The organism is Pantoea sp. CFCC18179 (genome assembly GCF_059412405.1).
This window is the reverse complement of sequence record NZ_JBNBPM010000002.1, coordinates 172,778-230,448: the sequence shown is the minus strand read 5'-3', so window position 1 is coordinate 230,448 and position 57,671 is coordinate 172,778. Positions and strand designations below refer to the sequence as shown.

49 protein-coding genes and 1 pseudogene (2 of these 50 running past the window's edge) are annotated in these 57,671 nt (G+C 53.0%); 23 read left to right on the top strand and 27 right to left on the bottom strand.

Annotated elements, in window-relative coordinates:
• Positions 1-420, bottom strand: the beginning of a protein-coding gene (olsF, locus tag ACPUC7_RS05670; RefSeq protein WP_494922379.1) for a bifunctional ornithine lipid synthase OlsF. It extends 1,308 nt beyond the left edge of the window; only the first 420 of its 1,728 coding nucleotides appear in the window; its start codon is at positions 418-420; the stop codon falls past the left edge of the window.
• 273 nt (positions 421-693) lie between these two features.
• Between olsF and ACPUC7_RS05665 the strand changes: the two genes are divergently transcribed.
• Entirely contained in the window at positions 694-1,314 is a 621-nt protein-coding gene (locus ACPUC7_RS05665; protein ID WP_494922083.1) for a response regulator, read from the top strand.
• Between the two features lie 60 nt (positions 1,315-1,374).
• Here ACPUC7_RS05665 and ACPUC7_RS05660 read toward each other — a convergent pair whose 3' ends face one another.
• The 6 genes from ACPUC7_RS05660 to ACPUC7_RS05635 form a co-directional block, all read right to left on the bottom strand.
• Positions 1,375-2,079, bottom strand: coding sequence for a proteasome-type protease (locus ACPUC7_RS05660; RefSeq protein ID WP_343550805.1), 705 nt, complete (start codon positions 2,077-2,079; stop codon positions 1,375-1,377).
• A gap of 18 nt (positions 2,080-2,097) precedes the next feature.
• Positions 2,098-2,898 carry a transglutaminase family protein gene (locus ACPUC7_RS05655; RefSeq protein ID WP_494922082.1) on the bottom strand — a complete coding sequence of 267 codons (801 nt, stop codon included), beginning with the start codon at positions 2,896-2,898 and terminating at the stop codon, positions 2,098-2,100.
• Positions 2,895-3,824 (bottom strand): alpha-E domain-containing protein, encoded by a 930-nt coding sequence (locus tag ACPUC7_RS05650; RefSeq protein ID WP_494922081.1) that lies wholly within the window; start codon positions 3,822-3,824, stop codon positions 2,895-2,897. The genes ACPUC7_RS05655 and ACPUC7_RS05650 overlap by 4 nt, the downstream gene beginning before the upstream one ends.
• Entirely contained in the window at positions 3,818-5,257 is a 1,440-nt protein-coding gene (locus tag ACPUC7_RS05645) for a circularly permuted type 2 ATP-grasp protein (RefSeq protein ID WP_494922080.1), read from the bottom strand. The genes ACPUC7_RS05650 and ACPUC7_RS05645 overlap by 7 nt, the downstream gene beginning before the upstream one ends.
• Positions 5,258-5,367: 110 nt before the next feature.
• Entirely contained in the window at positions 5,368-5,976 is a 609-nt protein-coding gene (locus ACPUC7_RS05640) for a hypothetical protein (protein ID WP_494922079.1), read from the bottom strand.
• Positions 5,977-6,301: 325 nt separating this feature from the next.
• Positions 6,302-7,030, bottom strand: coding sequence for an OmpA family protein (locus ACPUC7_RS05635; RefSeq protein WP_494922078.1), 729 nt, complete (start codon positions 7,028-7,030; stop codon positions 6,302-6,304).
• Positions 7,031-7,064: 34 nt separating this feature from the next.
• Between ACPUC7_RS05635 and ACPUC7_RS05630 the strand changes: the two are divergent.
• Both ACPUC7_RS05630 and ACPUC7_RS05625 read left to right on the top strand, forming a co-directional pair.
• Positions 7,065-8,777, top strand: a pseudogene (locus tag ACPUC7_RS05630) (flagellar biosynthesis protein FlhA); the annotation flags it as partial.
• A 200-nt stretch (positions 8,778-8,977) separates the two neighbouring features.
• Positions 8,978-9,460, top strand: a complete 483-nt coding sequence (locus tag ACPUC7_RS05625; RefSeq protein WP_343550760.1) for a YlaC family protein — start codon at positions 8,978-8,980, stop codon at positions 9,458-9,460.
• 1 nt (position 9,461) lies between these two features.
• Here ACPUC7_RS05625 and ACPUC7_RS05620 read toward each other — a convergent pair whose 3' ends face one another.
• From ACPUC7_RS05620 to ACPUC7_RS05610, 3 genes are all read right to left on the bottom strand, one after another.
• Complete coding sequence (locus tag ACPUC7_RS05620) at positions 9,462-10,874, bottom strand: aminotransferase-like domain-containing protein (RefSeq protein WP_494922378.1); 1,413 nt, start codon at positions 10,872-10,874, stop codon at positions 9,462-9,464.
• 83 nt (positions 10,875-10,957) lie between these two features.
• Positions 10,958-13,057: a putative bifunctional diguanylate cyclase/phosphodiesterase gene (locus ACPUC7_RS05615; protein WP_494922077.1), complete on the bottom strand. Its 2,100-nt coding sequence runs from the start codon at positions 13,055-13,057 to the stop codon at positions 10,958-10,960.
• A 155-nt stretch (positions 13,058-13,212) separates the two neighbouring features.
• A complete protein-coding gene (locus ACPUC7_RS05610) occupies positions 13,213-15,315 on the bottom strand; it encodes a putative bifunctional diguanylate cyclase/phosphodiesterase (protein ID WP_494922076.1) in 2,103 nt (700 codons plus the stop codon).
• Between the two features lie 546 nt (positions 15,316-15,861).
• Between ACPUC7_RS05610 and ACPUC7_RS05605 the strand changes: the two genes are divergently transcribed.
• From ACPUC7_RS05605 to ACPUC7_RS05585, 5 genes are read left to right on the top strand one after another with little or no spacing between them, the layout of a single operon-like run.
• Complete coding sequence (locus ACPUC7_RS05605; protein ID WP_343550757.1) at positions 15,862-16,431, top strand: spore coat protein U domain-containing protein; 570 nt, start codon at positions 15,862-15,864, stop codon at positions 16,429-16,431.
• A 43-nt stretch (positions 16,432-16,474) separates the two neighbouring features.
• Positions 16,475-16,969 carry a Csu type fimbrial protein gene (locus ACPUC7_RS05600; protein WP_494922377.1) on the top strand — a complete coding sequence of 165 codons (495 nt, stop codon included), beginning with the start codon at positions 16,475-16,477 and terminating at the stop codon, positions 16,967-16,969.
• A 25-nt stretch (positions 16,970-16,994) separates the two neighbouring features.
• Positions 16,995-17,693 carry a fimbrial biogenesis chaperone gene (locus ACPUC7_RS05595; RefSeq protein ID WP_494922376.1) on the top strand — a complete coding sequence of 233 codons (699 nt, stop codon included), beginning with the start codon at positions 16,995-16,997 and terminating at the stop codon, positions 17,691-17,693.
• Positions 17,693-20,131, top strand: coding sequence for a fimbria/pilus outer membrane usher protein (locus ACPUC7_RS05590; protein ID WP_494922075.1), 2,439 nt, complete (start codon positions 17,693-17,695; stop codon positions 20,129-20,131). Before ACPUC7_RS05595 ends, ACPUC7_RS05590 begins: the two co-directional genes overlap by 1 nt.
• Complete coding sequence (locus ACPUC7_RS05585; RefSeq protein ID WP_494922074.1) at positions 20,128-21,090, top strand: Csu type fimbrial protein; 963 nt, start codon at positions 20,128-20,130, stop codon at positions 21,088-21,090. The genes ACPUC7_RS05590 and ACPUC7_RS05585 overlap by 4 nt, the downstream gene beginning before the upstream one ends.
• 105 nt (positions 21,091-21,195) lie before the next feature.
• Here ACPUC7_RS05585 and ACPUC7_RS05580 read toward each other — a convergent pair whose 3' ends face one another.
• The 3 genes from ACPUC7_RS05580 to exbB all read right to left on the bottom strand — a co-directional run bounded on the left by ACPUC7_RS05580 (position 21,196) and on the right by exbB (position 23,850).
• A complete protein-coding gene (locus ACPUC7_RS05580) occupies positions 21,196-22,515 on the bottom strand; it encodes an MFS transporter (protein ID WP_494922073.1) in 1,320 nt (439 codons plus the stop codon).
• A 178-nt stretch (positions 22,516-22,693) separates the two neighbouring features.
• The gene (gene exbD / locus ACPUC7_RS05575; protein WP_343550752.1) at positions 22,694-23,116 is read right to left on the bottom strand and encodes a TonB system transport protein ExbD; all 423 of its coding nucleotides are present in this window, start codon (positions 23,114-23,116) and stop codon (positions 22,694-22,696) included.
• Positions 23,117-23,121: 5 nt separating this feature from the next.
• Positions 23,122-23,850, bottom strand: coding sequence for a tol-pal system-associated acyl-CoA thioesterase (gene exbB / locus ACPUC7_RS05570; protein ID WP_343550929.1), 729 nt, complete (start codon positions 23,848-23,850; stop codon positions 23,122-23,124).
• A 260-nt stretch (positions 23,851-24,110) separates the two neighbouring features.
• On the opposite strand from exbB, the gene metC reads away from it, so the two are divergent.
• Together metC and ACPUC7_RS05560 are read left to right on the top strand one after the other, a co-directional pair.
• Positions 24,111-25,301 carry a cystathionine beta-lyase gene (metC, locus tag ACPUC7_RS05565; protein ID WP_494922072.1) on the top strand — a complete coding sequence of 397 codons (1,191 nt, stop codon included), beginning with the start codon at positions 24,111-24,113 and terminating at the stop codon, positions 25,299-25,301.
• A gap of 97 nt (positions 25,302-25,398) precedes the next feature.
• Positions 25,399-26,061, top strand: coding sequence for a DedA family protein (locus ACPUC7_RS05560; protein WP_494922071.1), 663 nt, complete (start codon positions 25,399-25,401; stop codon positions 26,059-26,061).
• Here the strand turns inward: ACPUC7_RS05560 and ACPUC7_RS05555 are convergent, their stop codons facing one another.
• Positions 26,062-26,982, bottom strand: coding sequence for an AraC family transcriptional regulator (locus ACPUC7_RS05555; protein WP_494922070.1), 921 nt, complete (start codon positions 26,980-26,982; stop codon positions 26,062-26,064).
• A 204-nt stretch (positions 26,983-27,186) separates the two neighbouring features.
• Between ACPUC7_RS05555 and dkgA the strand changes: the two genes are divergently transcribed.
• A complete protein-coding gene (gene dkgA, locus ACPUC7_RS05550) occupies positions 27,187-28,014 on the top strand; it encodes a 2,5-didehydrogluconate reductase DkgA (protein ID WP_494922069.1) in 828 nt (275 codons plus the stop codon).
• 134 nt (positions 28,015-28,148) lie between these two features.
• On the opposite strand, the gene ftsP is transcribed toward dkgA, so the two are convergent.
• The 3 genes from ftsP to parC form a co-directional block, all read right to left on the bottom strand.
• Complete coding sequence (ftsP, locus tag ACPUC7_RS05545) at positions 28,149-29,576, bottom strand: cell division protein FtsP (RefSeq protein ID WP_494922068.1); 1,428 nt, start codon at positions 29,574-29,576, stop codon at positions 28,149-28,151.
• A 122-nt stretch (positions 29,577-29,698) separates the two neighbouring features.
• Entirely contained in the window at positions 29,699-30,436 is a 738-nt protein-coding gene (locus ACPUC7_RS05540) for a 1-acylglycerol-3-phosphate O-acyltransferase (protein WP_494922067.1), read from the bottom strand.
• A 41-nt stretch (positions 30,437-30,477) separates the two neighbouring features.
• Positions 30,478-32,748 carry a DNA topoisomerase IV subunit A gene (parC, locus tag ACPUC7_RS05535; protein ID WP_494922066.1) on the bottom strand — a complete coding sequence of 757 codons (2,271 nt, stop codon included), beginning with the start codon at positions 32,746-32,748 and terminating at the stop codon, positions 30,478-30,480.
• 408 nt (positions 32,749-33,156) lie between these two features.
• Between parC and ACPUC7_RS05530 the strand changes: the two genes are divergently transcribed.
• The 6 genes from ACPUC7_RS05530 to ACPUC7_RS05505 all read left to right on the top strand — a co-directional run bounded on the left by ACPUC7_RS05530 (position 33,157) and on the right by ACPUC7_RS05505 (position 38,505).
• On the top strand, positions 33,157-34,722 hold the full coding sequence (locus ACPUC7_RS05530) for a BglG family transcription antiterminator (protein ID WP_494922065.1): 1,566 nt from the start codon (positions 33,157-33,159) through the stop codon (positions 34,720-34,722).
• Between the two features lie 17 nt (positions 34,723-34,739).
• Entirely contained in the window at positions 34,740-35,210 is a 471-nt protein-coding gene (locus ACPUC7_RS05525; protein WP_343550743.1) for a PTS sugar transporter subunit IIA, read from the top strand.
• 24 nt (positions 35,211-35,234) lie between these two features.
• Positions 35,235-35,549 (top strand): PTS fructose transporter subunit IIB, encoded by a 315-nt coding sequence (locus ACPUC7_RS05520; protein ID WP_494922064.1) that lies wholly within the window; start codon positions 35,235-35,237, stop codon positions 35,547-35,549.
• A gap of 11 nt (positions 35,550-35,560) precedes the next feature.
• Positions 35,561-36,652, top strand: a complete 1,092-nt coding sequence (locus tag ACPUC7_RS05515; protein ID WP_494922063.1) for a PTS fructose transporter subunit IIC — start codon at positions 35,561-35,563, stop codon at positions 36,650-36,652.
• A gap of 9 nt (positions 36,653-36,661) precedes the next feature.
• Positions 36,662-37,525, top strand: coding sequence for a class II fructose-bisphosphate aldolase (locus ACPUC7_RS05510; RefSeq protein ID WP_494922062.1), 864 nt, complete (start codon positions 36,662-36,664; stop codon positions 37,523-37,525).
• A 116-nt stretch (positions 37,526-37,641) separates the two neighbouring features.
• Positions 37,642-38,505 (top strand): ketose-bisphosphate aldolase, encoded by an 864-nt coding sequence (locus tag ACPUC7_RS05505; protein WP_494922061.1) that lies wholly within the window; start codon positions 37,642-37,644, stop codon positions 38,503-38,505.
• 137 nt (positions 38,506-38,642) lie between these two features.
• Here the strand turns inward: ACPUC7_RS05505 and ACPUC7_RS05500 are convergent, their stop codons facing one another.
• On the bottom strand, positions 38,643-39,407 hold the full coding sequence (locus tag ACPUC7_RS05500) for a transporter substrate-binding domain-containing protein (protein ID WP_494922060.1): 765 nt from the start codon (positions 39,405-39,407) through the stop codon (positions 38,643-38,645).
• Positions 39,408-39,565: 158 nt separating this feature from the next.
• Here ACPUC7_RS05500 and ACPUC7_RS05495 point away from each other — a divergent pair, with 158 nt between their 5' ends.
• Positions 39,566-40,144, top strand: coding sequence for an NAD(P)H-dependent oxidoreductase (locus tag ACPUC7_RS05495; protein ID WP_494922059.1), 579 nt, complete (start codon positions 39,566-39,568; stop codon positions 40,142-40,144).
• 31 nt (positions 40,145-40,175) lie between these two features.
• On the top strand, positions 40,176-40,484 hold the full coding sequence (locus ACPUC7_RS05490) for a putative quinol monooxygenase (protein WP_343550736.1): 309 nt from the start codon (positions 40,176-40,178) through the stop codon (positions 40,482-40,484).
• Between the two features lie 76 nt (positions 40,485-40,560).
• Here ACPUC7_RS05490 and ACPUC7_RS05485 read toward each other — a convergent pair whose 3' ends face one another.
• The 4 genes from ACPUC7_RS05485 to ACPUC7_RS05470 all read right to left on the bottom strand — a co-directional run bounded on the left by ACPUC7_RS05485 (position 40,561) and on the right by ACPUC7_RS05470 (position 48,161).
• Positions 40,561-43,704 carry an Ig-like domain-containing protein gene (locus ACPUC7_RS05485; RefSeq protein ID WP_494922058.1) on the bottom strand — a complete coding sequence of 1,048 codons (3,144 nt, stop codon included), beginning with the start codon at positions 43,702-43,704 and terminating at the stop codon, positions 40,561-40,563.
• A 208-nt stretch (positions 43,705-43,912) separates the two neighbouring features.
• The gene (locus ACPUC7_RS05480; protein ID WP_494922057.1) at positions 43,913-44,791 is read right to left on the bottom strand and encodes an OmpA family protein; all 879 of its coding nucleotides are present in this window, start codon (positions 44,789-44,791) and stop codon (positions 43,913-43,915) included.
• A 52-nt stretch (positions 44,792-44,843) separates the two neighbouring features.
• Complete coding sequence (locus ACPUC7_RS05475; protein WP_494922056.1) at positions 44,844-46,997, bottom strand: Ig-like domain-containing protein; 2,154 nt, start codon at positions 46,995-46,997, stop codon at positions 44,844-44,846.
• A 264-nt stretch (positions 46,998-47,261) separates the two neighbouring features.
• Positions 47,262-48,161 carry a LysR substrate-binding domain-containing protein gene (locus ACPUC7_RS05470; protein WP_494922055.1) on the bottom strand — a complete coding sequence of 300 codons (900 nt, stop codon included), beginning with the start codon at positions 48,159-48,161 and terminating at the stop codon, positions 47,262-47,264.
• A gap of 112 nt (positions 48,162-48,273) precedes the next feature.
• Here ACPUC7_RS05470 and ACPUC7_RS05465 point away from each other — a divergent pair, with 112 nt between their 5' ends.
• A complete protein-coding gene (locus ACPUC7_RS05465; protein ID WP_494922054.1) occupies positions 48,274-49,728 on the top strand; it encodes a tetratricopeptide repeat protein in 1,455 nt (484 codons plus the stop codon).
• 27 nt (positions 49,729-49,755) lie between these two features.
• Here the strand turns inward: ACPUC7_RS05465 and parE are convergent, their stop codons facing one another.
• From parE to nudF, 5 genes are read right to left on the bottom strand one after another with little or no spacing between them, the layout of a single operon-like run.
• On the bottom strand, positions 49,756-51,651 hold the full coding sequence (parE, locus tag ACPUC7_RS05460; protein WP_494922053.1) for a DNA topoisomerase IV subunit B: 1,896 nt from the start codon (positions 51,649-51,651) through the stop codon (positions 49,756-49,758).
• Positions 51,652-51,697: 46 nt separating this feature from the next.
• On the bottom strand, positions 51,698-52,279 hold the full coding sequence (gene yqiA, locus ACPUC7_RS05455) for an esterase YqiA (protein ID WP_494922052.1): 582 nt from the start codon (positions 52,277-52,279) through the stop codon (positions 51,698-51,700).
• Positions 52,280-52,282: 3 nt separating this feature from the next.
• The gene (gene cpdA / locus ACPUC7_RS05450) at positions 52,283-53,110 is read right to left on the bottom strand and encodes a 3',5'-cyclic-AMP phosphodiesterase (RefSeq protein WP_494922051.1); all 828 of its coding nucleotides are present in this window, start codon (positions 53,108-53,110) and stop codon (positions 52,283-52,285) included.
• Positions 53,111-53,152: 42 nt separating this feature from the next.
• Complete coding sequence (locus ACPUC7_RS05445; protein WP_008103400.1) at positions 53,153-53,578, bottom strand: DUF1249 family protein; 426 nt, start codon at positions 53,576-53,578, stop codon at positions 53,153-53,155.
• Entirely contained in the window at positions 53,575-54,210 is a 636-nt protein-coding gene (gene nudF, locus ACPUC7_RS05440; RefSeq protein ID WP_494922050.1) for an ADP-ribose diphosphatase, read from the bottom strand. The genes ACPUC7_RS05445 and nudF overlap by 4 nt, the downstream gene beginning before the upstream one ends.
• 215 nt (positions 54,211-54,425) lie before the next feature.
• Here nudF and tolC point away from each other — a divergent pair, with 215 nt between their 5' ends.
• The 3 genes from tolC to ACPUC7_RS05425 form a co-directional block, all read left to right on the top strand.
• Positions 54,426-55,898, top strand: coding sequence for an outer membrane channel protein TolC (tolC, locus tag ACPUC7_RS05435; protein WP_343550726.1), 1,473 nt, complete (start codon positions 54,426-54,428; stop codon positions 55,896-55,898).
• Between the two features lie 141 nt (positions 55,899-56,039).
• A complete protein-coding gene (locus ACPUC7_RS05430; protein ID WP_494922049.1) occupies positions 56,040-56,714 on the top strand; it encodes a DUF1190 family protein in 675 nt (224 codons plus the stop codon).
• Between the two features lie 8 nt (positions 56,715-56,722).
• Positions 56,723-57,671: the 5' portion of a glutathionylspermidine synthase family protein gene (locus ACPUC7_RS05425; protein ID WP_494922048.1), read on the top strand. Its footprint extends 215 nt past the window's final position; 949 of the gene's 1,164 nt are visible here — the first part of the coding sequence; the start codon lies at positions 56,723-56,725; its stop codon lies off the right edge, out of view.

Sequence of the window (57,671 nt, the reverse complement as noted above, 5' to 3'; positions counted from 1 at the left end):
CATGTGAGTAAGCTGCTCGCGGCTGGTGCGATTGCCCATGTTATCCACCGGCAACATCATGTTGTTGATCGGTTCCAGCATCATCAACATGCGATTGGCGACGATTTTCACGTCCCGTCGCACCTGCGACACCGCCGCCAGCAGCGCTAAGCCATCCAGCGCACCCAACGGATGGTTGGCGACAATCACCACCGGACCACGCGTCGGAATCTGCTCCAAATCGCGTTCACTCAGTTCGCAGCGCACATCCAAATGCTCCAGAACCTGCTCGACCATATCCACGCCTTTGAGGTGGCGATAACGGGCAGCAAATTCCTGAAATTCATGTTCGCGAACTGCCCATTTGAGGAAGGTCTTTTGCCAGTTCGCCGGTTGATGACCTGGCCAGTAAGTATCGAGAAGCTGATCAACTGAAAACATCATTCACCCTTTTTATGCGTAGCGGTTTATCGCCTCGACGTTAGAGCGGCTTGTTTTCAGATTTATGACCATCGCTCCGGGCAAAGGAAAAAAACGGCGCGCCATGTTCTGGCGCATAAGATTGCTTCACTCACCTTAAAGTCCGAAATTCGAGACATAGCTTAGTGCTTATTGTTAAGCCACGTGAATTAATCTGGTCACACCAGTATTTATTGCTTTTTGAATGGTGTTTTAACTTGGCTGTTTTTTTATTTTCCTCTTCGGACTACACATATGATTCATTCAGTATTTATTGTTGATGACCACCCGTTAATTTGTGCCGGTATTAAAGCGTTATTGCAGTCATATCACTATTCGATTGTCGGTGTAGCAGAGAAAGGAGATTGGTTAATCAGTGAATTGATTTCGTTGCGTCCAGACGTATTACTGCTTGACCTCACCATGCCTGGCCGTGCTGGCATTCCGTTGATAGCCGATATCAAACGCGCTATTCCCGATCAAAAAATCATTGTGTATACCGCTTCAGAAAGCCTTTTTTATCAACGCTGTTGCTTACAATTAGGCGTGGAAGGTTATGTATGCAAGCGCGGCGATCTTGATGCATTAATTACGGCTATTGGAGAGGTGGAACAGGGAAAACGTTATTATCCCATCACCCATTCTTCGGCGGGCGTTGAGGAATTGATCGAAAGCGAAAAATTGATGAGCCTGACGCGGCGAGAATTGGTGGTATTGGTCAAATTAGCGTCGGGAATGAGTAATAAAGAGATCGCTTCACAATTGCAGCTCAGCAGTAAAACCGTCAGTACCTATAAAATAAAAATCCTGCGTAAGTTAGGGCTGAAAGGGATTAGCGGAATTAATATGACGGCCAAGGTGAATGATCTGGTTTGACATTCGGCGGTCACCATAAATGGCGACCCTACGCCAGATGTTGCGGGGTCGCCATTTAAATCACAACTTCAATGGCGGCAACTGCGAAAACACACTCAACAATCCTTTGCTCCACAATTGGCGAATCTGCGAGAAATAAGGATGTTGCTCGGTGATGTGATATTGCTGATTGTCGCTGAAGCTGTCGGTTTGATACACCATCACATCCAGCGGCAAGCCCACCGAAATATTACTCGCCAGCGTCGAATCCATCGAAATCAGCGCACACTGCATGGCCTGACTAAGCGGGGTTTCATAACGCAGTACGCGGTCAATAATCGGTTTGCCATATTTGCTTTCGCCAATCTGGAAATACGGTGTATCGACGCTGGCTTCAATGAAGTTGCCTTGCGGATAGATTTGGAACAAACGCGGCTCCTCGCCACGAATTTGTCCGCCCAACAGCAGCGTACCGCCAAACTCTTCGCCATCGCGCTTGATCACTTCGCGCAGCGTTTCACCAACCATCAGCGCAATGTCATACAGCGATCGCCCGTTCAATAGATTGGGCTGATCGCCATCGCCATTGTTGCGTCGCAGCAGGCTCAACACGCTTTGCGTGGTCGCCAGATTACCGGCACTTTGCAGCACCAGCGTGCGTTCATCATCCACCTGAAACACATGCAATTTACGGAACGAGGAAATATGATCAACGCCCGCATTGGTACGTGAATCAGATACAAAAATCATCCCTGACGATAAACGCATTGCCACACAATAGGTCATAGTCTTGCCTGTTCAGAATTACTGCTGCGCATGCACCTGAAGCACCGCAGCCACCGCCAGCATATCTTCACCGCCGCCGCCCATGCGCATACCGCGCACCGGACAAGCATCAAGATAATCCACACCCACCGCCAGACGTAAATGCTGGCGCGTGCTGCGGGTATTATTAGTGATATCAAAGCTGTGCCAACTGCCATCCAGCCAGGCTTCAACCCAGGCGTGAGTGGCGACGTGCTCAACATTTTCAGTATAGAGATAGCCGCTAACATAGCGCGCCGGAATCCCCAAACTGCGACAACAGGCGAGGAACACGTGGCTGTGATCCTGGCAAACGCCGCTGCCGGCAGCAAATACTTTCGCGGCGGCATCCGTCACCAACGTGCTACCGGGACGATATGGCATTTTCAGCAGCAACTCGTCCATCAATTTCTCCAGACTCGCCAGCGGTTTTTCTGGCCGCCAATAGCGCTGGGCGAATTCGCGAATTTCGACATTGGGCTGCGTCAGCGGTGTGACGCGCAAGAACACCAGCGGCGACAACAATGATTCAGGATCGGGCGCGTATTCACCACCATCCAAAATCTCCACCACGCCACGCGCGGCAATATCTAATTCCTGATGCGGCGTGTCCAGCGTCAACACATGCATCACGTTGCCATAGGCATCTTCGGTGCGCGTGGCTTCACACGGTAGCTCCAAATCCCACGAGATAATCTGCTGATGCACCGAATTTTGCGGCGTCAGGCGCAAATATTGAGTGCTGAGTGTCACCTGATGCTCGTAGGCGTAGCGGGTTTTATGCTCGATGTTTAGTCTCATTTCGCCTCCAGATAGGTGTGATTGATGCTGTCTGCCAGCGCGTTGAGGCGCTCGAGGAAATGGTTGATCCAACTATTCAATCCGTCCTGCGTCAGGCTTTGCCAGGTGCTGAAGCGCATTTCCGCCAGCAACACGGTGATCAAATAGCGCGGGCGATCTTCCCCGCTGCTACCAATGTTCTCCAGCTGTGTGGCAATCTCATCAATGCAGGAGTGCAGCGAGCGCGGGCTTTCGCTGCGCAGAATCAGCATCTCGTTGACCAAATCCGGTAGCAGCTGCTGCTTGAAGATGGCGTTGTAGGCTTCACGCGCCGACACCGCGCGCAATAAGGTGTCGAGGCAATAATATTCGCGCACCGAATCCGACTGTTGCTCGAGCAATTGCTGATTGACGCTGAGTAAACGCGCGGTGCCGTCGCTGCGCTCCATCAAGGTGCCGATGCGGATAAAGCTCATCGCATCGCCGCGCAGTAAGGTGCCAAACATCGCGCCGCGAAACAGGTGGGAGCGCTCTTTTACCCAATCGAAAAAGCTATCCGCATTGGCACTGGTAATGCCGCGTCGCCGCGTGTTGCGCATCTCAATCCACGTCGAGTTAATGCTCTCCCACACTTCCGATGACAAGCTGCCGCGTACCGCATGCGCGTTGTTCCACGCCTCCTGCCAACAGCTGAAAATGCTGCTGGGATTGCGATCGTCGAGCGCAAAGAAGTTGAACAGCTGCGGCATGGTGAAGCGGCCGTTGAGGGTTTCAAATAGCTCGCGCGTGCCGGTGAGATTCAGCGGCAGCATCAATTCATCGCCCTGGCTGCCGCGTACTGGCATCAGCGATAAACGGTTGGTCACGTCCAACACGCGGGCGAGTTGTTCTGCGCGCTCCAGATAGCGCGCCATCCAATACAGTCCACTGGCGGTGCGGCTTAGCATGATGCGTCATCCTCCAAAACCCACGTGTCCTTGGTGCCGCCGCCTTGCGACGAGTTCACCACCAGCGAACCTTCGTTGAGCGCTACGCGGGTTAAACCGCCCGGCACCAAACGAATATCGGCGCCGCACAAGGCAAACGGACGCAGATCGATATGGCGCGGTGCCAATCCGTTATCAATAAATGTCGGGCAAGTGGAGAGCGAAAGCGTGTCCTGCGCGATGTAATTTTCCGGGCGCGCTTTGAGGCGATCGCGGAAATCACTTAGTTCTTGCTGGCTGGCAACCGGGCCAATCAACATGCCGTAGCCGCCCGCGCCATGCACCTCTTTCACCACCATCTTACTCAAGTTGGCGAGCACATAAGTGAGATCCTGCGGTTTGCGGCATTGCCAGGTCGGCACGTTGTTGAGGATCGGATCTTCATCAAGGTAAAAACGGATCATGTCCGGCACATACGGATAGATCGATTTGTCATCCGCCACGCCGGTGCCAATCGCATTAGCCAACACTACGTTGCCGGATCGATACACCGACAACAAGCCCGGCACGCCAAGCATCGAATCGGGGCGGAACGCCAACGGATCGAGGAAAGCATCATCGACGCGGCGATAAATCACATCGACTTTGCACGGCCCGGCGGTGGTACGCATCATCACCGCGCCATCTTTCACAAACAGATCGGCGCTTTCCACCAGTTCGACGCCCATCTGCTGCGCGAGGAAGCTGTGCTCAAAATAAGCGCTGTTAAAGCGGCCCGGCGTCAGCACCACCACCACCGGATCGTTGACCGGCGAGCTTTCGCGCAGCGTTTGCAGCAGATGAGAAGGATAACGTTCCACCGGCGCGATGTGCTGTCCGGCGAACAGTTCAGGATAGAGCCGCATCATCATCTTGCGGTTTTCCAGCATGTAGGAGACGCCAGACGGCGTGCGCAGATTGTCCTCCAGCACGTAATACTCGCCATCGTTGTTGCGCACCATATCCACGCCAACAATGTGCGCGTAGATGTTGCGATGCAGATCCACACCCTGCATGCACGGCTGATACTGATCGTTCACCAACACTTGCTCGGCGGGCACGATGCCTGCTTTGAGAATTAATTGCTGATGATAGATGTCATGAAGAAAGGCGTTGAGCGCTTGAACGCGTTGGCGGATGCCGCGATCGAGCATCGACCATTCGCTGGCAGGAATAATGCGCGGCACGCTGTCGAAGGGGATTAACCGTTCTGCGCCGCCATCATCGCCGTAGACGTTGAAGGTGATACCCACGCGATGAAACAGCAGCTCCGCCTCTTCGCGTTTGCGCGCTACGGCATCGACGTCCGCCTGTTGTAACCATTCCCAGTATTGCTGATAGTGAGCGCGGTGTTGGCCATCGCTCAGCAACATCTCATCATAGAAGTGTGATGCTATCTGATAGCTTTCTTTCATGATTTACCCGGCGCGTGTCTGGAGATATTTTTCTCCTGCACAAACTGTGCCAGAGGCCCGTTCCTGCACGGCACACGCGCCTCTCGATGACGGCCGAGCTGTTTTGCACTTTACTGGTGCATCAGCTGCTGCGCGACTGGCAGCCAAATCTCCGTCATGGCTCCTTCGCCACCGGTAAAGGGATCGCGCTGCGGCAGCGGAACCTGCTGGATCTGCTGTTTCGACGCACGTAAACGTGACGGCTCATCACGTACGGTTTCCGGCGACATTCCTTGAGGATAGGCGCCGACGGCGAAAAAATCCTCTGAGGCGAAAACTTGCTTGTGACCGACGCCCGCCGGAATCAGCACCGCATCGCCTTCCCGCAGCGTCACCATGCGACCGCTATCGCCGCCAAACAGCACTTCGGCCCAACCGGCACCGACGCCCAATACTTCATGCGTATTCGGATGATAGTGGGTATACGGAAAGATTGGCGCACGCCAGGCGGCGGGCCAACCGTTGCGGGTAAAGGTTTTCTCGAACCACGCCGCGCTGTCTTGCGCTTCATCTTCATCAGGCACGATGCCCGGCCAGATGATCAGCGGCAGCGGATTGTTCGGCACGCCGCCTGAGGGCAGCGACAGCATTAAATGTTGCGGATTGCTGGACGATCCAGCGGAAAAGGTGCCGGCGGCGAAAGACATCAGTAACAGCAGGCTGGAGGTGTTGGCAGTCATACTCTTTCTCCGGTTAACCACGTGACTTAATTGTGGCGTACCCGTGCGCCTTTGCAATGTGCGCCCGCCGACATTATTCACATAAAAGAATGATTTAGCTAACTAAAGTCAAATTAACTGGCAACATTTTTAACATATCGTGCCGCGTGTTTTGTGGTCACCATAAATGGCGACCTTACGTTAAGGTGCAGGATTTTGTAGGGTCGCCATTTATGGTGACCTGGTTCATATGAACGCCAACATGCCAGAGAGCAAATTCAGGCAAAAAAAAGCCGGTGGATTTCGCCACCGGTCGAATCAAAAAGGATTCAAAGGCACTGACAGGTTATCGCAGGCGCTCAGCGATGGGTTTCACCACGTTCTCCCCTTCGCGGCCATAAAATTGGAATAAGGTTTCAGCGGCGGCATCAGTTAATACCAGAATTTCAATGCGACGATTGCGCGCGCTCATCGGATCATCACGATCGCGTGGCATGCGCGACGCCATGGCATTGACCTGCAACACGCGGGCGCTTTCCAGACCGCCGCGCTCTAATGCACGGCGCGCAGCTAAGGCACGATCCCCCGACAGGTTCCAGTTGTTGTAAGCCGCATTACCGCTGTACTGCGCAGCATCGGTGTGGCCGCTGATCATGATTTTGTTGTCGATGCGGTTAAACACTGGGCCAAGTTCCGTCAGCAATTTCTGGAAATACGGCGTCAACAAGGCGCTGCCACGGGGAAACATCACACGATCCTGATCGTCCTGTACCAAAATCCGCAAACCTTGCGGCAAGGTTTCTAAGGTCAGAACGTCTTGCGCGTTATAGCTTTTAATAACTTGTTGAATCTGCTGATACAGTTTTGCTAACTCAGCGTCCGATCGTGACAGCACGCTGTCCAAATGCTCTTGAGGTTTACCACCCGACTGCAGCATATCCCCAGCCTTTACGGTCTCTTCCTTTTTGCTGAGTTCTAACGTGTCACCAATCAGTGCATCACTTTTGCCACCGTTCTGCTCAAAAGGATTGAAAGCGGCACCGTTAAAAATGGATTCGCCATTCAACTGCGCCACAATTTCCTTGCGCTCTTCCACACTTACCGATGCGGTGATCAACTTTGTGGTGGTCACCAAAGGTGCCGAACGTATTTCCGAAGTTTCGGCACGCTTTACGCTGGATGCGTTACCTGGCAAACAGATGGCCATTGATGCCGATCTCAATGCAGGCTTAATTAATCAGGAACAGGCGGGCCTGCGACGCAAAGATGTTGCCAATGAAGCTGATTTCTACGGCGCGATGGACGGTGCATCCAAGTTCGTTCGTGGCGATGCTATCGCTGGCATCATGATCCTGTTGATCAACGTGATCGGCGGTATTTTGATTGGCGTGTTCAAGCACAACTTACCCGCGGGGCAAGCTTTCGAACAATATGTGTTGCTAACCATTGGTGATGGTTTGGTAGCGCAGATTCCATCGCTGCTGCTTTCTACTGCGGCAGCGATTATTGTCACGCGTATCAGCGATGGTGCTGATCTGGGTGATGATATTCGCTCTCAGCTGTTAGCCAAACCGGGTACGCTGTATACCGCTGCGGCCGTGATGTTTGTGCTGGCAATTGTGCCAGGCATGCCGCATATGGTGTTTTTGGCCTTCACCGCTTTACTGCTGTTCTCTGCCTGGCGTCAAAGTCGTAGAGTCAAAGCTCCAGCAAAAGATCATAGCAACATGGACGCCATCCAGCAGGCTTTGGCGCAACCAGACGATCAAATGACGATTGGCTGGGACAACATTCCCATGGTGGAACCGATTGGCCTCAATTTGGGCTATAAGCTGGTGACCATGGTGGATAAAAGTAAAGGCGCTCCGTTGACGCAACGCATGCGTGGCGTGCGGCAAGTGGTATCTGAAACCAGCGGGGTGTTGCTACCAGAGATCGCTCTGCGTGAGGATTTTCATCTCAAACCCGCGCAGTACGCTATCAAGATCAACGGAGTGCGGACTGCGATTGGCGAGGTGCATGCCGATCGTCTCATGGCAATCCCCACCTCCGAACAGTACGGCGAAATTGATGGCGTTCTGGACGTTGATCCGGCTTACAACATGACGGTCACATGGATCTTGCCGGAACAGAAGGCCAAAGCGCTTAACCTTGGTTATCAAGTGGTGGATTGCGCCAGCGTGGTGGCAACGCACGTCAATAAAGTGGTGCGCGAGAATCTGCCTGAACTGTTTAATTACGACGACATTACGCAATTGCATCAGCGTTTGGCGGGCGTGGCACCGAAGCTGTCGGAAGATGTGAATGCGGCGGTGAATTACAGTTTGCAGCTGAAGGTTTATCGCTTGTTGTTGAACGATCAGGTGTCGCTGAAAGATATCACCACCATTGCGACGACTTTGCTGGAGAGCGCGGCGATCACCAAAGATCCGATCCTGCTCACTTCAGATGTGCGCTACGCGCTGCGTCGTGCGATGGTGGCGGCGATCGCGCCGGACAACAAACCGTTGTCGGCGTATACGCTGGAAAACAGCCTCGAGAACTTGCTGCTTGCGGCGCTCAATCAGGCGCAGCAAGCCGGCAAAGTGGCGCTGGATAGCTTCCCGGTTGATCCGAATATCCTGACGCAGTTGCAAAGTACCCTGCCGGTAATGATGGAGCAGCTTAAAGCGCAGAACCTGACTCAAGTGTTATTGGTGACGCCGCAATTACGTCCGCTGATTGCGCGTTATGCGCGCCTGTTTGCTAATGGGCTGAATGTGCTGTCGTATAACGAAGTGCCGGATGATGCGAATTTGCAGATTGTTGGACAGGTGAGTTAGATCGTAGAGTGTTGTCCCTCACCCTAACCCTCTCCCACACGTGGGAGAGGGGACAGATCGAGTGCTGGTGTTAAATTGAGCTCCACCTCACCCTAACCTTCTCCCAACCCAACTGTTATAAAAAATCACCGCAAATCTGTCTCTAATTCGCTTCACTGTTATGTGCTTTACTGGCAGGCAGTGAAAATTAGAGGTGAACAATGGACGCGATCAAACAAATCCTGCTCGACGAAATCGCCACGCTGAACCGTGAAGGCCAGCGCGATAACCTGCCGCGCTTTAGCTTTTCTTTCCTCAAAACCCATCCGGGACTCTGGGCAATCATGTATCTGTGCTACGCATTGTGCGTGGCATTGATCTTCTCCACCGAGATGCTCGGCTGGCCGGCGTTCTGGTTTGCCACCGCGTTTGTACTGGTGATGAGTTTCTTGATGCTGATGGATATCAACCCGAAATACCGCTTTGAAGATATCGACACGCTGGATCTACGCGTCTGCTACAACGGCGAATGGTATTACGTACAGCCGGTTTCCCAGCAGGCGCTGGACAAAATTCTCGATAATCCCAACACGCCGGATCGTGTGCGCAGCGGCATTGATCGCTTGATCAAACAGAAAGGTGAGGTGGATTTCTACGATGTCTATTATCTGACGTGGGGCCACAAACAGGCCGCCACGGTTTGATTTACTGATTTAACGCGCCAATTAAACGCCCCAACGTTTCCACCGCCGCTTCGGCGCGCGCATCCCACGGCCAGGCGGTGTTGAAACGGAAGCAGTGGGCGAATCCTTCGCTGCTGGAAAACAGCTGGCCCGGCGCGATGCTGATGCCTTGCGCTAACGCGAGATGATAAAGCTGCGTGGTGTTGATGTGCCCAGGCAGCGTGATCCACAGAAAATAGCCGCCCGGCGTGTCGCTGATCCCCGCTTCAGGCGGCAATACGCGGCGCAGCGCCTGTTGCGCCAACTGCTTACGCTTCGCCAGCGTCTGGCGCAACTTCTTCAAATGGGTGTCGTAACTGCGAGTGCTGAGAAAATCGGCCAGCGCGAGTTGCATCGGCGCGCTGGTCGACAGTGTACTCATCAGCTGAATGCGCTGCACGCGTTGCGCATGACGCCCCGCCGCCACCCAACCGACGCGAAATCCCGCCACCAGATTCTTCGAGAAACTGCCGCAATGCAGCACATTGCCAGCCACATCAAAGGCTTTGGCGGGCAACGGTTTGTCGTGACCTTCGTACAGATCGCCATACACATCGTCTTCAATCATCGCCACGTTGTAGCGCGCCAATAGCTCCACCAGCTGCTGTTTTCGTTCTGCGCTCAAGGTGAAACCGAGCGGATTCTGTCGATTGGTCATCAACCAGCAAGCTTTCACCGGCCAGCGCTGCAAGGCTTGCTCCAATTCTTCAAGATCCATGCCGTGCTCAACATCGCTGGCGATGGCAATCGCATTCAGTTTGAGACGTTCAATTGCTTGCAACGCGCCATAGAAAGAGGGATTTTCGAGAATCACCCAATCACCCGGTTCGGTCACCGCTTGCAAGCTAAGATTTAGCGCTTCCATCGCACCGTTGGTGATAACGATGTCATCCGGCGACAGCGTGATGCCTTGCTGCGCATAGCGTTGCGCGAGGATTTTGCGCAACGCTTCATTGCCTGGCGGCAAGTTGTTGAGCGCATCGGTGGGTTTCAGATTGTGCGAAACTTTGACCAGCGAGCGCATTAGTTGACGCTGTGGAAACAGTTCCGGATCGGGGAAAGCTGAGCCAAACGGCATGATGGCAGGATTGCGCGTCGCTTGCAGCACATCAAACACGAAGCTGTTGGTATCGGCCTGATCGGTTTTAGCGATTTCCTGGGTGGGCAAGCGCGGACGGCTTTCGGCAGCGCGCGGAGCGACGTAATAACCGGACTGCGGCTTCGAAACAATCCAGCCCTGGCTCTCCAGCACTTCATAGGCGTGCATCACCGTCATCAGGCTTAGACCGCTCTGCTCCGCCTGTTGGCGTAGCGACGGTAATTTCTCGCCCGGCGGCCAAATTCGCGCTTCCATTTGCGTGCGCAGCTTGTCTACTAACTGCTGATATTTCGCCACCCGAACTCCGATGTAGAGGATTTGGCGGCTAGTTTCCCTCACCCTAGCCCTCTCCCGCAAGCGGGAGAGGGGATCAATAGGTATTAAGACATACGGACCAGCTCGGCCTCTTTCTCTTCAACTTCGAAGAAGTTCGGCAGTTCGCCAATGCGTTCTGGCGGCACCGGTTTACCCAGCAAATAGCCTTGCAAGGTATCGCAGCCTAAACCGGTGAGAAACGCCTGCTGATCCTGGGTTTCCACCCCTTCCGCTACCACTTTGAGATCCAGCGATTGCGCCAGCGCGACAATCGCCGAGACGATGGTGGCATCTTCCGATTTGGCTTGTAGCTCGTTAACAAACGCACGGTCGATTTTCAGTTCGCTGGCCGGTAAACGCTTGAGATACAGCAAGCTGGAGTAACCAGTGCCGAAATCATCAATCGAAGCTTTGACGCCCATATTGGTGAGTTCGGTCAAGATACGCACGCTCTCTTCCGGGTCGCGCATCGCGGTGGTTTCGGTCACTTCCAGCGTCAGTAATTCGGCCGGGATTTGATGCTGTGCCAGCGCTTGGGTGACGGTTTCCACCAGATTGTTCTGCTCAAATTGCAGCGCCGACAGGTTCACTGCCACCGACCAATGTGGATGGCCCTGTAAGTGCCAGGAACGCAGCTGGCGGCAGGCTTCGTTGATCACCCAATTACCGATGTTAATGATCATGCCGGTTTTCTCAGCCATCGGCAGGAAAGCATCGGGCGCCAGCAAACCGCGCGAGGGATGCTGCCAGCGTAGCAGCGCTTCGAAACCCAGGATCGGGCCGCTCGGTGCACAATATTTTGGCTGATAGAACAGGCGCAACTCTTGATTATCCAGCGCTTGCCACAGATCGTTATTCAGCTGTAATTGCGACTGCGCCAGCGTGTTCATCGACGGCTGGAAGAAGGTATAGCCGTTACGACCGTTGTTTTTGGTGTGATACATGGCGGCATCGGCGTTGAACATCAATTCACGCTCGTCTTTACCGTCGCCAGGATAGACCGCGATACCAATACTCAGCGACACCACCAACTCGTAACGCGAGATATTGAATGGGCGATCCACTGCTTTCACCAGCGTATCAGCCACCGCGGCGGCATCGTTGGGATCGTCAATTTCCAGCAGCAAGACAAACTCATCGCCGCCCATACGCGCCAGCGTGTAATGCCCTTTCATGTGGTCGGTCATACGCTCGGTAACACCGATCAACAAGTTGTCGCCGACGTGGTGACCAAACGCATCGTTGACCGCTTTGAAGCCATCGAGATCCATAAACATCAGCGCGAACTGCGACTTCTCGCGGTTGGCTTTGTTGATGGCTTGTTCCAGGCGATCTTCTAACAGAATGCGGTTTGGCAGACGCGTCAGGTTATCGTGCAGCGCCAGTTGCGCCAGTTCACGGTTAGCTTCCGCCAGCGAGTGCGCGAGGATCGAGGTGCGCGCTTGCATGCGTGCGTCGAGCATCGAAACCAGCAACGTGATGCCGAGGATCGACAGCGTGACCACGGTAACCACCACCGCCAGCCAGTTGCTGTTGACGCCCATATGCGTGGCGTGACTGTGCTCCGGGAAGTTAGCCGCCGCCATGCCGGTATAATGCATGCCAGCAATTGCACAGCCCATCACCACCGAGGCGCCTAAACGCAGTATCGCGATGCGCCCGTGTCCTTCACGCAGGTTAAACGCCAGCCACAACGCGGCGCCCGACGCCACCAAAGCAATCGCCACCGAAGCCGCCACCCAATTCCAGTTCCAGGTAATGCCCGGCGAAAACATCAGCGCCGCCATGCCGGTGTAGTGCATTGCTACCACGCCAGAACCCAGCACGAATGCGCCGCCGCACAAGCGCCGCCACGGCAAGGTCGGAGTTGAACACACCAGCCACAAGGCGAATACCGACGCCAGCACCGCCACCACCATCGAGGTGACGGTAAGTGTTGGATCGTAACTCATCACCATGTCGAGACTCATCGACAACATGCCGATGAAGTGCATCGCCCAAATGCCGACGCCCATGGCGAATCCACCGCCCAATAACCAAACCAGCGCCACCTTGCCGGTTGAGGAGGCCACGCGTCCCGCCATATCCAGCGCGGTAAACGAAGCCAGCATCGCCACTAAAATCGAGACGATGACGGTGAACGAGTCGTACGAAGTCACTAACATAGTGATTTCCCAAGTTAAAGCCGTTGTAAGTCAGCTGTGGTGTTAACGAAAAAGATGAGATCTATTGGTTTTATAGTAGGAATATCGGCAGGATCGCTGCCGATTTGAGTCAATGAACGATGAAACCTTCCGATGCGGAAGAAAATAAAAACTGTTTATTGCGCTCCTGCCAGCGGTACCACGTTGTCCACAAAGGCTAAAGGCATGTTAAGCGCAGCGGTAAATTCACCGATACGATCGGCCGGTGTTGGCTTGCCGAGCAAGTAACCTTGCAGCGTATCGAAGCCCAAACCGGTGAGTAAACGCTGCTGCTCCTCGGTTTCGACGCCTTCCGCCACCATGCGCAAATTGAGCGTGCGCGCCAGCGTCAACATCGCCGTGACTACCGTGGCATCTTCGCTGTCGGCACGTAAGCTATTCACAAAGGCGCGATCGATTTTCAACTCGCTGGCTTCCAAATGCCGCAAGTGCAGCAGATTGGCGTAACCGATGCCGAAATTATCGATCGCCACTTTTACGCCTAAGCGATGTAATTCAGCGATACGCTGCTGACTGAATTGCGGATCGCGCATCGCGATGTTTTCGGTAATCTCCAACATCAATGCGCCTTCAGGGATCTGAAAGCGCTGTAACGCCTGACGCAGGCTTTCGATCAAATCGCGCTGCTGGAATTGCAGCGCCGACAGATTTACCGACACGCTCCAGTCGCGATTACCTTCATCGTGCCACTGCTTGAGTTGACGACAGGCTTCGTTGATTACCCAATTGCCCAGCGCGACAATTTGCCCGGTCTTCTCGGCACGCGCGAGGAACATATCCGGCATCAGCAAACCCCGACGCGGATGCTGCCAGCGTAGCAACGCCTCAAAGCCCATTAAAACCGTGCCTTCGGCGCGGAATTTTGGCTGATAGAACAGGCGCATTTCCTGGTATTCCAGCGCGTTCCACAAATCATTGGCCAGCGCCAACTGATGCTGTGCGACCGCGCTCATCGCCGGTTCAAACAGGCTCCAACCGTTACGACCGCTGTGTTTGGTGTGATACATGGCGGAATCGGCATTGAACATCATCTCTTGCTGGCTGCGACCGTGCAGCGGGAACACCACAATGCCGACGCTGAGCGACACACGCAGCGAATAACGGTCGAGGTCAAACGGCGCATCAATCACCTGTACCAGTTTTTGTGCCAATGCCGCCGCCTGCAACGTATTACATTGTGGGCACAGCAACACGAACTCATCACCGCCAAGCCGCGCCAGCAGAATCTCTTCATCTAATTGCACGCGTAAACGTTCGGCGACGGCGATCAGTAAGCGGTCGCCAACATGATGGCCCCAGGTATCGTTGACCGCTTTAAAGCCATCGAGATCCATGAACATCAGCGCAAAGTTGCCATCTTCCAGCGTGGCCTGTTTGATCTGCTCGGTCAGTTGCTGTTCCAGCATCACGCGATTCGGCAGCGCGGTGAGATTGTCATGCATCGCCAACTGGCGCAGTTCACTGTTGGCACGTTTGAGCTTGGCTGCCAGCCGAGCGGCGCGCAGTTGCGCATCCAGCATTGAGATCAACAGCGTTAACCCCAGAATGCTGAGCGTAATAATGGTCACCCACACCGCCAAACCTTCCTGGCTGGCACCGTGATGCTGCATGCTACTCAAGTTATGAAACTCAGCCGCCGCCATGCCGATGTAGTGCATGCCCGCGATGGCAATTCCCATCACCAGCGCCGCGCAGGCGCGCATCATTAACAGCCCTTCGCCCTGACGCAGATGGAAAGCCAGCCACAGCGCCACGCCGGAGGCGGCATACGCCACAATCACCGACAGCGTTACCAGCCGATAATCCCAGCGAATCGCCGGTTCGATCAGCAAGGCGTTCATGCCGATAAAGTGCATCGCGACCACGCCGCTGCCGAGAATAATCGTGCCGCGTAATAGCCGACGTCGGGTGAGATGACTGCCGCGAACGCCCTGCGCCAACGCGAAAATCGACGCCACAATCGCTACCAGCAATGAGATGGCGGTGAGGGAAATGTCGTAGCGCATGGTCATCGGCATCATCATCGCCAGCATGCCAATAAAGTGCATCGCCCATACGCCGATGCCCATCGCCGTACCACCGCCGACTAGCCACAATTTCGCTACGTAGCCGCGCGACACGGCAACGCGCCCGGCGCTATCCAGCGCAGTAAAGGCGGCGATAAACGCCACAATCAGTGAAACGGTAACCAGAACGCTATCCCAGGTAACCAGCAGCATGTGCGCTCCTAATTCTGCCCGCGGTAAAACGGGTGCTGTGTCGTTAAATTTGAACAAGGATGATAAGGCGCCGATTAGGGCAATTAATGACCACTTGCGGCACCGCTCAACAAAAAATCGCTCCAGACAAATCTGGAGTTGCGCGGCGAGTTATTTTTATTTTCATCGTCGGTCGTCGAGAGAAAAATTAATAATATCTGATTAATGCACGAACATAGCATTGAACCGAAGCGCGCGGTAGAGGGAGGAAACCTTGGTTGTTTAGTTTTTTTAACCGGTCGCCACCCCTTGTTATTACTGAGTTATCGGCGAAAAGCGTGAATTGATTAGTGAAAAAGTGAACCCCAGTCGCACAAGCGCTGATTTGCTGATCTATAGTAAAGAAAACTGATATAAATCATTAACCCACCATCTAAGAATTTTCTTAGGCGGTAGGCGCTTAGGTTGTCTGGCCGATTGCGGCTCTTGTTTGATTTCGGATGTGTTTTCATAAATGAATGACCAGGTGAAAAAGCACTGACCTTGGATAATCAGTAAGGAATGATTATGAAACTCAAGCTTTTTCTTGTGGCTACCAGCCTAAGCGCCGCGCTTGCTCCGACCGCTGTTTTTGCCGCCACCACAACGGGAACCATCAATGCCACGTTGACGTTGACCACCGGTTGTTTGGTCAACGGTCAATCCGCTACCACAGGGGTGAACTTCGGTACTCTGAACTTTGGTAGCAGCGCTGCCACCTTCGATACCTTAAACGCCACCCTGGTAGGCGCCGCCGGTAACGGTATTTTTGTGCGCTGCACCACTGGGCAAACGTTTAACGTGCAGGTCACCAGCAGTAATGCCGCACCGGCTACCGTGTTTGGTACGGTCAGCGGCCAACCGCGCTACCTGATCCTCGGCTCCAACAACACACAAGGCATTGCTTATACGCTGTATAGCGACGCCGCGTTCACCACCGCCATCGCCAATAACACCAACATTGCCGCCAGCGGCACCACCGACCCAACGCTTGGCACCAACTACGCCATTTATGGTCGCGTGGTCGGCGGCGGCTTCAACCCACTGATCCCAGCAGGTACTTATACCGACACCATTAATGTGGCGGTGAATTACTGAGGATCGTATCGGGGTAATCAGGGTGGCCGTGGTGCAGCGATGGATGCACAGTGCAGGCGGCCTGGCCCTGCTGATAGGGAGCGTCTCCGCTTGGGGGTTGCCGACGGCAACCTTTCAGGTGTCAGCATCAGTAGTGGCAGGCTGTGTCGTCTCCGGTACCAATACCGGAGTTTTTGGCACGCTTAATTTCGGCACCCAATCTGGCGTCGCCACCAGCAGCGTCAGCGCCAGCTATGTGCAAAGCACCACCATCACCCTTGCCTGCACGCCAGGCACCGCCGTGAGTATGAGCATCAATGGCGGATCGAATTACACCACCACGCGCAACCTCAAAATCGCCGGTAATACCAACACTGTGCCGTACAGCTTGTACTCCAACGCCGCGCACACCACCGCCATTCCGGTGAACAGCGCCGTGGCACTGAGTTACAGCAACGCCAACAACATTACTTTGCCGATTTACGGCCTATTAACGCTGCCCGGCCCAACGCGCGCCGGGACCTATACCGACACCTTAACCGTCACGCTGAGTTGGTGACGGCGTCAATAAGAAGGATAACTGAATCATGAGCCTGCGCGCCCTATTCCTGTTGCTACTCGTGGCCCTAACGCCTGCCGTCCACGCCGCTAATTCCTTGATGGTGTGGCCGATTGATCCAGCAATCGATCCCGAAGAGAAAGCCAGCGAGCTGTGGCTGGAGAATCGCGGTAACGCCACCACCATGATGCAGGTACGCATCTTTAGCTGGCAGCAGGTTAACGGCCAGGAACAGTATCAAACCCAGCAACAAGTGGTGGCGAGTCCGCCGATGGTGCGCCTTGAACCAGGACAAAAACAGCTGGTGCGTTTGATTAAGCAAGCACAACCGGAAGCCGGGCGCGAAATGTCATATCGCGTAGTGTTGGATGAGATCCCTACGCCACGCACGCCGGGCGAAAATCAGGCCGGCCTCACCTTCCAGATGCGCTACTCGGTTCCGCTGTTCGTCTATGGCAATGGCGTAACGCGTGACAGCGCCAAACCGCAGCTGAGCTGGCATGAAGTGAACAGCGGCGGCAAACGCTATTTAGAGCTGACCAATCGCGGCAATGGTCACGCGCGGTTAAGCAACGTCACCATTGGTGGACGTCCGCTCGGCAACGGTTTGTTCGGCTACGTGCTGGCCAACAGCAGCAATCGCTGGCCGTTGAACAGCAGCGTGAGCGGCGAGCTTTCGGCCGAGATGAATAAAGGCCACTGGAGCAGCGCTGCCGCGCGTTGATGAAGTTAACGCCGCATCCCTGCGCGCTGGCGGTTGCCAGCGTGTTGTGTATCAGCCCGATGCCCAGCAGCGCGGAGACCTTCTCCGAGCTGCCACCGCCGCCTGCACTGGAGAATAATGCCAACGGCCAGCAATACATGCTGGAACTGGTGGTGAATCAGGGCGAACGTGGCGACATCGTGCCAGTAGAACGCAAGAACGGCGATTTCTGGCTACGTCGCGGCGATTTGCAACGTGCCGGTATTCCCGCGGGCAAACTGCAAGGCCAGCAGATCGATGTCAATCAGCTGAGCGGTGCAAAAGTGGAGTACGACGAACGGCGTCAGCGACTGCTGCTGACCGTTCCGCCAGGCTGGCTGCCGGGTCAAACTATCGGCCAGGCCAGCACCAATGCGCCACGCTTCCCCGGTCGCGCCAGTAACGGCGCTCTGCTCAATTATGATTTCTACGCCACGCGCACCGACAACGCCGGTTCTCGCCTTTCCAGCTGGAATGAGCTGCGCTTTTTCGGCCCGCTTGGGCAATTCTCGACCAATGGCGTTTACGTGCAGCAACTGGAAGGCGGCGTAGCGGGCCAGCAGGAAGGCTATATTCGCTACGATACCTGGTTTAGCAATGAAAACGAGAACGCCGCCATCAGCTGGCGCGCCGGGGATTTGGTCACTGATGCGTTGAGCTGGAGCAACAGCGTGCGTCTTGGCGGTATCCAGGTGGGTCGTGATTTCAGTGTGCGACCCGATTTAGTCACTTATCCGCTGCCAGCGTTTTCTGGCCAGGCGGCGGTGCCCTCTTCGGTCGATCTGTTTATCAACGGTTATCGCAGTGCGAACGCCGATGTGCAGCCGGGTCCGTGGTCACTCACCAACGTACCGTTTGTGAATGGTGCGGGCGATGCGGTGATCACCACCACCGATGCGGTTGGCCGACAAATCACCACCACGCTGCCGTTTTACGTCTCCAGCAGCTTGCTGAAACAAGGTTTATCCGATTACTCGTTCTCTGCCGGTGCCATCCGTGAAAATTATGGCGTACAGAATTTTGATTACGGCGCGGCGGCGGCGAGCGGTTCGTATCGTTACGGCCTTAACGATTGGCTAACACTGGAAAGCCACGCGGAAGGCAGCAGCAGCGTAGCGATGGGCGGCGCGGGGGGATTGGTGAAACTCGGCAGTTGGGGGGTGATCAACGGCGCCTTGGCGCAGAGCCAAATGGATGGCAATCCTGGTACGCAATACAGTTGGGGTTATCAGTACAACAACAGTTGGTTCAGCCTCGGCACGCAACACATTCTGCGCAGCGCCGATTTCGGCAACCTTGCGCTGATCGGCAGCCGCGGCGACAACGCCAACACCAGCTATTCGCTGGCGCGCCGCAGCTCGCAGTACACCGCCAGCGTGTCGCTGAATGAGTATGGCAGCCTCGGCCTGGCCTATTTCGATATCTCCGGCGGCAACGGCGATCGCACCCGCTTAATGAATCTGTCGTGGAGTAAAAATCTGTGGGGCAACAGCAGTTTGTATATCTCCGCCAGCCGCGATCAGGAACAAGGCGACTGGAGCGGCGCGATTTCGCTGGTGATTCCGTTCGGTGAGCAGAGCAGCGCCTCAATCAGCACCGAGCGCGATCAGCAGGGCAACAATAATCAGCGCCTGTATGTGTCGCGCGCCATGCCGACCGACGGCGGTTTCTCCTATGACGCGGCGTGGGCCAATCAAGGCAGCGACAGCGGCGATTATCGTCAGGCCAGTTTGCGCTATCGCAATAACAAAATTGATACCTCGGCCGGTTTCTATGGCGATGACGACAACACTACGCAATGGGCCGATTTCACCGGTTCAGTGGTGCTGATGGACAACCGCGTGTTTGCCGCTAACGACATCAACGATGCGTTTGTGGTGGTAAAAACCGATTATCCAGACGTCACGGTGCGCTATGAAAACCAGGCGATGGGTCGCACCGATAAAGAGGGCTATTTGCTGGTACCGTCGATCAGCAGCTATTACGGCGCCAAGTACGATATCGATACGCTGGATTTGCCCGCCGATCGCACTGCACCGAAAGTGGAGCAGCGTTTTGCCGTGAAGCGTAAAAGTGGCTACTTGCTGAATTTCCCGGTGGAACGTCTGCGCGCTGCTAGCGTGGTGCTGCATGACAGCAACGGGCAGCCGCTGCCGATTTCCAGCCAGGTATTGCGGCCGAATCAGGCCACCGAATATGTCGGCTGGGATGGCATTGTGTGGATGGAAAACCTCAGCGCCGACAACCCGATTCACGTCTCGACGCCGGATGGCCGCAGTTGCGATACGCAGCTGACCATCGCCGACGGTCAGCCCAAAGCGCTGGAAACCTACGGGCCGCTTACCTGCGATCTGCCACCGCCGCCAGCAGGTGCGGCGGTGAGCAGCGCCAATAATTCACAGTCAGGGATTTCACCATGAGAACGCTTTTGCTGCTGACGCTATTGCTACTGCCGGGCTTGAGCTACGCGGCTTGCGGCTTGTCTGCGCCAACCGCCACTTTTGGATCGGTCACAACCTTTTCTGTTGGCTCAACGGTGAATCCCACGTCCAGCACCACCAACGTTAACTGCGGCACCGGCGGGCTTTCGTTGTTGGGCACAGATTATGTCGCTTATGCTTTTACTACCGCCACCAACCTCACTGGCACGCGTGCGACGCTGAAAACCGCCAGCGGCGGTACGGACAATATTCCGATTCAGATGTGCATCGACAGCGCCTGCGCCACCGAATTATTGCAAGGCGGCAGCTATCGCTGGAACTCATCAGCGCTGTTGGCGTTGGGTAACAGCCTCAACTTCAATATTCCGCTCTATTTCCGCACTGTGCCCGGCCAGGTGATTGCGGCGGGAACCTACACCACCACCATTACTTTAACCGTGAGTTATAACGTCTGTGCCGGGGTAAACGTGCTCGGCGCGTGTGTGGGAACAGTGCAGACCAGCACCGGCACGGCGATGCCGATTACCGTGAATCTGGTGGTGACCAACGATTGCACCACCATTACTGCGCCCAATGTGAGTTTTGGCAGCGCACCGCTGGTAGGCCAGTTCTCTACCATTCAGCAAACCATCAATGTGGTGTGCTCGAAAGGCAGCACGTATACCGTGGGATTGAGCAATGGCAGCTACTACAGCGGCACCACGCGACAAATGGCCAGCGGCACCAACCGATTGGCGTATGACATTTATAAAGGTACTACCACCACTTCGCGCTGGGGACCGACCGGCACCGATCGCTGGAGCAGCACCACGTCGAGTTCGATTAATGCGGATACCGTGACGCGTAATTTCATTTATACCGCGCAGATTCTGACGACGCAGAATACGCCCGCGGCGGGGAATTATACCGATAGCGTGGTGGTGGATTTGTCGTTTTAGCGGATTGTTGGTGGAGAAGGGTACGCGCTGGGGAAGAAGGGTACGCGCTGTCCCTCATCCCAACCTTCTCCCGCACGCGGGAGAAGGGGCTGATCGAGCACTATTTTAGACGGGATTCGGGTGAGCGGAAGCGTGCTGCGCTTGATACTGTTTCACCATGCGGCCAATCAGTAATGTACCGACCAATCCACACACCGCCGCAAACGACAGCCATACGCCCGGCATCGCTTTATCGCCGGTGGCATGAATCAGATAGCTTGAAACCGCAGGCGTAAAGCCGCCAAACAGCGCGGTTGCCAGGCTGTAAGCTAATGAGAAACCGGAGGCGCGCACTTCTGCTGGCATGATTTCAGCCAGATACACCACCATCGCACCGTTGTAGCTGGCATACAGGAACGACAGCCATAGCTCGGCTTCCACTAAATGCGCAAAGGTTGCCGATCCCACCAGCCAATGCAGCACCGGCCAGGTGGTAACGATCATCAGAATAGTGCAAACGATCAGTAACGGACGACGGCCAATGCGATCGGAAAGCGCGCCCATCACCGGCAACCAAAACAGGTTAGAAATCCCGACAAACAGCGTCACGAGGAAGCTCTCTTTGTCGCTCATCATCAATACCGTTTTGCCGAACGTCGGGGTAAATGCGGTGATCATGTAGAACATCACAGTGGTGGTGACCACCATCAGCATACCCGCCAAAACCAACGCCCAGTTCTGTCCCACCGAGCGCATAATCTGGCTCATGGAAGGATGGTGTTTACGCTGGCTGAACGCTTCAGTCTCTTCCAGCATGCGGCGAATGTAGAACAGGAACGGCACGATCATACAACCGACCACAAACGGAATACGCCAGCCCCATTCGGTGACCGCGTCTTTGGCTAACAGATGGTTTAAGCCCAATCCCAACAGCGCCGCGAAGATCACCGCGACTTGTTGACTGCCGGATTGCCAGCTGACGTAGAAGCCTTTGCGCCCTTTTGGTGCCACTTCCGCCAGATACACCGACACGCCGCCCAACTCAACACCGGCCGAGAAACCTTGCAGCAGGCGACCAAGCAGAATCAGAATGGGCGCAGCCGCGCCTAAGGTGGCGTAACCCGGCACCAGCGCGATGGTCAAGGTACCAACCGCCATTAATCCCAGCGTCAGCAACAGCCCTTTGCGGCGACCGTGGTGATCGATGTACGCGCCGAGGATAATCGCGCCAAGTGGACGCATCAGGAAGCCCGCGCCAAAAGTCATCAGCGTGAGCATCAAGGAGGCAAAAGGATCATCACCGGGGAAAAAGGTTTTGGCGATCGCCGTGGCGTAATAGCCAAACACCATGAAATCGTACATCTCAAGGAAGTTACCGCTGGTAACGCTAAAGATAGTTTTGGCACCGCCCTGCGATGACTTTTGTAAAGAGTGACTTGAGCTCATATTGTCCTTCCTGGGTTTTTCCCCCGTTGTAGCCTGCGGAGCCAGGAATAGATGTGATCTTGTTCACCATTGCAGTTTACAAAAGTACGACCAAGAGTAACAAGAAATTAACAAACTGGGTGCGGGATAAAAAAAAAGGTCACCATAAATGGCGACCTTACGCGTTCAGGAGGGAATGTTACTTCTTCACGGTTTCCATACCCATCAAGCCGATCTTCAGATATCCGGCTTCACGCAGTTGATCCATCACTTCCATCAAGGTGGCGTAATCCACGGATTTATCCGCCTGGAAGAAGATGGTGGTGTCTTTCTTGCCTTCGGTTTGCGCCGTCAGCACGTTCACCAATGTATCTTTGGTTACCGCGTCGTTACCGATGTAAATCTGCTTATCTTCTTTAATCGAGAGATAAACCGGCTTTTCCGGGCGCGGCTGTGGTGCGCTGGTGGAAGCAGGCAGATTCACGCGCACATCCACCGTGGCTAATGGCGCGGCAACCATGAAGATGATCAGCAGAACCAACATGACATCGATAAACGGCGTCACGTTGATTTCGTGCATTTCGCCATCGCCAACCGAGTCATCGTTTAAACGCATCGCCATAATACTTATCCTACGCGCAGTTTCTGTGCCGCCGCCGGACGGTTGGCTTCTTTCGCGGTATCGACGTTGCCGAGGTCAAGATCACGGCTTTGCAGCAGCATCACTTGCGCGGCAACATCGCCCAGCGAGGCTTTGTAGCTGGCAATCATACGGGCGAAGACGTTGTAGATGACCACAGCAGGAATCGCGGCAACCAGGCCAATGGCGGTGGCCAGCAGCGCTTCGGCGATACCCGGCGCAACCACCGCGAGATTGGTGGTTTGTGTTTTCGCGATACCGATAAAGCTGTTCATGATGCCCCAAACGGTGCCGAACAGACCGATAAACGGTGCGACGGAGCCGATGGTTGCCAGGAAACCGTTGCCGCGACCAGCATGACGGCTAAACGCCGCGACGCGACGATCAAGGCGGAAGCTGGTGCGCTCTTTAATGCCATCCAGATCTTCAGCACCCGCTGAGAGTTCTAGCTCATTCTTCGCATCATTGAGCAGTACAGCGCTGTGGCTGTTGCCTTTGAAGTTTTCAGCAGCACGGTAAGCATCGTTTAACGATCGGGCTTCGCCCAGCGCTTGGTGTTCGCGTTTCAGACGACGCTTCGCCCCGCTGAGTTCAGCATATTTGCCGAAGAAAATCGCCCAGGTGACGACCGACGCTAATAGCAGGCCAATCATCACAATCTTTACCACGATATCGGCATGCTGATACATGCCCCAAACGGAGAGGTCCGTTTGCATCAAATCACTGGCTACCACGCTGCATCTCCAACTTCTGTTGCACAGTTCACGATTGAAGCGCGGATCATAGCAAAAAAAACGCCCGAAGTGATAGTGGTTCTCATTACTATTTACAAACCAAAAATGTCATTCAATCCCACAATTTAGCTGATGTTTTACGCAATACTGGCCTCACTCTGATAATCAGTAATCAGGCTCAACCCCGTTCGCGGATTCGTGGTAACGTGGATGTTTTGTGGGAAATGTCAGGATAGGCAGTGATGGCAACGAAAAAAATTGATACCCAGCTTGTCACAGCGGGACGCAGTAAACGTTACACGCAAGGCTCCGTTAACAGCGTGATTCAACGCGCCTCCTCTCTGGTTTTTGACTCCGTCGCCGACAAAAAGCGCGCCACTGCCGGTCGTGCGCAAGGCGAACTGTTTTATGGTCGTCGCGGCACCCTCACCCATTTCTCGCTGCAAGATGCGATGACCGAACTGGAAGGCGGCGCTGGTTGTGCGCTGTATCCATGTGGTGCGGCGGCGGTTTCCAACGCCATTTTGTCGTTCGTCGAAGCCGGAGACCATATTCTGGTCAGCGGCGCGGTGTACGAACCGACCCAAGATTTCTGCTCTAAAATTCTCAGCAAGCTGAACGTAGCCACCACTTACTTTGATCACTGCATTGGCAGCGAAATTGGTGAACTGGTTCAGCCGAATACGCGCGTGGTGTTCCTTGAATCCCCGGCGTCGATCACCATGGAAGTACAGGACATCCCAGCAATTGTTGCCGCGGTGCGCGCTAAAGCGCCTGACGCCATTATCATGATCGATAATACCTGGGCGGCGGGCGTGTTGTTTAACGCGCTGGAGCATGACATCGATATTTCGATTCAGGCTGGCACCAAATACATCATTGGTCACAGCGATGCGATGATCGGTACTGCGGTAGCGAATGAACGCTGCTGGGCGCAACTGCGTGAAAATTCGTATCTGATGGGCCAAATGGTCGATGCCGATACCGCCTATATGGCAAGCCGTGGCCTGCGTACACTGGGCACGCGTTTGCGTCAGCATGAAGAGAGCGGTTTGCAGGTGGCAGAATGGCTGGCAGCACAGCCGGAAGTGGCGCGCGTCAATCATCCGGCATTGGCGCAGTGTAAAGGCCACGCATTCTGGCAGCGCGATTTCAGCGGCAGCAGCGGTTTGTTCTCCTTTATCTTGCACGAGAAATTGAGCCCTGAGCAGTTGGCGCACTATCTCGACCACTTCCATCACTTCAGCATGGCCTATTCGTGGGGCGGCTATGAATCGCTAATTCTGGCAAATCAGCCCGAAGAATTGGCGGCGATTCGCCCGGCGGGCGGCGTTGATTTTACCGGCACCTTGGTGCGTCTGCACATCGGCCTTGAACATGTCGATGATTTACTGGCTGACCTTAAAGCCGGCTTTGCACGCTTAAGAAATTAAACAGAAGGTAAACCACGCTGTGGCGGCGCAGAGAGATCAACGAATGCCATGCCACAGAAGGTTAAAATAGAATCCTTGTGACTCGATGGAATAGCTGATGGGTGTTTTACATGAGATTGTCCGGGCGCTTTGGCATCAGGATTTTGCCGCGCTAGGAAATCCAGATGTCGTGTGGATTGTCTACGGCGTGATGTTTTTGACGCTGTTTCTGGAAAACGGTTTGTTGCCGGCCTCGTTTCTGCCAGGCGACAGTTTACTGCTATTAGCCGGTGCCATGGTTGCCAAAGGCGTGATGGATTTCGTGCCCACCATTGTGATTCTGACTACCGCCGCCAGCCTCGGCTGTTGGTTGAGTTATCTGCAAGGGCGCTGGCTGGGCAATACCAAACTGGTCAAAAGCTGGCTCTTGCACCTGCCGGCGCAATATCACCAGCGCGCGTGGAATATGTTTGATCGTCACGGTTTGATGGCGCTGCTGGTTGGCCGCTTCCTGGCATTTGTGCGCACGCTGCTGCCAACCATGGCCGGGATTTCGGGCTTAAAGAATGGCCGCTTCCAACTGTTTAACTGGCTGAGCGGCTTATTGTGGGTTGGTATCGTGGTGACGCTCGGTTATGGCATCAGCCATGTTCCCTTTATCAAACGTCACGAAGATCAGGTGATGGCGATCCTGATGGTGCTGCCGATTGCCCTGCTATTTATCGGCCTGGCGGGCAGCATTGTGGTGATTTGGAAAAAGCGCCGCCAGAAAGTCTCCTGATTACGACGCGGCGTCAAACGGTAACATCGGCACCGTTTGGCGCACGCGGCTCGCCTCTTCTCCCGGCGTCACGCCGAAATAGCGCTTAAACTCCCGCGAAAACTGCGACGGACTTTCATAACCTACGCGTACCGCTGCGGCACTGGCTTTCATGCCATCCTGCAACATCATCAGTCGCGCCTGATGCAAGCGATAACGTTTCAGGTATTGCAGCGGCGAAGTTTGCGTCACCGCTTTGAAGTTGTGATGAAACGCTGAGACGCTCATGTTCACTTCCGCCGCCAACATGTCGACGCTTAGGCTTTCGGCAAAATGATTCTCGATGCGACGCAGCGCGCGCGCTATTTGGCTGAACTGCGTTTGACGATTCACCAGCGACAGCAGCGCGCCGCCAATTGGGCCAGTCAGCACGTAATAGATAATCTCGCGCACCAACTGTGGCCCCAACACGCGCGCATCACGCGGATTGCTCATCACATCCAACAAACGTTCGGCGGCACACAGCATTTCATCGCTCATAAAAGCGGAATGAATGCCGGAAGTTTGCGCCTGCGGCTGGAACTGCTCGTCGTCACCAATATCCATCAGTAAATCTTGCAGGCTGGCGGTATCGACGCTTAAACACATGCCCGCCAGTGGTTCTTCCAGCGTGGCTTCAGTTTCACACTCCACCGGCAAAGGTACGGTGAGCATCAGATATTTGGTGGCATCGTAGTGAAATACCGTGCTGCCGAGATAGCCGGTTTTACGTCCCTGAAACAGAATCACAATGCCGGGCTGATACATCATCGGCGTACGCGGCAGGGTTTCGCAGGCGTAGATTAATTTGACGTTTTCCACTGCGCACAGCGGCTTGCGGGGATCGCTCATCAACGCAACTACACGCTGCGCGAGTTGGCGGCAAAGGGCGTCGTTTGGCATGTTTTTCTCTCGGGCAGCAAAAAAGGCAGTTTGCCGCAATGCTGCTCAAAGCTCCACCATCCTGGAGAATCAGGCAAGATTATTGCAGAAATTCCCCAGGCAAAAGTGTTGCCCGCTTGCCACAATGATCCCCAGATGAGGTTTGTTGACTAGACTTAAGCACATCTTTTCTACGGTAAGTCACTGCAACAGTAAGGAGCAATTATGGCAGAGCAACCCATTATTAAATTGCACGACGGCAACATGATGCCGCAGCTTGGACTCGGCGTGTGGCAAGCGAGTATTGAGGATGCGCGCAAAGCCATCGTGGAGGCTTTGAGAGTTGGCTATCGCTCTATCGATACCGCGGCCATCTACAAAAATGAGGAAGCGGTTGGGCAAGCGTTGCAAGAAACCGATGTGGCGCGTGAAGACATTTTCATCACCACCAAACTGTGGAATGACGACCAGCAAAACGCGCAACAAGCGATCGAAACCAGCCTGAAGAAGTTGCAGTTGGAATCGGTGGATTTGTATCTGATGCATTGGCCGTGCCCGGAGAAAGATCATTACGTTGAAGCCTGGAAAAAGATGATTGAGCTGCAACAGCAAGGCTTAACCAAAAGCATCGGCGTGTGTAACTTCCACGAAGCCCATCTTAAACGCCTGATTGATGAAACCGGTGTGTCGCCGGTGGTGAACCAGATTGAGCTGCATCCGATGCTGCAACAGCGCACCCTGCATGCGTGGAACGCGTTGCACCAGATTCAAACTGAATCCTGGAGCCCGCTGGCGCAAGGCGGCAAAGGTGTATTTGATCAGGATATTATCCGCGAGCTGGCTAAGAAGTACGGCAAAACCCCAGCGCAAATTGTGATTCGCTGGCATCTGGATAGCGGATTGGTGGTGATTCCGAAATCGGTGACGCCGGAACGTATTCACGAGAACTTCCAGGTATTTGATTTCAGATTAGATAAAACCGAAGTCAGCGAGATTGCTAAGCTGGATAGCGGTAATCGTTTGGGGCCGGATCCGGAGACGTTTAACGGGTAGGATGGTGCGAGGTTGCCCTCACCCTAGCCCTCTCCCATAAATGGGAGAGGGGACAGATCGAGTACTGGGGTTAAATTGAAATCCGCCTAAACGTTCCTTCTCCCGATTGTGGGAGAAGGTTAGGACGAAGGGCATTACAACGCAGGACTCACCAACATCTGCCCCGCCGTTCCGCGATCGGCCATTTCCAGACTTTGGCTGTAATAGACGAACGGGAAATGATCCGACGAACTCTGCGGGAAACTCACCAGCAACTCCACCGATCCATCGACCCACACCGTGTCTTTCCAGCCGCGATCTTCGCCCATCGGCTGCGCGCCGTTGACGTTCTTAATCAGGAACATCACGCCCTGAATGTGCAGCGATTGCGGCATATCGGCGTGAATCACCCAGCGCTCAAAGGTGCCTTGCTGTACGGTGGTATCAATGCGGTTCATATCCCACAACGCGCCGTTAATGCCTGGTTCGCGATCGCCGAGACGGAATTCACGCGTGCGCACTGCGACGCCATCAAGGATTTGATCCGCCAGCAAACGCATCGGCAGATTGTCGGTCACCAACGGCAGCAAACCGGTCGGGCGCAAATTCAGTACCAACGTATTGGTCAAAATCGACGAAGGCTCAAACAGGCCACGTAAGCGATCCATCAAGCCTGCCGCGGTACCGGCGGTGATCGACACTTCATCGCCCTGCGACATATCCACCAGCACTTCGCGGCGCTCGCCGGGTGCGAGTGATAACAGCTGTACCGCTACCGGCGCAGGCAGAAAACCTTGATCGCTGGCGATCACGGTAAACGGGCGATTATCGGAGAAACTCAGATCGAAGCGGCGTGAATTCGAAGCGTTCAGCAAACGCAAACGCACCCAGCCGCGCGACACTTCGACGTACGGATTTTGCACGCCATTGACCAGCAACACATCGCCGACAAACCCGCCGTCGGCAGGCGGGTTGTAGACCGGCGTGGCGAAGTTATCGAGACGTTTGTCCTGAATAATCAGCGGGAAATCATCAACGCCATAATGCTTCGGCAACGGCAGCGCTTTGCTGACGTCATCCTCCACCAGCCACATGCCCGCCAGGCCATTGTAGACGTGCGGTGCCATGCGATTCGGCGTGTTGGCGTGATACCACAAGGTGCCCGCGCCCTGACGAATTGGCAGCACCGGCGCCCAATCGGCGCCTGCTGACATCATGCGTGGCGCGCCGCCCATCAATGCACCCGGCACCTGCAAACCGCTGACGGTCATCGATACCGGTTCGTTGAGGCGATTGCTGTAAATCAGCTTTACATCATCGCCGCTGTAAACGCGCACCGTTGGGCCGAGATACATGCCGTTAATGCCCCACACCGGGACTTTGTTGCTGTTGCCGCTGAATGACCAATGGCTGCGCTGCAAGGTTAAAAACAGCGGCTGCCCGCGACGGGATTCAATCAACGGTGGAATCGGAAGCGGCGTATCGCCCAATGGCGCGGCGGCGCGGGCGGCATAAGGCATGGCACCGGAAGCCAGCGCGACACCGGCAGATAACTGAATAAACTGACGTCTGCTGCAAGACATAAAACTTCAGACCTTTTGAGCGTGGCGTGAAAACGCCGTGTCCATGTTGTTCTAATTGATTATTAGTTGCTGTGTTGCGCCCGGAACGGGCTGGGGCAGAAGAACCTGCCCCGTTTGGCCGGTCAGAGTTTACCGCTTTTTTCGCGTTCGGCGACTTCGGCGTTCAATTCTTCCAGTTTAGCCGACATTAATTCGCGGCAATGGGTAGCGAGTTTACGCACCGAAGTGGTGGTGAATTGCGTGGTATCGACCGGAGGCAACATCTCAACAATCACTAAGCCATTGTTCCAGCGATTCAATTTCACTTTATCGTGGGTGTTAGACACCACAATTGGAATGATCGGCACACCGGCAGCCACCGCAGCATGAAACGCGCCGGTTTTAAACGGCAATAAACCGCGTCCACGGCTGCGCGTACCTTCCGGGAACATCCAGAATGAAATGCGCTTTTTGTTAAATTGATCGACCAACTCACCGATGGTGCCGTGCGCTTTGGCACGGTTATCACGATCAATCAACAGGTTACCGGTCAGCCAATAAAGTTGGCCGAAGAACGGAATCCACAACAGGCTTTTCTTACCGACGGTGACCGTTGTCGGCTGCACGATTTTCGCGGCCGTAATCATGTCGTAATTGTTCTGGTGGTTCGCGATGTAGATCGCGTTGCCATATTGCGCGGCTTCCGCTGGTTTACGCAGTTCCACTTTGAGACCAAACACCGTCGACAAGCGACCCAGCATATGGCCAAAGGTCGCGACGTGGCGCGGATTACGTGGCGAAAACAGACACCAGATACTGCCGAAGATACAAACCAGAATCGAATAAACAATAACAATAATTGCTCGTAAAATTAGTAACATAGATTCCTCAAATTGGGCATTCCATCGCCTGAATTACAGCGTTACTCTTCACTCGCGTCAGTTTTCGGACGCGCTGGTGCATTCACTTCTACGCTATCGATACGTTGCAGACCGCGCGCCACGCTGCCGCGACGTCCGCGATCGCCACGCACTTTTTGCAGCTCTTCATCGCGCATCACCAACTTACGCTTGCCGACATAAATGGTAATCGACGCGCCCGGCGGCAAAATCATCAACCATTGTAGTTTGTCAGTGCCGGCTGCGGCTTCTGCGGACGGAATCGAGATGATTTTGTTGCCTTTGCCTTTCGACATCTGCGGCAAATCGCCGACCGGGAACATCAACATACGACCGGCTTGGGTGATCGCCAGCAGCATGTCATCGCCGGAATGCACCGCCATCGGCGTCATCACTTTGGCGTTTTCTGGCAGCGTCAGCAGCGCTTTACCGGCGCGATTGCGCGAGACCAAATCGGCAAAGGTACAGATAAAGCCGTAACCGGCATCCGACGCCATCAGCAATTTCTGCTCATCCGGCTCCATCAGCACTTGCTCAATCACCGCGCCCGGCGGTGGCGTCAGCTTACCGGTGAGCGGCTCGCCCTGCCCGCGCGCGGATGGCAACGAAGTCGGATCGAGCGTGTAACTGCGTCCGGTGGAGTCGATAAACGCCACCGGCTGATTGCTCTTGCCGCGCGCCGCGGCCAGATAACTGTCGCCGGCTTTGTAGCTCAAACCAGCGGCATCGATATCGTGACCTTTGGCACTGCGCACCCAACCCATCTGCGACAGCACGATGGTGACTGGCTCGGCGCTCACCAGCTCGTTTTCGCTCAGCGCTTTGGCTTCTTCACGTTCACGCAGCGGCGAACGACGATCGTCGCCGTAGGTTTGGCTATCGGCCAGCAACTCTTTCTTCAGCAAATTACTCATCTTGCGTTCAGACGCCAGAATCGCTTGCAGCTGATCGCGCTCTTTTTCCAGCTCGGCTTGTTCACCGCGAATCTTCATCTCTTCCAGTTTGGCGAGATGACGCAGTTTTAATTCCAGAATCGCTTCGGCTTGGGTATCGGTGATATCAAAACGCGACATCAATACCGGCTTCGGTTCGTCCTCAGTACGGATGATGTGAATCACTTCATCAATATTGAGGAACGCCACCAACATACCTTCGAGGATATGCAGGCGACGCAACACGCGATCCAAACGATAGTTGAGGCGGCGCGTGACGGTAGCGCGACGATACACCAGCCACTCAGTCAGGATTTCCAGCAGGTTTTTCACCGCCGGACGGTTATCCAGCCCGATCATGTTCAGGTTAACGCGATAGCTTTTTTCCAGATCGGTGGTGGCAAACAGGTGATTCATCACCTGCTCGACATCGACGCGATTGGAGCGCGGCACGATTACCAGGCGCGTTGGGTTTTCGTGGTTAGATTCATCACGCAGATCTTCCACCATCGGCAGCTTTTTATTGCGCATCTGGTTGGCGATCTGCTCCAGCACGCGTGCGCCGGAAACCTGATGTGGCAACGCGGTAATCACCACGTCGCCATCTTCTTTTTTCCACACCGCACGCTGGCGGATCGAACCGCGACCGCTTTCATAGATCTTACGGATTTCGTTGCGCGGCGTGATGATCTCGGCCTCGGTCGGATAATCCGGCCCTTGCACGATATCCAGTAGCTCGTTCAGCGTGGTGTTCGGGCTATCGATTAGCTTGACCGCCGCTTCAGCCACTTCACGCAGGTTATGCGGCGGAATGTCGGTCGCCATGCCCACCGCAATGCCGGTGGTGCCGTTCAATAAGATGTTCGGCAAACGCGCTGGCAACATCTTCGGCTCTTGCAGGGTGCCGTCGAAGTTCGGGACGTAATCGGAGGTACCTTGCCCCAATTCGCCCAGCAGGATTTCGGCGTATTTAGACAGACGCGATTCGGTATAACGCATCGCGGCGAAGGATTTCGGATCGTCCGGCGCACCCCAGTTCCCCTGACCATCCACCAGCGGATAGCGGTAAGAGAATGGCTGCGCCATCAGCACCATGGCTTCGTAGCACGCGCTGTCGCCGTGCGGATGGTATTTACCCAGCACATCACCCACGGTACGCGCCGATTTTTTGAATTTGGCGTTGGAATTGAGGCCCAATTCCGACATCGCATAGACAATGCGGCGCTGCACTGGCTTGAGGCCATCGCCAATGTACGGCAGCGCACGGTCCATGATCACGTACATGGAATAGTTCAGGTACGCGTTTTCCGTAAACTTGTGCAGGGCTAAACGTTCTGCACCATCTTGCGTCAATTCGCTCATTAAGCTCGCATCCTCACTTCGTGGCCCGCAACGGCGGGACATCCGGCGGTCATTTGGCGAGGATATTACCTTATTCGTGCGGTTTAGTCACAGAGAAGCCCGCAGCGCAAGACAGAATCATCTCAGGTTAAATAACGTGATGGCGGTTGGATAATTAAAACAATCTGCGATCGCTATCACAGTGAATATCGCCTATTCAGTGTGAGCAAGGTCGCAATTCATTATCGGATAAACACGGCCTATTAATTATGTCCGCTATCACGGACAATATTTAGTATTGTTGCTTATCTTGTCCTCTCCTAAATTCATACTCCAACAGCACCACATTTTTGCGCTTCTGATTTCTGGCATGGAATAAATATAAAGAGCAATTAGCCATTAACGCTTTGCCAAAATAAGGGTGAACGAATGCAAATACTGACTTCGCGACAACACCGATTAGTAAAATTACTGCTGCATCATGCCGCGCCACAGCCGAGTAAAGAGTTAGCGTTACAACTGGGCGTGTCGGAGAAAACCATTCAGCGCGATTTGCAGTGGCTGGAAAGCTGGCTCAGCAACTGGTCGCTGACTTTAGAGAAAACCCCGGGACGCGGTGTGCGCCTGCGGGTGGATGATATCCAGCAGCGCTTGCAGTTGGAGCAGCAGCTTAACGGCGATGAAAGCAGTTCCTCTGAAGCGTTAAGCCATAATAGCCGCCGGGTGAAGATTGCTTCGCAGTTATTGAGTGATGCGCCGCGCGCCACCTCGATCAGCAAGCTTTCTGAGCGCTACTTCATTAGTCATGCGTCGATTGTGAATGACCTGAAAGTGATTGAGGAGTGGCTGCAACCGCTGGGACTGGCGCTGCAACGCGGGCCAGGTGGTACGCACATTGAAGGTAACGAGCAGACTTTACGTCAGGCGATGGTGTCGCTGATTAACGATGTGATGCAGCAAAACGTCGCCGGAACGCCGCTGTTGCCGCGGCTCGATCCCGGCAGCCAGCAGGCGCTGGTGCATTATTTTGGCGATGAGGATGTGGCATTTGTGCAAGCGTTGCTGCAACAGATGGAGCAGCAACTGAGTTACCCGCTCGGCGATGCGTGGTATCTCAATCTCTGCACCCATATCCTGATCATGATGCATCGCATGGCGCAAGGTAATGCATTGGCCCTGGAAACGCTGACCAGCGCGCAGGATCTCGATCAACGCATTCTGACCATCGCACAACAGATGGTGAGGCAGATTGAGCAACGCATGTGCTGCGCGTTACCGTCGGATGAAATCGGCTTTATTTATCAATATATCGTTTCGTCCGGCATCGTCGTGGAAGAGCGTGGCGATAATGCGCAACTACATAATCAATTTTCCACCGCTGAATCGGTAAAAATAACCTGTAAATTAATTGATCGTTTCTCATCATTTATTCAACAGGACTTAGCGCAAGACCGCTTATTATTTGAAGGTTTATTAGTGCATATAAAGCCATTATTAAATCGACTCAAATACCATATTCATATTCGCAATCCGCTGCTGGAAGATATCCAGCAGGAGATGAAAGAAATATTTTCATTAACGCGTAAGGCGATGCAATTAACCGCGCGCATCCACGGACTTTCCAGCGTAGCGGATGACGAAATAGGTTATCTGTGCGTGCATTTCCAGGCGGCGCTGGAGCGACAAATTGCCCATAAACGCATTCTGGTGGTCTGTTCGAGCGGCGTTGGCACCTCACATTTGCTGAAGAGTCGCATCCTGCGCGCTTTTCCGGATTGGGAAATTGTCGGCGTGGTGTCGGCCAGCAATCACGCGGCATTTTGCCAACGCGAATTGGTGGATTTGGTGATCACCACCATTCATCTCAGCGCCGGGCCGATTCCGGCGGTGTATGTCAGTGCCTTTTTTAACGATGACGATATTCGGCGGGTGACTGACGCCATGATTGGCAGCCAGTTGCCCGATGGCGCCTCCTGCGCTTTGGCTGAACATTAATTGAATGAGGATTCACGATGGATATTTCCCGCATTCTAACGCCGCGCCGCGTTAACCTGGCGCTGAACGCCACCACCAAAGAAGAAGCGATTAATGAGCTGACCGATTTGCTTTATAAAGACGGCGCGATTACCGACCGCGCGGCCTTTATCGAGGACGTTTGGCTACGTGAAGCTGAAGGTTCCACCGGCTTCGAAAATCACATCGCCATTCCGCACGGTAAATCCGCGGCGGTGAAACAGACCACGCTCGCCATTGGCCGCACCCAACACGATATTCCCTGGGAAACGCTGGATGGCAGCCAAGTGCGCTGCATCATTCTATTCGCCGTGCGACTGGAAGATCAGAACACCACCCATATTCGCCTGTTGTCGCAGGTGGCCAGCGCGCTGGCCGATGATGAGGTGATAGCCCAACTGCTGGTGGAAAACGATGCCAGCAATATCATCCGGCTGTTTAGTCAGTACGCCGAAACCGACCTCTGTTAATCCCCCAACTCTTTGAGGTGACACATGAATATCGTCTGTGTAGCGGCCTGCACCGCAGGCATCGCGCATACCTATATTGCGCGCGAAAAACTGATTAAAGGGGCCCACGCGCTGGGCCACACCATCCACGTTGAAACGCAAGGCACTATCGGCACCGAAACGCCGTTAACGCCGGAAGATATCGCTGCCGCTGACGTGGTGATCCTCGCGGTGGACGTGAAGATCAAAGGAGAGGAGCGCTTTCAGGGCAAACCCATTGTGCGAGTGAAAACCGAAGTGGTGATCAAGTCACCGGTGAAATTCCTCGAAAAAGTGGCGGATTCACTGGCGCGCGCCTGAGGAGATCCATCATGAATGACAACAAACGTCAGTACGGCCAGGAGATCAAAGGCCATCTGCTTACCGGCATTTCGTGGATGATCCCGCTGATCGTTGCCGCCGGGATCTGTATCGCGCTCGGCCAAGTGATCGGCGGGCCGGATGTGGGTAAACACATCGGCACCGTCGCGTGGATGCTGAACCAAATTGGTGGCTGGGGCATGGGCTTGATCGTGCCGCTGATCAGCGCAGCGATCGCCTACTCGATCGCCGATCGCCCCGGCTTTGCGCCTGGTTTGATCGTCGGATTCATTTGCGGGCAGATTGGCACTGGCTTTATCGGCGGCATCTTCGGCGGTTTCCTGGTGGGTTACACCGTATTGCTGCTGCGCCGCACCATTAAGTTGCCGAAATCGATGCAAGGCTTAATGCCAATTATGGTGCTGCCGGTGCTGAGCACCATCATCGCCGGGTTGCTGATGATGACCTTTATCGGCCAACCGATTGTCTGGCTGCAAAAGGCGCTGATTGCGCTGCTGGAATCGATGCAAGGTGGCTCGAAGTTTGTGATGGGCGCGATTCTCGGCGCGATGGCGACCTTCGATTTTGGCGGACCGGTGAATAAAACCATGTCGCTGTTCGCTGACGGCATGTTGGTTGACGGCATTTACGGGCCAGAAGCGGTGAAGTTTGTCGGCTCAATGATTCCACCGTTTGGCATCACGCTGTCGTATCTGCTGAGTCGCAACAAGTACACCAAAGCCGAGAAAGAGGCGCTGAAAGCCGCCTTCCCGATGGGTATCTGCATGATTACTGAAGGCGTAATTCCGATTGCGGCGCGCGACTTATTCCGTGTAGTCGGCAGCTGCGTGGTGGCTTCCGCCATCGCCGGGGGCCTGATTATGGTGTGGGGCGTTGGCGCACCGGTGCCGCACGGCGGGATGTTTGTGGTGCCGTTGTTCAACAAGCCCTGGCTGTTCTGCTTAGCGCTCGGTATCGGCACCACGGTGTGCGGCGTGATGCTGTCAGTGCTGAAAAAACCGGTCACCCAGGCAGATGAAGAGTTCGACGACGTGGAAGCCCCCGGCGTCCGCGATGAAGAGATTAAATTCACTCTGGAATAAGGAGCCACCATGTTTGCCATGATGAATGACCTGATTCAGGCCGCAGCCAAACAGCGTTACGCGGTGCTGGCGATTAACTGCTTCAACCTCGAGACCGCGCGTGCCGCCATTCAGGCCGCTGAACAGCAGCGTGCCCCACTGATCCTCAATGTTTATCAGGGACACAGCTCGCACTTCCCGCCCGCCATCGCAGTGCCGTTGGTGCAGGCGCTGGCGAACGACGCCAGCGTGCCGGTTGCAATGGCCCTCGATCACGGCAAGGCCTTTCCGCTGATTGGTCAGGCGTTTCGTGCCGGTTTTACCGGTTTGATGATCGATGCTTCCTCCGAACCACTGGCCGAAAACATTCGCCAAACCGCCGCCGTGGTAAAGATGGCGCAAACTGCCGGCGTTTGCGTTGAAGGCGAGCTGGGGCATATCGCCGATGCGCCGACTTACGAGCTGGCGGATGCGTCTGTGAAGATGACGCAAGTGGCGGATGTGCTGCCGTTTATCGAGCAGACAGATATCGACCTGCTGGCGATATCTGTCGGTACCGCGCACGGACTTTATCCGGCGGGCGTGAAGCCGAAGATCGATTTTCAACGCTTGCAGGAGCTGCATGCAGTTTCCACACGACCGTTGGCGCTGCATGGCGGATCGGGCACGCCCGCCGAGGATATTCGTCGCGTTAGCGAGTTTGGCGTCGCCAAGATCAACGTCGGCGCGGCGGTGTTTGATGCTGGGAAAATGGCGGTTGAACAAGCGCTGAAACAGCATCCCAATGCAGAACTGGCCGATTTGCTCGGGCTGATGGAATCCGCCTGCCGCGAAGTGGTGGTTGAGTATTTGAGCTGGTCGGGTTCGGCGGGCAAGGTTTCGCCATCGAGTTGATTGGCGGTCGCCATGAATGGCGACCCTACATCACATTGTAAATTTCACATTCATATCCATCATCGGGGCGGCGTGCGCGTCGGCTCTAGTAAAACTCACGCTGAGGAAAAATTAACATGTTGATTTCAATGAAAGAAATGTTGGCACCGACTCGTGAACACCGTTACGCCATTGGTGCATTTAACGTGGCGGATAGCTGCTTTATCCGTGCGGTAGTGGAAGAAGCCGAAGCCACCAACACGCCTGCCATTATCTCAATTCACCCAAGCGAGCTGGAATTTGTCACTGACGAATTCTTTGGCTATGTGCGGGAACGTACGCTGAAAAGCAAAGTACCCTTTACTATTCACCTCGATCATGGCGCCTCAATTGCGCAAGTGCTGCGCGCCATTCAATGCGGCTTCACGTCGGTGATGATTGACGGTTCGCTGCTGCCGTACGAAGAGAACGTGGCGCTGACCAAAGAAGTGGTGAAACTGGCGCATTCGGTTGGGGTGTCGGTGGAAGGTGAACTTGGCACCATCGGCGATACCGGAACATCGGTGGAAGGTGGCGTGAGTAAAGTGATCTACACCGAACCGGCGCAAGCGGAGGATTTTGTCCAGCGCACCGGCGTGGATACGTTGGCGGTGGCGATTGGTACCGCGCACGGCATCTATCCAATAAATATGAAGCCTGAGTTGCAGATGCATATCCTGAAAGATATCTCGCAGCGCACCACCATTCCGCTGGTGCTGCATGGCGGATCGGCGAATCCCGATGCCGAGATCGCAGAAGCGGTGACGCTTGGCGTCGGCAAGATCAATATTTCAAGCGATATGAAATTCGCTTACTTCGACAAGCTGCGTGAGATTCTGGCGCGTGAAACCTGGTGGGATCCGAATGTGATCTACCCTGAAGCAATTACCGCGGCGAAAGCGGTGATTCGCTACAAGATGAATCTGTTTGGCGGATTGGGTAAGGCGAGTTTGTATCGATGAGTTAAGCATCACACCAGGCATCGTCACGATACCTGGCATTGCGCAATAAATTGCGCCGCTACGGTATGTGCAAATACTGAGTTTGGAAGCAGCAAAACGCACATATTTGTAGCGGCGCGATTTATCGCGTGAATTTGCTATTTGGCAGAACCCAACCATTGTTTGGCGATCTGCGCATATTCGCCGGTGGCGGTGCTGAGATGCAGCCACTGATCGACATACAATTTCCAGCTCATATCATCACGCGGAATCATGTACGCCTTCTCGCCGTATTGCATCGGCTGGTCGGGATTGATGGCGCACAGCGTAGGATAGTGTTGCTGTTGGAATTGCGCTTCCGAGGCATCGGTGATCATCACATCGGCTTTGTTATCCACTAACTGCTGGAAAATCCCGACGTTATCCGCCAGTTGCAACGTTGCCTGCGGCAAGTGGCTGTGCACAAAGGCTTCATTGGTGCCGCCCGCCGGTTCAATCACACGCACGCTGGCTTTGTTGATCTGCTCAACCGTTTGGTACTTCGCTTTATCGTCGCAACGCACCAGCGGAATTTTGCCATCCACGCCCAATGGCTGCGCGAACCACGCAATTTGCTGACGCTTGAGCGTTACCGACACACCACCCAAAGCGATATCACATTGCTTAGCAACAAAATCGTCACTCATGGTTTTCCAGGTGGTCTGCACCCATTGCACTTTCGCGCCGAGGCTGGCCGCCAGAGATTGCGCCATGCTGATATCCAATCCTTCATATTGCCCATCACTGCGCAAGAAGCTGTACGGCTTGTAATCGCCAGTGGTGCACACTTTTAGCGTTTTGCTACTGCGGATTTCGTCGAGATGGGATTGCGCCTGTGCAGCGCCGGCTGCCAAAAGTAATGTGGTTAATATCGCGGTTTTCATGATCTCTTCTTTTTCATTTTGATGTTGGTTTGCGCACAGATTGTTTCATACGCCTGCGCATTATTGCTTTATAAGCAAAAGTCTTGTGATCAATTACGCATTTTTTTACTTCACTCACGCGCGTAGAGTGGCCGCCATCAACGAGAAACGGAGCGAACATGAATATTTTGATTATCGACGGCGGAAAAACTTTCGCCCATTCCAAAGGCGAACTCAACCATACGCTGACTGAAGTGGCAGCAAGCCAACTGCGTGATTTGGGCCATCAGGTGCAAGTCACCTTGGCTGACAGCGATTACGACGTAAAAGAAGAAGTGCAGAAGTATCTCGACAGCGATGTGGTGATTTATCAGATGCCAGGTTGGTGGATGGGCGAGCCGTGGACGGTGAAGAAGTACATCGATGAAATCTTTACCGAAGGTCACGGTTCACTGTATGCCAGCGATGGCCGTACCCGTAGCGATGCGGGTAAAAAATACGGTTCTGGCGGCCTGATTCAGGGCAAGAAATACATGCTTTCATTGACCTGGAATGCACCGCTGGAAGCGTTTAACGATCCAGAGCAGTTCTTCGAGGGCGTTGGTGTCGATGGTTTGTATCTGCACTTCCATAAAGCCAACCAGTTCCTTGGCATGGAAGGTTTGCCGACCTTTATCTGTAACGATGTGATCAAAATGCCGGACGTGCCACGCGATATCGAACGTTATCGGACTCATCTCAGCCAGATCTTTGCTTAACTGTAAACACCCAGGGATAAGAGGAAGCGCTATGTTAACCGTCGTTGCAGAGATTTGTGTAAAACCGGGCCGCCGCCAGGTGGTGTTGGATGCGATCAACAAACTGATTCCAACCGTGTTAGAAGAACAAGGTTGCCATCAATATGACGCGCTGGTTGACCATCAAGCGCAGGTGCCGTGGAAACAAAATTCTCCCGATTCGATTTTTATGCTGGAACAGTGGGAATCATTGCGTCATTTGGAGCAACATCAGCAGATGCCACATATGGATGCGCATCGTTCACTGATTAAAGATGATGTGGTGGATGTGAAGATTCTGGTGTTGGAAGCAGCTAAATAAGCTGATTGTTCGCTTCGAAGCATAAAAAAAGCCCCGATCGTGAGACCGGGGCTTTTTGTTAGCAGTTAATCAGAGATTAGTGCTGTTCCTGAATCAGTTGCTGAGGAACCATCACTTCTGCATCACCACCGTTATTCTGGTAAACGTTATATTCAACGCCTGCCACGGTCACGGTGCCGTTTGCCTGGGTCCAGTTACTGACATCTTCACCTTTCGGCAAGATGTCTTCCAACTTCAGTTCCTGGCCCCCTTTCTCAGATACGATCATCTGCGTTTTACCGTTATCAATGAACAGAGAGTCACTGCTCTGAGACATGATGTCATTGAGTGACATATTCATCAGACCTTCATTCAAGTCCATCATGCCGAAAAGCTCGATTTCTGGCGGCAAAGGAGCCTGAGTATCAACTTCGATATCAAACTTAGTTGCAGGTCGATATTCGTTACCCGCCGCGTCGCTAAAGCCTGCGCTAAATTGATAAACGGCATCAGGCAGCTCTGGCGTTTCAAATCTCCACGTACCGTTAACCACCGTAGTCGAACCAATCACGAGGGTGTGAGCAGCATTACCATAAAGAGTCACAACATCCCCTGAAGTCCCTGTGCCATACATGATCAGTGTATTGTCATTCTCAGCCGCAGATGCATTCGCTTCCGTTCCATCATTAGCTTTGTCAGTTTTTACGCTGTCAAAAGTGCCAGTGGTCGGTGCCGTGGTATCGACGTCAAAGTTAATACCGTCGCTGATTGGACCTTTAACACCTGAAGCACTTACTGGTTGAACCTTGATGTCATGCTTACCTTCGCTGAGCGTTGGAAGCTCTAACTCCCATTTGCCATTTGCAACGGTTGCACTACCAATTACAGTCGCTCCGTCATAAATGATGACCTTAGTACCATCAACACCCGAACCGCTGATGGTTGGTTTGGTGTCATCAGTAAAGTCGCCATTGCGAATTGGGCCTATCTTGGGACCGATATCATCAATTAATTCAAAATCTTTCAGCGCGTCAGGCACCTTAGTGTCAATGATCAGGTCCACTGGATCTGACGGTTGAGAGGTATTGCCCGCTGGATCCGTGATTTCAACAATGACTTCGTATTCACCATCAGGGATAGGATCTGTTGGGCGAATACTCCAATCACCATTATCACCAACGATGGCGGTGCCAATCACGGTCTCATCACCCTTTTCATCCCTGATGATAATTTTTACGGTATCGCCTTTATCTGCGTCTTCACCGGTAAATTCTGGGCGGCTATCGTCAATAGCTTCACCTGGTGCAACTGGGCCTTGTTTATCACCTTCATGATCGATAATAGCGGGCTCATCCGGTTTTTCTGGCGCTTTAGTATCAATGATGAGGTTAATTGGAGCTGAGTCACCTGAACGCTTATCACCTGCTGCGTCACCAACTTGCACCACCAACTCATGTGGTCCTTCTTTCAGCGCGGGGACTTCAACTTCCCATTTGCCACCAACCACTGTTGCAGAGCCAATGTCTTTCCCATCTTCACGGACATAAACGATATCGCCATCATTACCGGTACCACGCAGTACTGGCGTTGTGTCATTCGTTGAATCACCATCATGAAGAGGAATTTCAACAGGACCGTTATTCGCCACAACTTCTTCAATTTCCACCGGCGGCAGAATATTTGTATCAATAATTAAGCGGAAGTTTTCAGTTTGACCAGGTGACGTGTTACCGCCTTTTGAAATGGCATCTACACGTAGGTCGTAAGTACCTTCATCCAAATCAAGGTCCAGTTTCCATTCACCCTGCTTATCCACCACTACGCTACCAATAAGGGTTGAGCCGTCCCAAATACGAACAATTGAGCCTGCGTCACCTTTACCTGACAAGGTCGGAGTTTTGTCATCAGTGGTATCACCTGATTTCAGCGCTCCCGTGCTGCGGCCTTCATCATCGTAGACTTCGTTCAATGTTGGCGTGCTTGGGATGGATGTATCCAAATTCAGTGTGAAGTTGTCGGATTTTGGACTGATTTTGCCATGACGATCGGTATAGGCAACATTAAATACATGTGTACCATCTGCGTTCAAGGTTGGCGTAAAGCTCCAGCGACCATCATCGCTCGCCTTAACTGAACCAATAATGGTTGAGTCAGTTCCATAAATTGAAACCAGAGAGCCAGGTTGAGCAACGCCACTCAGCGTTGGCGTGTTGTCATTGGTGAATTGGCTAGAAGTCAGATAATCCACCGTACCCACGTCATCAATGACACGCATAATTTGCGGCGGCGCTAAGGCATCAGCGTCAATAATGATGATTCTTTGCGTTACAGCGCCCCAGTTTCCTGCGCGATCAAGGAAACGAGTCTGGAAGAAATAAGTGCCATCATCCAATTCAGGTAATTGAACGCTCCACTTACCATCGGCTTGCACTTTTCCCGAGTAGATTTCACGATTAATTATGTAATATATGGTGGAGCCAGCTTCTTTCAGGTTGGTGCCACTCCCATTAATGACTCTTCGGTCAAGATAAATGGGTTCAATCGCTGAGCCATCCTGTGCGAAAGTGCCTAAATTGAGAGATTTGTTATCTTCAACTGGAGCTGGAGTCTCAGAATCACCTTGTTCAGCAAAGACGACTGCACCAGCAGCTATCTTCAGAACGAAAGGGGCTGATTTCACACTGGTATTTTTAGTGATGTCTTGCGAGGTTACCGTGAGACTATGCGAACCATCAGCCAGCGTTGGGGTGATCGTCCATGCGCCCATATTATCGGCTTTCGCTGAGCCAATTGGTGTAGTACCTGTATTATCATAGAGATAAACAATGGATTGCGGTTCCGCTACACCAGAAAGTACGGGTTTGCGCTCATCGCTGGTGTCACCCGGTGTCAGATTGCCTTTGTCGCTACCTGTATTATCAACCGCGCGCCAGATTTCTGGTTGTGAAGGCGGAGTCTTATCAACATTGACAATGTAGGTAGTTGGAGCACTGCGGTTTGTGGCGCGATCAATGGTCACCAGCTGCACCGTATGCATGCCTTCAGCCCAGCCACCTGGCGGAGTAAATTTCCAATTACCATCTTTATCAATATCAGTGAAATGAGAAACACCATCAATAATAATTTCGATCTTGCCGCCTTTGGCATCGAGAAGCGGTTTAGGGGTTAACCAAGCATAATTCGTATCAGAAGTATGGATAAAATTAACGGGCATTACGCTATTAATGCTGTTATTCGCCATGAGCATATTCCTTTTAAATAGGGTTTCAAGCTCCGGATATCCCTCCGGAGCGAAATGATTCTCTTCTAGTTAGCAAAACTTATAACACAGGATATGTCTCAAACACTCCCGAACTAATTAGTTCAACCGTCTATAAATAGGCTTCAAAAAATGACCTTCAAATAATTCATGAAGGCCATTTGTTAATATTAAGAAAGTAATTGAGCTACTATTTATTCTCTACACTAATAATAACTCGACGTTCGCTAGCATAGCAGGCCACCTGCTCTGTACGCGTTCCCTGGCATTGTTTCGATACCTGACTTTCTCCCATACTTTGAGAAGAAATATTAGAGCCAGAAAGTCCGTTATTAACTAATAATTTCTTAATCGCATCAGCGCGTCGTTGTCCCAACTGCATATTGCTATTTTCATCGCCGATCGGATCGGTGAAGCCAGTCACAACAATGTGCGGCTGATTATTTGCCTGACGCTTCAGCGTTGCCGTTAACTGCTGAATCGCTTTACGTCCTTCATTTGAAATATCGTCACTGCTCGCACTGGCAAAGTTAAACAGCAAGTCTGATGAAAACTCATAGTTATCATAAGACTGCGTCGTTCCTTCCTGGCAAGCAACGACTGATGATGCACGTGACAATAAGTGAATTTGCTGACGAGTTCCCACTAACTGCTGCTGTGCTTCAGATGCACTGGTCACCAGTGGACGTCCAGTGCCATCCAAACTGGCGCGGATATAGTAAGTTTTGCCTGCGGCCAGGTTGTCACGCCAAGGTTGCTGTTGCTTGCCCTGGTATGACGGAGCATCGTTAGTAAAACTTCCCAGTGAATGCGTACCTGGATTTAAACAAAAGGTGCTGTAGCTACCAGGCAATAACGCAGTCTGAAATTCACCATCAACATAAATGTGTGCCGGCGCAGTACTCACTGCATCCGATGGACGATAATAAACAACGCGAACCTGATCATTAGCGGCTGCTGGCATTGAGCGCCAAACGTTACCGAAATTATTTTGTGCCGTGGCACTAAATGCTGACATTGCTGACAAAGTGGCAAATGCAGCCAACAGCAGAATAGATTTATTTTTCATATTCACTCCAGAAAGTAGATATCTGACGACACCTACTTATGTCTCTCTTAAATTAATGATGTGATGTCTGATCCAATAACTCATTCATCTCAAAGGCAGTGTTATTTGTTATGTCATTAGCCATCAAGACACCCGTAGTCGTTATATCACTTGAACTTGAATTAAAGGAGATGTCATTTAGCAAAGCATTTTTTAAGTCATGCAATTCGACATTTTCCTCTTGCTGCTCACTAAATAAAGAAAAACTTTCCTTGGACAGCAGTTCAGATAAATCCATACCATTTAAGCTGTTAGTGAATAATTCGATATCTGGTGGTGCCGGCGCTTCTGTATCAACTTCAATTTCATAAATAGGCGTTTTAGCTGTAACTACACCATCGGCACTTTTAAAGGCAGCTTCAATATTATAAATATCATCGGCTAATTCAGGCGTGGTGTAACTCCATTTACCATCAGTATCCACCGTGGTTGAATGATAAGTGTGGCCATTCGCACCGGTAATCCACAAGTAAACAATATTGCCCGCTATGCCAGTCCCTTCAACAATCAACGTTGGGTCATTAACAGGATCACCAGGAGCAATAGGAACTTTATTTCCAGCTTCATTGTTATCTTTAAATATTCCTTCAATGGTGCCGGTCACTGGCACATTCGGATCGGGGATCACTTCCTCACCGGGATCGACCGGTTCAATGGGATGATTAATTTCAATGATCACTTTATCTGACGGTGCAGATTCATTTCCTGCAGGATCCGTCACGATAATTTGGAATTCATGCTCGCCATTATCAATGCCCTTTTCTGGCGTGAAGGTCCATTCACCTTTATCATCAACCACCGTACTGCCAATAATCTTGCCATTGTCGATGATCTTTATGATCTCGCCCTTCTGGCCTACGCCTTCCAGCGTTGGTGTGTTGTCTTCTGTTTCATCACCATTTTCGATCGCCTTGCCATCGTCATCGATGATTTTACCAATCCCATTGTTTTCTGGTGGAACGGTATCAACATCAACAATCCAGGGATCTGACGGCAAAGATTTATTTCCAACCTGATCGACCACGACAATGCTGAAATCATGTTTGCCATCGGCTAACACTGGGCTGGTAAATGTCCAATTACCCTCGCTATCGGCTTTAGCCGTGCCAACCAACTGGCCATCTTTCCAAACTTCAACAGTGGAGTCTTTTTCTGCTTTACCCGACAAGACTGGCGTGTTGTCTTTTGTCAGGCCACCGTTGGTGAGTTCTTTACCAGGCATAACGGTATCGTCAATCACACTGCCAATGGTGCCTTTGGCGGGAGCAGTGAGGTCAATGACGAAATCCCATGGATCGCTTGGTGCACTTACAACGCCTTTTTCGTTACGTTCACGCGTGGTAATGCTGTGATCACCGGCTGCCAGTGGAGTACCTGGCGTAAATGACCAGTTGCCATTTTCATCTACCGTGGTCTCACCAATTTTCGCACTGCCATCCCAGATTTCAATGACATTGCCTTTAGAACCTGTGCCGTTCAGTGTTGGCTGGGTATCGTCGGTTCTGCCACCTTTTGCGATCGGCCCAGTGATACTGCCCACGTCATCAATCAGCGAGCCAACCACAGGAACATGTACATCGCGCCCCCCATTGTCGCCGCCGCTGTCACCGCTACCCTCGCGGATGTTGTTGCCATTGTTATCATCCTGATACTTCTCTTTCGCAACCAAATAGCCTAAACCAGCTGCGGCGGCAATGGCGGCCAAGCCACCTAAGGCAATCAGTGCAGGTGACCATTCGAAACCCGACGCCAGCGCGAAGCCAGAATCCGTATCAATCGTTCCTTCACCCAATGCAAGTGCTGAGGTTTCGCCATCAGCCAGTGCGGCAGCATCGTGGTCTGAATCACCGTCGGTTGCGACGTATTCATGCATTGCGCCATCTTCAGCTTTACCCACTAATGAACCGGACTTTGAGAAGAAGTCTTCGATAATTAGATCAGGTTCATCAGCACTAGAGCCTTCGAGCATGACCAGCAAATTTTTGCCAACGCGCTTAACGGTAATGTTTTCCGGTGCTACACCGTCATTTCCCTGGGTAAGCAGATATTTACCATTGGTAATAGCCTGAATTTTTGCAGTTTTTCCATCCTGGCCAGCACGCAAAACTTCCGCTTTCGTTATCGTTTTCTTGTCGATAACCGCAACACTCACGGGCGAAACGTTCATGATAATTCCCTTCCGTCTATTTAATTTTGACTGCGCGATTGCGAACAAGCGCAGCAATCTCCCTGGCTTAGCCCATCCATGCGGGCTCAAAGTGAGCGACATAATCTAGAAAGAGGGTTTTCTGAGACATAAGAAACGTCCCGTTAGAGCAGAAAAACTGGCTCACGTTGTCAGAAATGGAGGGTACAACTAACTGATTGAAATAATGGCCGATTATGCACAGGGAAAAATTAGGGCAAAGGGAGTTTCAGAATCAGAACAAAGCTATAACAGATGATTTTCCTGAATTTTTTCACCCAAAAAATTCAGAAAACAGGTAATACGAGAAGAGAGGGATTGATTGCGATAATAGACTGCGTGAATCGGCAAGCGTAGCTCTCGCGTTTCATTTTCGAGCACTTGCACCAGTCGCCCTTCGGCACGATCTTCTCGACTGACAAAATCGGATAATCGTGCAATTCCTTGTCCTGCTAACGCTAATTGTCGCAGCGTTTCGCCACTGGATGCTGACAACGTTGGCTTAATGCGTAAAAACTCGCCTTCGCGCTGCCACACTGGCCAGACATTGTGTGCATCAAGCTGGCTAAAACCTAATAGCTGATGGTTTGCCAGTGCGGCTACGCTATCCGGTACACCATATTTATCGAGGTAAGCGGGACTGGCTAATAAGCGTATCGCGCTGCTGCCTAAAACGCGGGCGCGCAGGGTTGAATCACGCAATTCACCAATCCGAATCGCGATATCCGTTTGCTGTTCAAGCAAATCGATGACGATATCGTCAGTGTTTAGCTCGAGGTGGATCTGCGGATAACGCTGCCGAAACTCATCCATCAACGGCACAATCACATGAAGAGTAAATGGCGTGTTGGCATTCACGCGCAGTTTGCCAGAGGGAATATCACGACGCTGAGCGATTTGTTCTTCGGCATGCTCAACTGACGCCAGAATTTGGCGTGCGTGATCGAGAAAAATCAGCCCTTCCTCGGTCAAGGCTAATCGACGCGTTGTGCGATGCATTAGCGTGGTTTGTAGCTTTCCCTCAAGGCGGCTAAGTGCCCGGCTGATGCCTGAACTGGTTTGATCCAATTGCTCTGCGGCGGCCGTAAGCGAACCGGTATCGACCACCGTTACCCAGGCCTGTAACTCTTCCAATGTAATTTTCAAATTATCCTCTCCCAGAGAACAAGACCTGTCTTAGCGCTGCGCCCATCGCTTGTGCTTTAAATTACGCCACCTTCACTAGCGGCAGAATAGCATAATGCGCCATAAACCTCGGATGAGTAACGATTTGCGTCAGCAGCAGGCGGTGACGCAATTGCTGCAACAAGGGCGACGGGAAGAAGCCTGGCGTAAGATCCGTGCACATCTGACTTTAGCTCCTTATGATGGCTGGTTCCTGCATGAAGCCGCGCGACTAGCGCGGCGCGGCGGAGAGCTAGATATCGCTCAGCGCTACTATCAGCGCGCCTTAAAACTCACACCGCAGGATGCCGGACTGCTGAATGGTTTGGGTTTAACCCATTATGATGCGGGCCGTTTTACCGAGGCGGAGCAGCAATATCAAGCCGCTATTCGAGCACATTCCCATTACGCCGCCTGCCATAATAACTACGCTATTTTGCTGCACAAACAGCATCGCTATGCAGCTTCTTTAGAGCAATATCGTCATGCTTTACGCATTCAGCCGGATTATACCGAAGCGCGTTATGGCATGAGCACCTTGCTGGCGCATATGGGGCAACTTCAGGAAGCTGAAAGCCAACTGCAACAGGTGCTGCGTGAACGCCGTGGCGATCGTCGCTGCCGTAATGCACTCGGCATGGTGCAACTGCAACAAGGCAACTTTGCCGCTGGCTGGCAAAATTATCAGGCACGCTATGCACTAGATAACCCAGAACGCTTCTTTACCTTACCTAAATTACCCATACGTTACTGGCAAGGTGAAGATTTGCGCGGTAAAACGCTGCTGGTTCGCACTGAACAGGGATTAGGGGATGAAATTCAATTCTGCCGTTTTCTATCAAGGGTTAAAACTGAGAAATATGCGAATAAGGTGATCATGCTAGGCAGCTCAGCCTCGAAACCTTTGGTGGTTACACTGCCACACCTTGATGAATATCTGGTGCGTGAAGACCAACAGCATACGCTGCCGCAGGCCGATTACTGGTGTTCATTGCTCGATCTGCCGCAGCATTTCCTCGATTCTTCGCAGCCGTTTAGTGCACATCATCCTTATTTATTTAGTGCGCCCGAACATCAAGCACAATGGCCAATTGCTGGTGCTGGCAAGAAGATTGGTATCGTGTGGAAAGGCTCCACCGGACATAAAAATGATAACCAGCGTTCGTTGTCGCATTTGTCAGAACTGGCTTCGTTATTTGCACTGCCTAACATCGAGTGGATTAGCTTGCAGAAAGGCGCAGGGGAAGATGAAGTTGCTGAGTTTTCACAAATTCAGCCGCTGGGTGCTAAATTCGCCAACTATCAGGATACTGCCGCGGTTATCTCTCAGTTAGATTTGGTGATTGGCGTCGATACTTCGGTGATTCATCTGGCAGGCGCACTCGGCAAACCTTGTTGGGTATTGCTGCCGGCGTGGGCGCGTGATTGGCGTTGGTTGGCGGATCGTGAGGATTCACCGTGGTATCCGCAAATGCGCCTGTTTGCGCGCGGGCATGATGAAGCATGGCATAACGTCATTTCGCGAGTAAAACAGGCGTTACAGCCATAAAAAGGGACGCCGTAGCGTCCCTTTTTTTTAAACTTCGAGGTCGGCTAAATCGCCTTTCTCTTGCAGCCAATTGCGGCGATCTTCCGAACGTTTCTTCGCGAGCAGCATATCCATCACGCGCAGTGTTTGTTCGACATCATCATCACTGACTGTCAATTGCACCAAACGACGTGTATTGGGATCCAGTGTGGTTTCACGCAGTTGCAGCGGGTTCATTTCACCCAGACCTTTAAAGCGCTGCACATTCGGCTTGCCTTTCTTGCGCTTTAACTGCTCAAGCACACCCTCTTTCTCGTCCTCATCCAGCGCGTAATACACTTCTTTGCCCAGATCGATGCGATACAGCGGCGGCATCGCCACATACACATGGCCGTGTTGCACTAGCGAACGGAAGTGCTTCACGAATAATGCACACAACAAAGTAGCGATGTGCAAACCATCGGAGTCCGCATCCGCAAGGATACAGATCTTGCCGTAACGCAGCTGGCTGAGATCTTCGCTATCAGGATCGATACCGATCGCCACCGAGATATCATGCACTTCCTGCGAGGCCAGCACTTCGTCTGAAGAGACTTCCCAGGTATTGAGGATCTTACCTTTCAACGGCATGATCGCCTGATAATCACGATCGCGCGCCTGCTTAGCCGATCCGCCCGCAGAATCCCCTTCGACCAGGAACAGCTCGGTTTTATTCAGATCTTGCGCGGTGCAGTCAGCCAGCTTGCCCGGCAACGCGGGTCCGCTGGTGAGCTTTTTACGCACCACTTTCTTGGCGGCACGCATGCGTCGCTGCGCGCTGGAGATCGCCAATTCGGCCAGCATTTCAGCGGCTTGTACGTTTTGATTCAGCCACAGACTAAAGGCATCTTTTACCACCGCCGAGACAAACGCAGCGCACTGACGTGACGACAAACGCTCTTTTGTTTGACCAGCAAATTGTGGATCCTGCATTTTCACCGACAGCACGTAAGCGCAGCGATCCCAAATATCTTCCGCCGAAAGCTTCACGCCACGCGGCAGGATGTTGCGGAATTCGCAAAACTCACGCATGGCATCCAGCAAGCCCTGACGCAATCCATTAACGTGGGTGCCGCCTTGCATAGTCGGAATCAGGTTGACGTAACTTTCCGTCAGCAATTCGCCGCCTTCTGGCAGCCATAGCAGCGCCCAATCCACCGCTTCCACGTCACCGGCAAAGCTGCCGACAAACGGTTTTTCTGGCAGCGTTGGCAGGCCGTTAACCGCTTCGCACAGATAATCGGTCAAACCATCCTGATACATCCAGGTCTGTTCGGTGTCATTGACCTTGTCTTTAAAGACAATTTCAACGCCCGGGCACAGTACCGCTTTGGCTTTTAACAGATGGGATAGACGAGAAACCGAGAAGCGCGGGCTATCAAAGAAGCTTTCATCTGGCCAGAAGTGCACGCTGGTGCCGGTATTGCGTTTGCCGACAGTGCCGGTGACGGTGAGATCCTGCACCTTATCGCCATTTTCAAACGCGATCTGATAGATTTCACCGTTACGACGCACGGTGACTTCCACGCGCTTGGATAAGGCGTTAACCACCGAGATCCCCACGCCGTGCAGGCCGCCAGAGAATTGATAGTTTTTGTTGGAGAATTTACCGCCCGCATGCAGACGGCAGAGAATCAGCTCAACCGCAGGCACGCCTTCTTCCGGATGGATATCCACCGGCATGCCGCGACCATCATCGATAACTTCCAATGACTGATCGGCATGAAGAATCACTTCCACACGTTTGGCGTGACCGGCCAGCGCCTCATCGACGCTGTTATCGATCACTTCCTGGCCCAAATGGTTTGGACGCGTGGTGTCGGTGTACATCCCCGGACGACGACGCACCGGTTCAAGGCCGGTTAAGACCTCAATGGCATCGGCATTATAGCTAGATTGGCTCATCGTAAATGTCTGATTAGCAATAGGAAAATGGCCCCACCTCGCAAAGCTACTGGGAGTTTAATCCCAGAAAATCAATCATCTGTGCGAAATGGCGTTCGAATCCGATATAGGCATGATTGCCGCCCTCTTCAACCGTCTGGCGGCATGCGCTGTAATACTCCAGCGCCTGGCGATAGTCGAGAATTTCATCGCCGGTTTGTTGCAGCAGCCAAAGCAAATCAGGCGCTTCAAGAGGGTCAATCTGCATCACTTTCAGATCGTAAATGTGGCGAGACTCTAACACATATTGCTGGCCGGTGTAGGGATTACGATTTTCACCCAGGTAATCCACCAGCAGCTCAAACGGCCGCACTGCTGGATTCACCACCACCGCCGGCAACATAAAACACTGTGATAACCAGGTGGCAAAATAACCGCCAAGTGACGATCCCACCAACCCCAGCGGTTCACCGGCATATTGCATCACCAGATCTTCCAACATGCTGGCGGCTTCGGCGGGAAATGAAGGTAATTGCGGCACCAGCACATTGATGTGTGGATGCTGCTCACTGGCCCATTGCTGCAACTGGGTGGCTTTCGCCGATTGCGGGGAACTGTTGAATCCATGCAGATAGATCAGCGCCGCCATTGTTCAGTAGCCCTCAGAATCAAGATCGGGGCGGAACATATCACTTTGCAAGCGGTTCACTTCGGTTTGAAGTGTGCCGTCTGGCTGCAAGGTAAACCAACGCCAGCCGGGCGCAACCGTATCAATGGTGAAATTGGTGCAGTGCGGCTTGAACTGCACGCAGGTGGAAGGCGAAGCCAGCACGCGGCGACCATGCCAATCAAGATCGAGCTCCTGATGAATATGGCCACACACCAGATTGCGCGCACGCGGGAAGTGTTGCAGCACCGCTTCCAGCTGATGAGGATTGCGCAAGCTATGTTGATCCAGCCAGGTACAACCGGAAGCCAGCGGATGATGATGCAGGAGCACCAAAGTGTGGCGTTCCGGATGTTTGCGCAGCGCGGCATCCAGCCATTCAAGCTGGTATTCACTCAGCATGCCGTGCGGCACGCCAAACACCTGGCTATCCAGCAACACCAGTTGCCAGTGATCACCCAGCAGAACGTGTTTGTCTGACTTGATGCCAGCATCGGCCAAAGTATTAACCATCGCCGGCTGGAAATCGTGATTGCCCGGCAGCCAGACACACGGCTTCGGCAGGCGAGTAATGCCCGCTACAAAATGTTGGTAAGCTTCGACGGTGTGATCCTGAGCGAGATCGCCAGTGGCGATGATCAGATCATAATCGTGCTGTTGTGCCTCAATGGCATCCAGCACCGCATCAAAACTCGACCAGGTGTTAACCCCAAGCAGCGATTGATGTTTTCCAGCAAAAAGATGGGTATCCGTGATTTGTAAAATCCTGATATCAGACCCATTGATTGCAGGAAGAGTTAGCAGGCTATCCAAAGCGTTTCCTTAATCTCCACGCCATCGTTGCGTTTTACGCTATCAGCAAACTGGCACGGCCACTGCGCCGTGCGCCAGGCAGTAGCGCAACCAATCCGCAAGGAACTGGTTAATCTGATGTTTTTCATCGCGCTGATGCAATTTTTTATTAGGATAATCATAGCGCGCTTTAAATCGGTAGATCTGTTTAGTGGAACACACTTCAGCGACCATCGCATCATGGTAGAGCCGCACAGACATTGAAGGCAGGCTCCAGTAGCTCACCGCCGGCGCGACCTGGCGAACTTCAACCAGCGTGGTATAACGCGTCGACTCTTCGATGGTGAGCTGATAGCTGGCGCCATTCACCTGATAGATCACCGATGCACCTGCCTCGTCATTGCGCGGCAGCAGGCGACGCAACTGTGCGAAATTGGTTTCGCAAAGTCGCATCATTTCCGGGAAATCAGGGGTATAGCGCTGTTTCATATAGGCTTCCACTCTTGTCGTAGTTTCTCATGGTGCAACGCCAGCCATTGCAGGGCGATGACAGATGCCGCGTTATCAATGATCCCCTCTTCAACCCAGCGATAAGCCTGTTCCCGGCTGACCACATGGACAAGAATATCCTCATTCTCTTCCTCCAGCCCGTGATTTCCTTGCGCCAGGCTGGCATCCACTTCGCCCACCAACACCGATAAACGTTCAGACGTTCCGCCCGGGCTGGCTAAGTAATTTACTATCGATTTGACACGTCCAACCTTGAGGCCAGCTTCTTCTACCGCCTCTCGCCGCGCCACATCTTCAGGCGTTTCACCGGGTTCGATAATCCCAGCCACCATTTCCAGCAGCCAGGGCGTTGGGCTGGAATCATACGCCGGAATGCGGATCTGTTCGATCAGCACCACCTCGTCGCGTAAGGGATCATAGGGTAGCAGCACGGCGGCGTGTCCGCGCTCAAAAACTTCGCGCACCACTTCACCGCTCATTTCGCCATTAAAACGACGGTGGCGAAACCGGTAGCTGACAATGGAAAAAAAACCATCGTAACGTGTTTCGCGTGCAATAATTTCTACATCGTTTTTTGTGAAAGTCACAGGGGATTTTTTTTCACTCACCATCGTCTGGTTCCTTATGCAGATTGGGATGGAGCAAAGAAAAGCCAAGCCTACCGCTCCTTCCGAGTGGTTCTTTTTGAATTATTTACGTAAATTAGGGGAAGAAGGCACGTTCAGCCAACTTATCTCTGACGCCGCCTCTGTAGAATCGGCGATTATTTTTTTGGCTTATACCTGCAGCACTACCAGTGCAATTTGCTGCAACAAAAGGAATGCAAATGAAAAAACTGCTCCCACTTTTAATTGGGCTGGGCTTGGGCGGATTCAGCCTTGCCAGCCAGGCAGAAAACCTGTTGCAGGTCTATCAGCAGGCGCGCCTCAGCAACCCTGATCTGCGTGCTTCCGCCGCCGATCGCGACGCTGCATTTGAGAAAATCAACGAAGCGCGTAGTCCTTTATTGCCGCAGTTAGGCTTGGGCGCAGATTATACCTATAACAACGGCTACCGTGACAGCAGCGGACTTCATTCCAACACGACCAGCGCATCACTGCAATTAACTCAATCTATTTTCGATATGTCGAAATGGCGTGCGCTGTCGTTGCAGGAAAAACAAGCCGGTATTCAAGACGTCACCTATCAGGTTGCCCAGCAAGACCTGATTCTGAATAGTGCGACGGCCTATTTCAATGTGTTAAAGGCAATCGATACGCTTTCTTACACCGAAGCACAGAAACAATCGATTTATCGCGAATTGGATCAAACCACGCAGCGTTTTAATGTTGGCTTGGTAGCGATCACTGACGTGCAGAATGCGCGTGCACAATATGACTCCGTTTTGGCTAACGAAGTGACTGCGCGTAACAACCTTGATAACGCCGTGGAATCTCTGCGTCAGATTACCGGTATGGATTATCTGTCGTTGGCGTCACTGAATATCGATCGTTTCAAAACCACGCGTCCAGATGCCGTTGCCAACCTGTTGAAAGAGTCCGAAAGCCGCAACCTGACGTTGCTCTCTGCGCGTTTGAGCCAGGATCTGGCGCGTGAGCAGATTCGCTCGGCAGAAACCGGCCATATGCCAACCTTAGATCTGACTGCTTCAACCGGTCTTTCCAACAGCAAGTATGGCGGCAGCCGTGCCAACCAAAGTTCTGGCACTACCGATTCGATCACCGGTTCTAACCAGGTGGGTCTGAGCTTCACCATGCCATTGTACAGTGGCGGTTCTGTAACTTCTCAGGTGAAGCAGGCGCAATACAACTACGTTGCGGCCAGCGAGCAGTTGGAAGGCGCACATCGTAGCGCGGTGCAAACTGTACGTTCATCCTTCAATAACGTGAATGCCTCGATCAGCAGCATCGATGCTTACAAGCAGGCAGTGGTTTCCGCCCAAAGTTCATTGGATGCGATGGAAGCTGGTTATCAGGTTGGTACGCGTACCATCGTTGATGTGTTAGATGCGACCACCACGCTGTTCAATGCGAAGCAGCAGCTTTCCGATGCGCGTTATAGCTATCTGATTAACCAGCTGAATATCAAATATGCGCTGGGTACGCTGAACGAGCAGGATCTGCAGCAGCTTAACAGCACGCTGGGCAAAGAAGTGACAACCACGCCAGAAGTGGTTGCGCCGGAAAATAACCAGCAGGCTGCGCGTGTGGATAACGGTCCGAAAGCGACATCAGCTTCCGCCGCCGCAAAAGCCCGTCCAGCGGCTACGCGCAGCAGCGGAAATCCTTTCGGTAACTAATGCTTAAAGGGGTCGCTTGCGGCCCCTCTCTCATCTAATCGTATAACAACGTAAAGATCCTCTCGCCATCTGGCTTCTAGCTTCAATTTTCACCACTCATCCCCTATCCTAAGCCCCACCTTTGGGCACAGGATGAAAATAATGAAACGGACGAAAAATATTCGCCATGCCGCTTTTCGTAAAAGTTGGCAGGCACGCCATTTAACGCCAGTTGCACTCGCTGTTAGCGCCGTGTTTATGCTGGCTGGTTGCGAACAAAGTGATGAAACAGTCTCGCTGTATCAAAACGCGGATGATTGTGCAAAAGCCAATCCTAGCCAGAGCGCGCAATGCACGACTGCATACAACAACGCGCTGAAAGAAGCAGAACGTACCGCACCGAAATACGCTACGCGCGAAGATTGTGTGGCTGAATTTGGTGAGAATCAGTGCCAGCAAACTCCGGCTCAGGCTGGCGTTGGCACCACCGCGAATAATGCTGAAGCACAGCAAAGCGGCAGTTTCTGGATGCCATTAATGGCAGGCTACATGATGGGACGCATGATGAGCGGCGGCGCAGGCTTTGCTCAACAACCGCTGTTCTCGCCAAAAAATCCTAATAGCCCGGCAAATGGCAAATTCGTTGATGCATCCGGCAAGAACTACGGCAATGCCACAACGGGCCGCAGCATTAATGTACCTAAAACAGCCATGGCGCCAAAACCGGCTACCACTTCAACCATTACCCGTGGCGGTTTTGGTGATAGCGTAGCCAAACAAAATACCATGCAGCGCAGCAGCGCTTCAGGTACGAGTAGCCGCTCGCTGGGAGGCTAAGCCGCAGCATGCAACGTATTGCAATCAGTGAACGCCCAGACTGGCGTGAAAAAGCCAGCGAATATGGCTTCCAGTTCCACACCATGTATGGCGAGCCTTACTGGTGTGAGGATGCTTATTATCAATTCACGCTCGCTCAGGTTGAACAATTGGAAGACACCACCGCCGAATTGCATCAAATGTGCCTGCAAGCGGTAGAGAAAGTGGTGAACAGCGATGAGCTGCTTACCCGCTTCTGCATCCCAAAACACACCTGGGATTTCGTGCGTGAATCGTGGAAATTACGCCAGCCTTCACTCTATTCACGCCTCGATTTGGCATGGGATGGTAAAGGCGATGCCAAACTGCTGGAAAATAATGCCGATACACCGACTTCGCTGTACGAAGCGGCGTTTTTCCAATGGATCTGGCTAGAAGATCAGGTTAAAGCGGGCAACTTGCCGCAAGGTAGTGACCAGTTCAACAGCTTGCAGGAAAAACTGATTGAACGCTTCGCTACTCTGCATCAGCAATTCGGTTTTACCTGGCTGCACTTCGCTTGCTGCCGCGACACCGAAGAGGATCGCGCCACGGTGCAATATCTACAGGATTGCGCGACTGAGGCTGGCCTACCGAGTGAATTTCTTTACATCGACGATATTGGTTTGGGTGAAAGAGGCCAGTTTACTAATGTGAACGATCAGGTCATCAGCAATCTGTTCAAGCTTTATCCGTGGGAGTTTATGCTGCGGGAAGTGTTCTCCACCAAACTGGCGGATGCCGGTGTGCGTTGGCTGGAACCCGCATGGAAAAGCATTATTTCCAATAAAGCGCTGCTGCCGCTGCTGTGGGAAATGTTCCCTAATCATCCTAACTTGCTGCCTGCCTATTTCGCGGATGATAAAAACGCTCCGCAGATGGACAAGTACGTGGTGAAACCGCTGTTTTCACGCGAAGGTGCCAATATTCGCATTATTG

Coding starts and splice junctions, on each gene's coding strand:
- ACPUC7_RS05665 (WP_494922083.1), top strand. CDS start 694: ATGATTCATTCAGTATTTATTGTTGATGACCACCCGTTAATTTGTGCC.
- ACPUC7_RS05660 (WP_343550805.1), bottom strand. CDS start 2,079: ATGACCTATTGTGTGGCAATGCGTTTATCGTCAGGGATGATTTTTGTA.
- ACPUC7_RS05655 (WP_494922082.1), bottom strand. CDS start 2,898: ATGAGACTAAACATCGAGCATAAAACCCGCTACGCCTACGAGCATCAG.
- ACPUC7_RS05650 (WP_494922081.1), bottom strand. CDS start 3,824: ATGCTAAGCCGCACCGCCAGTGGACTGTATTGGATGGCGCGCTATCTG.
- ACPUC7_RS05645 (WP_494922080.1), bottom strand. CDS start 5,257: ATGAAAGAAAGCTATCAGATAGCATCACACTTCTATGATGAGATGTTG.
- ACPUC7_RS05640 (WP_494922079.1), bottom strand. CDS start 5,976: ATGACTGCCAACACCTCCAGCCTGCTGTTACTGATGTCTTTCGCCGCC.
- ACPUC7_RS05625 (WP_343550760.1), top strand. CDS start 8,978: ATGGACGCGATCAAACAAATCCTGCTCGACGAAATCGCCACGCTGAAC.
- ACPUC7_RS05615 (WP_494922077.1), bottom strand. CDS start 13,057: ATGTTAGTGACTTCGTACGACTCGTTCACCGTCATCGTCTCGATTTTA.
- ACPUC7_RS05610 (WP_494922076.1), bottom strand. CDS start 15,315: ATGCTGCTGGTTACCTGGGATAGCGTTCTGGTTACCGTTTCACTGATT.
- ACPUC7_RS05605 (WP_343550757.1), top strand. CDS start 15,862: ATGAAACTCAAGCTTTTTCTTGTGGCTACCAGCCTAAGCGCCGCGCTT.
- ACPUC7_RS05600 (WP_494922377.1), top strand. CDS start 16,475: ATGCACAGTGCAGGCGGCCTGGCCCTGCTGATAGGGAGCGTCTCCGCT.
- ACPUC7_RS05590 (WP_494922075.1), top strand. CDS start 17,693: ATGAAGTTAACGCCGCATCCCTGCGCGCTGGCGGTTGCCAGCGTGTTG.
- ACPUC7_RS05585 (WP_494922074.1), top strand. CDS start 20,128: ATGAGAACGCTTTTGCTGCTGACGCTATTGCTACTGCCGGGCTTGAGC.
- ACPUC7_RS05580 (WP_494922073.1), bottom strand. CDS start 22,515: ATGAGCTCAAGTCACTCTTTACAAAAGTCATCGCAGGGCGGTGCCAAA.
- exbD (WP_343550752.1), bottom strand. CDS start 23,116: ATGGCGATGCGTTTAAACGATGACTCGGTTGGCGATGGCGAAATGCAC.
- exbB (WP_343550929.1), bottom strand. CDS start 23,850: ATGCAAACGGACCTCTCCGTTTGGGGCATGTATCAGCATGCCGATATC.
- metC (WP_494922072.1), top strand. CDS start 24,111: ATGGCAACGAAAAAAATTGATACCCAGCTTGTCACAGCGGGACGCAGT.
- ACPUC7_RS05560 (WP_494922071.1), top strand. CDS start 25,399: ATGGGTGTTTTACATGAGATTGTCCGGGCGCTTTGGCATCAGGATTTT.
- ACPUC7_RS05555 (WP_494922070.1), bottom strand. CDS start 26,982: ATGCCAAACGACGCCCTTTGCCGCCAACTCGCGCAGCGTGTAGTTGCG.
- dkgA (WP_494922069.1), top strand. CDS start 27,187: ATGGCAGAGCAACCCATTATTAAATTGCACGACGGCAACATGATGCCG.
- ftsP (WP_494922068.1), bottom strand. CDS start 29,576: ATGTCTTGCAGCAGACGTCAGTTTATTCAGTTATCTGCCGGTGTCGCG.
- ACPUC7_RS05540 (WP_494922067.1), bottom strand. CDS start 30,436: ATGTTACTAATTTTACGAGCAATTATTGTTATTGTTTATTCGATTCTG.
- parC (WP_494922066.1), bottom strand. CDS start 32,748: ATGAGCGAATTGACGCAAGATGGTGCAGAACGTTTAGCCCTGCACAAG.
- ACPUC7_RS05530 (WP_494922065.1), top strand. CDS start 33,157: ATGCAAATACTGACTTCGCGACAACACCGATTAGTAAAATTACTGCTG.
- ACPUC7_RS05525 (WP_343550743.1), top strand. CDS start 34,740: ATGGATATTTCCCGCATTCTAACGCCGCGCCGCGTTAACCTGGCGCTG.
- ACPUC7_RS05520 (WP_494922064.1), top strand. CDS start 35,235: ATGAATATCGTCTGTGTAGCGGCCTGCACCGCAGGCATCGCGCATACC.
- ACPUC7_RS05515 (WP_494922063.1), top strand. CDS start 35,561: ATGAATGACAACAAACGTCAGTACGGCCAGGAGATCAAAGGCCATCTG.
- ACPUC7_RS05510 (WP_494922062.1), top strand. CDS start 36,662: ATGTTTGCCATGATGAATGACCTGATTCAGGCCGCAGCCAAACAGCGT.
- ACPUC7_RS05505 (WP_494922061.1), top strand. CDS start 37,642: ATGTTGATTTCAATGAAAGAAATGTTGGCACCGACTCGTGAACACCGT.
- ACPUC7_RS05500 (WP_494922060.1), bottom strand. CDS start 39,407: ATGAAAACCGCGATATTAACCACATTACTTTTGGCAGCCGGCGCTGCA.
- ACPUC7_RS05495 (WP_494922059.1), top strand. CDS start 39,566: ATGAATATTTTGATTATCGACGGCGGAAAAACTTTCGCCCATTCCAAA.
- ACPUC7_RS05490 (WP_343550736.1), top strand. CDS start 40,176: ATGTTAACCGTCGTTGCAGAGATTTGTGTAAAACCGGGCCGCCGCCAG.
- ACPUC7_RS05485 (WP_494922058.1), bottom strand. CDS start 43,704: ATGGCGAATAACAGCATTAATAGCGTAATGCCCGTTAATTTTATCCAT.
- ACPUC7_RS05480 (WP_494922057.1), bottom strand. CDS start 44,791: ATGAAAAATAAATCTATTCTGCTGTTGGCTGCATTTGCCACTTTGTCA.
- ACPUC7_RS05475 (WP_494922056.1), bottom strand. CDS start 46,997: ATGAACGTTTCGCCCGTGAGTGTTGCGGTTATCGACAAGAAAACGATA.
- ACPUC7_RS05465 (WP_494922054.1), top strand. CDS start 48,274: ATGAGTAACGATTTGCGTCAGCAGCAGGCGGTGACGCAATTGCTGCAA.
- parE (WP_494922053.1), bottom strand. CDS start 51,651: ATGAGCCAATCTAGCTATAATGCCGATGCCATTGAGGTCTTAACCGGC.
- yqiA (WP_494922052.1), bottom strand. CDS start 52,279: ATGGCGGCGCTGATCTATCTGCATGGATTCAACAGTTCCCCGCAATCG.
- ACPUC7_RS05445 (WP_008103400.1), bottom strand. CDS start 53,578: ATGAAACAGCGCTATACCCCTGATTTCCCGGAAATGATGCGACTTTGC.
- nudF (WP_494922050.1), bottom strand. CDS start 54,210: ATGGTGAGTGAAAAAAAATCCCCTGTGACTTTCACAAAAAACGATGTA.
- tolC (WP_343550726.1), top strand. CDS start 54,426: ATGAAAAAACTGCTCCCACTTTTAATTGGGCTGGGCTTGGGCGGATTC.
- ACPUC7_RS05430 (WP_494922049.1), top strand. CDS start 56,040: ATGAAACGGACGAAAAATATTCGCCATGCCGCTTTTCGTAAAAGTTGG.